Raw genomic sequence first — 54,693 nt, 5'->3', positions numbered from 1 at the left:
CGTCGTCCTGGTGCCGCTGCACCGCGACCTCGACCTGCTGCAGTGGGACGAGACGACGCCGCGGGTCCTGGGCGTGCGCGTGCCCCGGGTGCGCCGCGTCGTCGTGGCGCTGGCGGTGCTGCTGACCGCCGCGGCGACCGCGTGCGTGGGCGTGATCGCGTTCGTCGGCCTCGTCGCACCCCATGCGGCGCGCCTGCTCGTGGGCAAGCGGCACGCGCTGCTGCTGCCCTTGACGGTGCTGCTGGGCGGGCTGCTGGTGGTGTGCGCGGACGTGGTCGGCCGGGTGGTGATCGCGCCCGCGCAGATCCCGGCGGGGCTGGTGTCCGCGGTGATCGGGACGCCGTACTTCGTGTGGCTGCTGTGGCGGATGCGCGCCCGGGCCTGACGCGCGTGTCGGTGCCGGCGGGCACGATGGGCGGGTGTACGTCGTCCTCGCCGCCCAGCCCGCGGACGCCGCCGTCCCGGGGTCCGACGCGGTCGGGTCTGGCGGCCTCGTCCGGCTGACCCCGGTCGCCGACGACGGCGGGGCGGGGCCGGGTCCTGTGACCTCCGCCCCGCACGTGGTCGCCCGGGACGGGCTCGCTGCTGCCGTGCACGACCGCGAGGGCAGTGCCGGGAACCTCCCGCGGTGGACCTGGGACGACACCAACCGTTGGTACCCGGCGTTGCTGTCCGCGGGGGAGCGCGTCGAACGGGGTCGTGACCTGCGTCTCGCCCACCGGATCCTGCGCACGTCCAGCCTCGTGGCCGGGTCCGCGTTCGCCACGGCCGCGCCGAACGGGTGGGACACCCTGGGACACGCTCCCGTCGCCGGCGCACCGGCGCCGGGTGCGCTGCGTGCCCCGCAGGAGGAGTCGCTCTTCGATCTGGCGCCCACCGGGCCGAGGCGCGGGGCCGCGGCCGGGGTCCCGGCGTCGGACCGCTCGTCGACCGGGGAGCAGGCCCGCGGCCTCGATCCCGTGGCCGAGCTGGCGGCTCAAGAGGTGGCCGTCGCGGGGTCCTCCGCCCCCGGGCGGCTGCGCCTGCTGCTCGCCGCCGAGTCCGCCGGGGCGCTCGCCGCGGCGGAGATGCACCACGCCGGTCTGCCCTGGCGGGCGGAGGTCCACGACGAGATCCTCACCGAGGTGCTCGGGCCGCGGCCCCCGGAGGGGCGGCGGCCCGAGAAGCTGGAGGCGCTCGCCGGACAGATCCGCGCCGCCCTGGACGCGCCGGCCACGCTCAACCCGGACTCCCACCCCGATCTCCTGCGAGCCATGGAGTACGCCGGCGTCGGCGCACGGAGCCTGCGCAAGTGGGAGCTCGAGAAGATCGACCACCCCGTCGTCGCACCGCTGCTGGAGTACAAGAACCTGTACCGGCTGTACACCGCCAACGGCTGGTCGTGGCTCGACCACTGGGTACGCGACGGCCGGTTCCGCACCGACTACGTCGTCGGCGGCGTGGTGACCGGACGCTGGTCGTCCACGGGCGGGGGAGCGCTGCAGCTGCCGCGGTCCGTGCGCCGGTCCGTGCAGGCCGACCCGGGGTGGGTGCTGGTCGTCGCCGACGCGGCGCAGCTCGAGCCCCGGGTGCTCGCCGGCCTCGCCGCCGACGAGACCATGGCCGCCGCCGGCGCCGGCGGGGACATGTACGCCGGCATCGTCGCCACCGGCGCCGTGCCGACCCGCGAGCTCGCCAAGGTCGGCATGCTCGGCGCGATGTACGGAGGGACCACGGGCGCCAGCGGTCAGGTGCTGCCCCGGCTGTCTCGTGCGTTCCCGCGCGCGATGGGACTCGTCGAGGACGCCGCGCGCACCGGGGAGCGCGGCGGCGTCGTGAGCACCTGGCTCGGGCGCACCTCACCGCCGCCGGGACAGGCGTGGGACGCGGCGCAGTCCGGCGCGCTCGGCGACGGAGCCCCGGCCGACGCCGCCGGGCTGGCGCGCTCCTCCGCCCGGTCGTGGGGGAGGTTCACGCGCAACTTCGTGGTGCAGGGCACCGCCGCCGAGTGGGCCCTGTGCTGGATCGCGTCCATCCGGCGGCGCCTCTGGGAGCTGCCCGTCGTCGCCGAGCCGAACGCCGGACCGGCGCCCTTCGCCGACCGGGCGCACCTCGTGTTCTTCCTCCACGACGAGGTCGTGGTGCACGCCCCGGCGGCGCTCGCGGACGAGGTCGCCCGGCAGGTGCGGGAGGCCGCCGTCGAGGCGGGGCGGCTGCTGTTCGGCGACTTCCCGGTCGCGTTCCCGCTGACGGTCGCGACCGTCGCCTCGTACGCCGACGCCAAGTGACGTCGGTATCGTCGGGCGCATGAGCGCACCCACGCTGGCCGACGTCGTCACCGCCCTGGAGGACCTGTACCCGCCGTCGACGGCGGAGGGCTGGGACGCGGTCGGGCTGGTGGCCGGCGACCCGCAGCGACAGGTGCGCAAGGTGATGTTCGCCATCGACCCCGTGTCCGCCGTCGTCGACGAGGCGATCGAGTGGGGCGCCGACCTGCTCGTCACCCACCACCCGCTGTTCCTCAAGCCGGTGACGTCCGTGGCCGCCACGACCTTCAAGGGGGCCGTGGTGCACCGGCTGCTGGCGGCAGGCTGTGCGCTGCACGTGGCGCACACCAACGCCGACTCGGCGCCGCGCGGCGTGGCCGACGCCCTCGCGGACCTGGTCGGGATCACCGACCGGCGACCGCTCGTGGCCCGCGACGACGACGGCGAGCGCGGCATCGGCCGTGTCGGCTCGCTGGAGGCGCCGACGACGCTGGGCGAGCTCGCGCGACGCGTCGCCGACGTGCTGCCCGCCACGGCGCAGGGCGTGCGGGTCGCGGGGGACCTCGACGCCGAGGTGACCACCGCCGCCGTCGTCGGGGGATCCGGCGACTCGCTGTTCGACGCGGTCCGCGCCGCCGCCGTCGACGTCTACGTCACCGCCGACCTGCGGCACCACCCGGCGTCCGAGCTGCGCGAGCGTGCCGCCTTCGAGGCAGGGCAGGACGTACCGCCGGAGGGTGGGCGCCCGTTCCTCGTGGACGTCGCCCACTTCGCCTCCGAGTGGCCGTGGCTGGCCTACGCCGCCGCCGATCTCGCCGACCGCCTGGGAGGCGGTACGGTGACCACCAGAGTGAGCACCCTGGTGACGGACCCGTGGACGACCCGGGTCGCGAGCACGGGTCGCTGACCGTCATCTGAAGAGCTGCACGAGAGGACCCACCCATGGCTACCGCACCCGTCGAGGACCAGCGTCGCCTGCTCGAGGTCCAGGCCCTCGACACCAGGCTCCAGCAGCTCGCGCACCAGCGCGGCAACCACCCGGCGCTCGCCACGATCGCCGAGCTGGACGGGCGCATGCGTGACCTGCACGGCTCGCTGGTCGACTCGCGGACCGCCGTCGCGGACCTCGAGCGCGAGGTCACCAAGGCCGAGCGGGACGTCGAGCAGGTCCGTACCCGTGCGACCCGCGACCAGCAGAAGCTCGACTCCGGCGCCCTCGGCGCGAAGGACGCGACCGCCGTCATGAGCGAGCTCGAGTCGCTGGCCCGCCGGCAGAACGTCCTCGAGGAGGCCGAGCTCGAGCTCATGGAGCGTCTCGAGGCGCACCAGGAGGCCCTCGCCAAGGTCGAGGCCGCCCACGGTGAGCTCGTCGCCGCCCAGGACAAGGCCATCGCGGAGCGCGACGCCGCCTTCGCCGAGATCGACGGCACCGTCGCGGAGGTGGCCGCCCAGCGCGCCGCCGCCGCCGAGGGCCTGGACGCCCAGCTCGTGACCCTCTACGACCGGCTGCGCCGCCAGCTCGGCGGGTCGGGTGCCGCCGCGCTGAACGGCAACCGCTGCGAGGGGTGCCGTCTCGAGCTGAACCCCGGCGACCTGGCCGCGGCCAAGAACGCCCCGCCCGAGCAGGTCGTCCGGTGCGAGGAGTGCGGCCGGATCCTCGTCCGGGTTCCGCAGGCCTGATGCGGCGTCCGGCACCCGGCGCGCTCGCCCGGTACGACGGCGCGGTCCCGGCGTCCGTGGTGCTCGTGCGCCACGGGGTCACCCCGCTGACCGAGGTCGGGGCTCTGTCGGGCGGTGACGTGCCCGGGCCCTCGCTGACGACGGCCGGGCAACGGCAGGCGGCCCAGGCGGCGGACGCCGTGTTCCGGATCGGCAAGGACCTGTGGCCGGACGTGCCCCGACCCGACGCGGTCTACGCCTCGCCCACGGTGCGGACCCAGGAGACGGCCACCGCGGTGGGCCGGCGGCTCGGCGCCACGGTCCGGACCGACGATCGCTTCGCCGAGATCCGCTTCGGCGCCTGGGAGGCGATGATTCCGGAGCAGGTGCACGACGGCTGGCCCGGCGACCTGGTCCGGTGGGTCACCGAGGGCACCTTCGCCCCACCTGGCGGGGAGTCCTACGCCGACCTCGCCACGCGTGTGCAGCCGGCCCTGGACGACGTCGTCGCCGGTGCCGAGGGCAGCACCTCGGTCGTCGTGGCGCACGCCGCGGTGATCCGGACGCTGGTGGGCCTCGCGCTCGACGCCCCGCCGAGCGCCTGGGGCCGCGTGCGCATCCCGCCGTGCTCGCTGTCGCTGCTGCGGATCTGGCCCGACGGCGCCCGCGAGGTCACCGCCGTCGGCTTCCCCGCCGCGGACTGACGGGCCGCGCCGACCGATCAGGCGATGACGAGCTCGAGGGTCCGCGGTCCCCGGCGCGACGTCGGGTCGCCGAGCGTCGCCTCGATCATGCGGTAGCTCAGGCCGGTGCCGACCTCGGTCCCGATGACCTGGCCGTCGAGCTCGCGGGCGGCGGCGAGCAGCTCGTCCGCCGACGACGGCGCGTCGCCCGCGCGGCGCAGCAGGTGGCCGGTGAGCACGCCACGGGTGTGCTTGGCGTTGTGCGACACGACGGTGCGCTTGCCGGCAGCCTCGCGCACCACGCGGACCGCCACCCAGTCGGCGGCGTGCTCGCCGGTGGTCGCCGGCTTCCACGCGGCCAGGTAGGCGGCCGAGCGGCAGTCGACGACGACGTCCCCCGCCGCGCGCTTCTCGAGCGCCCGCGCCAGGTGCGGTCGCCACGCCGTGGCGAGCTTCCCGACCCCCGGCAGGTCGACACCCATCGAGAGCCGGTAGGCCGGGATCCGGTCGGCCGGCGCGACGACGCCCCACAGCCCCGAGAAGATCCGTACCGACTCGTCGGCGAGCTGCGCCGTCGGGCCGGTCAGGTCGCCCAGGCCCGCCGCGGCGTAGAGGACGCCCGTGTACACGTCGGTGGCCGGCGCCGCCGGCGCGGTGCGCAGCGCGGTGTTCCGGGCGACCTCCTCGGTCAGCGTGGCGCCCACGTGCAGCACCTGCGTGGCGTCGTCACGGGCGCTGACGGACGCCAGGGCGTCCAGCACGGTCTCGCGCTGCGGGGCGAGCTCCGGCGCGGTGAGGCCTGCCGGGTCGACCGGGGTGCCGTCGTCGGGCGCGGGCGTCTTGCCCTCGGAGGGCGGCAGGCAGATCAGCACCCGGACACCCTATGGGAGCATCGGGGCCATGACGTCCGACGAGCGATGGCTCACGCGCGCGGTGGAGCTGGCGGTGGCCGCCGTACCGGCCGGGGACGGTCCGTTCGGGGCGGTCGTGGTGCGCGGCGGCGAGGTGGTGGCCGAGGGCACCAACCGGGTCACCGCGGAGCACGACCCGAGCGCGCACGCCGAGGTCGTGGCGCTCCGTGCCGCAGGCCGCGCCCTGCGCACCTTCGACCTGACCGGAGCCGTGCTGTACAGCTCGTGCGAGCCGTGCCCCATGTGCCTGGCGACCGCGCTGTGGGCCCGGGTGGATCGCGTCGTCTTCGCCGCCGACCGGCACGACGCCGCGGCGGCCGGGTTCGACGACCGGTTGTTCCACGACGTGCTGGCCGGACGCGCGCCCGCGCCCGTCCCCGTCGAGCAGCGGACCGTCGCCGCGGCGGCCTCCCCGTTCGAGGCGTGGGTGGCGCACGACGGGCGCACTCCCTACTGACGCCGTCGGCTCCGTAGGATCGCGGCATGGCGGTTCGGACGCCGCCTCTGCGACGGCCCGGACGACGCTAGAGTCCGCGCATGGAGTCTGTCTTCGTCGGCCCGCGTCCGTCGTTCCTCACGCGGGTCGAGCCCTGGCTCTCCTCGCACGTGCCGGACGCGCCGCCGCAGAATGTCGTCCTCCTCGATGCCGGCGCCTCCGGCGCAGTACGTGATGCGGTGCGCGAACGGGTCCTCGCCGCGGCCGCCTCCGCCGCCAGGGCACAGCGGCTGCACGCCGCCGCCCAGCTCCTGATGGTGCTCCTGATGCTGCTGTTCGCCGCCGTGGTGTCGGGCTTCCTCCCGGGCGCCGACGAGCACATCCCCCTGGTCCTCCTCGTGCTGGTCCCACTGTTCGTCGTGGTGGTCGTGACGGACCTGAGGCGGGTACGTCACATCAGGTGGTTGCTGAACGTGCCAGCAGCTCTCGCCGAGGAATCCGTCGCCGTGCGTCAGATCCCCTTGACAGGTATGGGCAGCCCGCCCGGGGACGTGGACGTGCTCGGGCTGATCGACATCGTCCGCGCTCGACCGACCCACGACCAGGCGCACGCCACGGCGCTGCTCTGGGACTACGCCGCGGCCCTCGAGCACGAGGCGGCGACATGGTTGGCTCCGGAGGCTTCCGAGACCGCGCTCGAGGCCGCCCGCGCCACGGCAGAACGCATCGAGCACCAGCTTGCGGCGTACACCACGGCGTCGGACCGGCACCGCTGAGGGGTATCCTTGCCGGGCGGACGAGTCGGTCGGACGGTCGCGTCGTCGCTGCTCCTCGGAGCGGTGGCGCCGAGGAACGTCCGGGCTCCGAAGGGCAAGGTGGTGGCTAACAGCCACCCGGGGTGACCCGCGGGACAGTGCCACAGAAAACAGACCGCCTGCACGCCTCGGCGAGCAGGTCAGGGTGAAACGGTGGTGTAAGAGACCACCAGCACGGCCGGTGACGGTCGTGGCTCGGTAAACCCCACCTGGAGCAAGGTCAGACAGACTGTGATCGAGGGCGGCCCGCCCGATTCTCTGCGGAGAAGCGCAGTCGGGTAGACCGCTGGAGGCCTGTGGCAACGCAGGTCCTAGATGGATGACCGTCGCCCGAGCCGGGGCAACCCGGCGCGGGAACAGAACCCGGCGTACAGACCGGCTCGTCCGCATCACACGGTCCGACCTGCGGCTCGATGCCACCGAGGGTGTCCCGGTCCGCAGAGAGTCCGTGAGAGTTCCTGCGTGCGCTCCCGGAGAGCCGTCGATCGGAGCCAGTCGAGGTACTGCTGGCGGGCCTTCATCGCGTGGATCACGAGCTCGTCGCCGGAGTCGAAGGCGAGGATGACGAGCTCCAGCACGCGTCCCGCCGGATCGACGCCCAGCACGAGCCAGCGGCGAGGGTCGTCCTCGTCGTCGAGCGGCTCGCGCAGCAGTGCGTGCACGCCCGCGTACAGGACGACGTCGTCGGTGAGGCGGTCTCGCTTGTAGTGCTTACCGGCGGACTCGTGGACCTTCACGCCACGTGGGCCCAGGCGCGGACCGCGGCGCGGATCGCCTCCGACTCGTTCGCCAGGCCTTCTTGCTCCGCGCGCTTCCGAAGGGCGTCCAGGGTTTGCTCGTCGAGGCGGACCGTGACGGGCTTGCCGGGGCCGTGGCCGACGGCGGGGCGGCCACGGCGACTCTGACGGAGAGCGGGCAGGTCGTATCCGGCCTCGGCCTCGTCAGCCCACGCCTGGATCTGCTCATCGGTGACCGGCTTGCCGTGGATGGTGCGCTGCTTCTCATCCATAGGAATAACGTACACGAAAACATGGCCCATGTGACCTGACGCCGGCCAGAGGTGGGAGTAGGCGTCGAGCGTCTCGCCGGCGGACTGGTGGCCGAGCCGTGCTTGCGCCACCTTCACGGAGGCGCCGTGGCGGATGAGCTGGCTCGCGGAGTAGTGCCGCAGGTCGTGAAAGACGACCGTGTGGCGCGGGCGCTTGGGGAGCGCCGCTCGGGCTGCCGCGAGCTGCTCGGCAGTAGCGCCGCTCCCCGGGATGAGCCCGACGCCCCGGGCCTGCGCGACGAGCAGCCCGGCGCGTTGCGCCGTGACCCCGAGCGTGTGCGTCACCGTTCGTGTCCGGGACGGGGGCGCGGCGTCGAGCCAGATCATGCGGTCATGGCCACGTGGCGCGCCGTGGTCCATGCGTCGTCGAACGCCGAGCGGCGCAGGGGGAGCCGCAGTCGGTGTGGGTGAAGATCAGTCCGTCCGGACCGGGTGGGTAGGCCTCGAGGTGCTGGGTGAGCGCGTCGATGACGGTTCCCGGTAGCGGGACCTCGCGTGGGGATGCCTCGGTCGCTCTGCCGCGGACCGGTCCCGGCGGCCGTCATGATGATCGCCTGGTACCGGTCGGCGATGATGCTGAGAATGAGGTGGAGCGTCTCCGGCGAGAGTGGAGCAGGTGGGGTCTGCGGAACACTCGCCCGGCGCCGATAGCGCGAGGTGACCGCTCATGGCAGTTCCGCAGGTGCGCCATCGGACGCGTTTCCGGTCCGGCCGACTCTGCTACGAGCCGTGACGGCGCGTCTCCCCAGGAAGGCGAACCCGGCGTACAGACCGGCTCGTCCGCCCTGAGCCTGTCTAATGATCAGGTTGCCGGAGCGCGCGCACATATCGCCGCCGGTAGATGCGCTGGGCGAGCAAGGTCAGCGGGTACAGCGCCCGCCAGCGGCCTTGCCCCGGCCGCGTGAGGGAACGCACCGTCAGGGTCACGGCGCCGTCGGCGTCGAGCCCGACGATGAACGCCTCCTCGCCAATAGCGGGAGGGCCCTCGAGCGTGGCGTAGGCGAGTGCGACCCGCCGGTGGGTGACGATCGTCTCGACAACCTCCACGGGCTCGCGCACCCGCAGCGGACCGACGCGTGCGACGAGCCAGTAGCGCTCCCCGGGGAGCGCGGAGCGTCCGGGTTCGAGCGGCGGGTCGACGCTGAATCCGCTGCGCGTCTTGATTTCCCACGAGAGCACAGCCGCCGAGGCCGACTGCCAGACGTCGGTTCCTGAGCCCAGATGGACCGTGCGCTCGTCCACGCGCCAGCCTGAGGGCGGCCGCCATGTGTCCCTGCCGGGAGTCGTGCCACCGCCGACGCCGTCACTGAGCTCCCGCTGGCGCAGTTCGTGCGCTTCGAGCGTCACGAGCTTCCCGGCATCTCCGCCAGCTCGCGCGATGGCGGACCGAACCGTGCGCTCCTCGATCGAGGTGAGCGCGAACGCGGTGCTGGAGCCGGTGTCGTCAGCGTTCCAGATGGGTGTCCCGCGGGCGCTCAGCCCGGTGCACCCGATGCTGAACGGGGAGAGCGCCAACGCGATGTCGAAGTCCTCTGCGACGCGCGGGTCCAGGCTGAGTGAGATTCCGGAGCGACGTCTCGCGGCCAGACGGCTCTCGGCCAGGCGGACGACAACGCGAACGTTCGGCGGCCAGTCCTCGTCCGAGAGGACGTCGATCTCGACGCTGGCAAGGCGGCTGCGCTGTGCCATCAAGGCACCCCGGATCGCTGCGTCGACAGTTACCCGCTCGGCGCCGTCGTCCACGCAGAGCCAGCGCGCACCGGTGTCGTCTGCCGCCGTCGCTCTCACGCCGCACATCCTGCCGCACCGCCGGACCGGTCATACCCTCCTGTCATGGGAGAGCTCGTCATCCGACCCGCCGACGAGGTGCCGTTCGACGACCTCCAGGCGGTGCTCGGCAGCTCCGCTGCGGGGCGGTGCCAGTGCCAGCGACAGGTGCTCGGCGACGCCGTCTGGTGGCACATGCCGGTCGAGGAGCGCAGGATGCGTCTCGCCGAGCAGACCTCCGACCCGGAGTCGTCCACGACGAGCGGCCTGGTCGCCTTCGAGGACGGTGAGCCGATCGGGTGGGTCGCCGTGGCGCCCCGCCCCACGTACCGCCGCTACTACGGCCGCAGCCCGGTGGTCTGGTCAGGTCGCCAGGAGGACCGGGACGACCCCACGGTCTGGGCGGTCGCCTGCTTCGTGGTGCGCGCCGGGCACCGCGGCCAGGGCCTGACGTACGAGCTGGCGCGGGCCGCCGTGGACTTCGCACGGTCCCGGGATGCCACGGCGCTGGAGGGATACCCGATCTTGGCTCCGGGCGGCGGCGAGATCGTCTGGGACGAAGCCAGCGTCGGGACGCCGCAGGTCTTCGCGGCGGCGGGTATGGAGCAGGTCACCGCTCCCACGGTGCGCCGTCGGGTGATGCGGATCGATTGGTGAGCAGATGACGTCCACGTGGCGGACATGCTTGTCGAAGCGTGAAAGTTTGGTCAAGAAGTGATCTGTATCAGGGTTCACGTCAAGGCCCCGCTGGTGTAGGTTGGCGCCATCGCGACAACGAGGTCGCGTGTCCTGAAACGCCGGTTGCCACGCCGTGGCACGCAGGGGGCGTGGACTCCAGGGACGAAGGTGTGACAGTGACCCTCACCAGTGAGGTTCAGACCGGCGGGATCGCTCTGACCGAGCGCCCGTCGGCGAGTGTGGTGACGATGTGGGGCGAGGTCGACATCGCCCTGCGCAACCAAGCCTCGGCTGCGCTGGCCGGGGCGTTCCAGCGAGACCTGCCCGTCGTCGTGGACGCCTCCCGGGTGACGTTCATCGACTCCGCGGGCATCGCCTTCCTCGTCCAGCTCTGCCGTATCGGGCAGGACGAAGGGCTTCAGGTCACGTTGCACGATCCGCCGACCACCATCCGGGACGCGCTGCGCACGCTCGAGCTCGACTCGCTCGTCGCACGCTGATCCGCACTGATCCGGACGCACGGCTGCCGGCCACCCACGGGTGGCCGGCAGCCGTGCGTCCGGGGTCAGTGCGGGCGGGCCGCCAGCGACGCCGCCCCGACGATGCCCGCCCGGTTGCGCAGGGTCGCCGGGATGATCTCGGCCCGCAGGTCCAGCAGGGGCAGGAACTTCTCGTGCTGCTTGCTGATGCCGCCACCCACGACGATGAGGTCGGGGGAGAGCAGCATCTCGACCGTCTCGAAGTAGCGCTGCAGCCGCTTGGCCCACTTCTCCCAGGACAGGTCCTCGCGGTCGCGGGCCGATTCCGCCGCCCGGGACTCGGCGTCGTGCCCGTCGATCTCCAGGTGCCCGAGCTCCGTGTTCGGCACCAGGACGCCGTCCACCAGCAGGGCCGATCCGATGCCCGTGCCGAGCGTCGCCAGGAGCACCACGCCGTCGCGCCCCTGTGCGGCGCCGTACCGCTGCTCGCCGACGCCGGCCGCGTCGGCGTCGTTGACCGCCACCGCCTCGTGCCCGGTCGCCTCGCGCACGAGCGCGGGCAGGTCGACGCCCTTCCACGACTTGTGGAGGTTGGCGATGAAGCGGACGACGCCGTGGTCCAGCGGCGCGGGGAAGGCAACCCCCACGGGGGCGTCGTCGGGCAGGTCGAAGCCGCCGATGAGCTCCGCCAGGATCTCGCCCACGGCCTCGGGCGTCGAGTGGTGGGGTGTGCGGATCCGTTGCCGGTCCGCGGTGAACTCCCCGGTGGTCAGGTCCACGGGCGCGCCCTTGATCCCGGACCCGCCGATGTCGATGCCGAAGGCCACCTGGTGCTCTCGTTGCTCAGCCATGGGCACCATCTTGGTGCAGGATCGTGCCATGAGCGAGAACAGCCCGCGTCAGACGCAGTACTGGTACAACACCGAGACCGGCGAGGTCGAGGAGGCGGCGCAGAAGTCGTCGTGGACGCACCTCATGGGCCCGTACCCCACCCGGGAGGCGGCCCAGCAGGCTCTCGACACGGCCGCTCGGCGGAACGAGAGCTGGGAGGAGGAGGACACCGACTGGCGAGGCCCGTCCTGACGACGGCAGGCCGCTCGACCGGCTACTGCTGGAACGCGTGCTCGGGTGCCGGGAACGCACCGGTGCGCACCTCGGCGGCGAAGTCCGTGACCGCCTGGCCCAGCACGCGACCCAGCTCGGCGTAGCGGCGGGCGAACCGCGGCGACCAGTCCGTCATCCCCGCCATGTCGGTCCACACCAGCACCTGACCGTCCACGTCCGGTCCGGCCCCGATGCCGATGGTCGGGATGGCGAGGAACTCGGTGATGCGTGCGGCGACCTCCACCGGCACCATCTCCAGGACCACGGCGACCGCGCCGGCCTCCTGCACGGCGAGGGCGTCCTGGCTCAGCTCCTCGGCGGCGTCGTCGCCCCGGCCCTGCACGCGTGGTCCGCCGAGCGCGTTCTCCGACTGCGGCGTGTACCCCAGGTGCCCGACGACGGGGATGCCGGCAGACGTGATCGCCTGGATCTGGGCGGCGGACCGCCGTCCGCCCTCGAGCTTGACCGCGGAGGCTCCGGTCTCCTTCATGATCCGCACCGCCGAGGCGAGGGCCTGCTCCGGCCCGGCCTCGTAGGTGCCGAACGGCAGGTCGACGACGACGAACGCGTGCTGCGTCACCGAGGCCACCGCGCGGCCGGCCCGGACCATGTCGTCCAGGGTGACGGGCAGGGTGGTGGCGTGGCCCAGCATGGTGTTGCCGATGGAGTCGCCGACCAGGAGGGTGTCGATGCCCGCCGCGTCCATGATCGCCGCGGTGGCGGCGTCGTAGGCGGTCAGCATGGTGATCTTCTCGCCACGCTCCTTGGCCTGCTGCAGGTGGTGGACCCGCACGCGCCGGGCGCCGGCGGCGATCCCCGTCGGGGCGTCGTCGCCTGAGGTGACGGACCTCACACCGGGTGCGGGGTCGCTCGGGGCAGGAGAGTTGTGGCTCGTGGTTGCCATGGTCGATAGCGTAGGCGACAGCCGGTCGGGACCCTGTCTCGCTCCGGTCGGCGGTGCCGGAGCGGTACGTCACCCACGGTTAACAGGTATCGGGCAGGATGGGGTCATGGACAGGCAGCAGGAGTTTGTGCTCCGCACGGTCGAGGAGCGCGACATCCGCTTCATCCGTCTCTGGTTCACCGACGTGCTGGGGGTGCTCAAGTCCGTCGCGGTCGCCCCGGCGGAGCTCGAGCAGGCCTTCATCGAGGGCATCGGGTTCGACGGCAGCTCGATCGAGGGGCTGACACGGGTCTACGAGGCGGACATGATCGCCAAGCCCGATCCGACGACGTTCCAGGTGCTGCCCTGGCGCGGCGAGCGGCACGGCACCGGCCGGATGTTCTGCGACATCCTCACGCCCGAGGGCGAGCCGTCCCTGGCGGACTCGCGCAACGTCCTCAAGCGTCAGCTCGCCAAGGCGAGCGACAAGGGCTTCACGTTCTACACCCACCCCGAGGTCGAGTTCTACCTGTTCAACCAGATGTCGGCGGCCGACCAGCCGCTCGTCCCGGTCGACAACGGCGGCTACTTCGACCACCTCGCCCGCGGCAGCACGCACGACTTCCGCCGTGCCGCGATCACGATGCTCGAGTCGATGGGCATCTCGGTGGAGTTCTCCCACCACGAGGCCGGTCCCGGCCAGAACGAGATCGACCTGCGCTACGCCGACGCGCTCACCACGGCCGACAACCTCATGACGTTCCGCACGGTGGTCAAGGAGGTGGCGCTCGAGCAGGGCGTCTTCGCCTCCTTCATGCCCAAGCCGTTGGCCGACAAGCCGGGCTCGGGCATGCACACCCACATGTCGCTGTTCGAGGAGGACCACAACGCCTTCCACGAGCCCGGTGCGCAGTTCGAGCTGTCCAAGACGGGCCGGCAGTTCATCGCGGGGCTGCTCGTGCACGCGGGTGAGATCACGGCCGTGACGAACCAGCACGTGAACTCGTACAAGCGCCTCTGGGGCGGTGCCGAGGCCCCCAGCTACATCTGCTGGGGCCACAACAACCGCTCGGCCCTGGTGCGCGTGCCGATGTACAAGCCGGGCAAGGGCAACTCGTCGCGGGTGGAGTACCGCGCGCTGGACTCCGCCGCGAACCCGTACCTCGCCTTCGCCGTGCTGCTCGCCGCCGGTCTCAAGGGCATCGAGGAGGGCTACGACCTGCCCGAGGCCACCGAGGACGACGTGTGGGAGCTCACGGGGTCCGAGCGCCGGGCGCTCGGCATCGCACCGCTGCCCGACTCGCTCGACGAGGCGGTCGAGCTCATGGAGTCGTCCGAGCTCGTGGCCGAGACCCTCGGCGAGCACGTCTTCGACTACGTCCTGCGGAACAAGCGCAACGAGTGGGACGCCTACCGCGCGCAGGTCACGCCGTACGAACTGCAGACGTCGCTGCAGTTCCTCTGAGCCGCGGTGGGGAACGGTGCGGCTAGGGTCGACCCGTGAGCTCGACGACGTCCGGCACCGGTAGACGCGAGACCCTGACCCGGAGGCTGCTCCGGGCAGGTTTCGCCGACCTGACACGCTCGTCCTCCCTGTGGGCCGACGACGCGCTCCAGCAGCGGTTGCGGCCGGACGACGGCGAGTCCTTGCTGCAGGCGCTCGGGGCCACGGCCGACCCGGACCTCGCGCTGCTGCAGCTGGTCCGGCTCGCCGCCGCGCCGGGCGCAGGGGACCGCATGGACAGTCTGCTGGCGGCCGACGCCTCGACACCGGCGGGACTCACCCGCGCGCGTCTCCTGGCGGTGCTCGGTGCGTCCTCGGCGCTGGGTGACGAGATCGTGCGGCGGCCGGAGCTCCTTGACGTCCTGGCCGACGAGGAGCCGAGCACCGGTGCCGACCCGGCCCAGGTTCGCGCGGAGATGCTGCGTGCCGTCGGGGCGGACCCCGCCGCCGAGGTGCCCGTCGCCGCAGCCGACCCGACCCCCGGCACCGACGAGACGCCGTCGTGGGCGGACACCGACGCCCGCACCGCCACCGATGCGCTGCGACGGGCCTACCGGGCGCGCCTGCTGCGCATCGCCGCGACCGACCTGACGGCGGCCGACCCGCTGGTCGTGCTCCCGGGCGTCGCCGCGGCGCTGTCGGACCTGGCCTCGGCCGCCCTGGAAGGGGCGCTCGCCGTCGCCCGGGCACAGCTGCCGGACCATGGAGCCGGCGTGCGCCTCGCCGTGATCGGCATGGGCAAGACCGGCGGCCGCGAGCTCAACTACGTCTCCGACGTCGACGTCGTGTACGTGTGCGAGCCCGCGCTGGCCTCGGACGGCACGCCCGCCATGGAGGAGTCGGCGGCCATGCGGGTGGGCACGCAGCTCGCCTCCCGCCTGCAGAAGGTGTGCGCCGGGACGTCGGTCGAGCCGTCGCTGTGGGAGGTGGACGCCGCACTGCGGCCCGAGGGCAAGAACGGGCCGCTGGTGCGCTCGCTCGAGAGTCACCTGGCCTACTACGAGCGCTGGGCCGAGACGTGGGAGTTCCAGGCCCTGCTCAAGGCGCGGCACGTCGCGGGCGACGTCGAGCTCGGTGCCGCCTACCGCGACGCCGTCGACCCGTTCGTGTGGGCGGCCGTGAACCGCGACCACTTCGTGGAGGACGCGCAGGCGATGCGCCGTCGCGTCGAGCAGAACGTCCCGGTCGCCGAGTCCGACCGGCAGATCAAGCTCGGCAAGGGCGGTCTGCGCGACGTCGAGTTCACCGTCCAGCTCCTCCAGCTCGTGCACGGTCGCGCGGCCGAGGGCATCCGCGCGGCCAACACCTTCGCGGCCCTGGACGCGCTCGCGCACGCAGGGTTCGTCGGCCGCGAGCACGCGGCACGCATGGGGGAGTGCTACCGGTTCCTGCGTTCCCTCGAGCACCGGGTCCAGCTCTTCCGCCTGCGGCGGACGCACCTGCTGCCCACCTCCGAGGAAGACCTGCGCCGGCTCGCCCGCTCGCTGGGCATGCGCGGCCAGGGCGCCGACGACCTGATGCGTCGCTGGCGCGACACCCGTCGCGAGGTCCGTGCCCTGCACGAGGCCGTCTTCTACCGACCGCTGCTGCCGGCCTGGGCCCAGCTGTCGGACGACGAATTGTCGCTCGCGCCCGACGCCGCCCGCGCCCGGTTCGCCGCCGTCGGCTACCGCGACCCCGACGGCGCGATGCGCCATGTCGTGGCGCTCACCGAGGGCACCTCCCGGCGCGCAGCCCTGCAGCGCCAGCTGCTACCGGTCATGCTCGGCTGGTTCGCCGAGGGCGCGGACCCCGACGCCGGCCTCCTGGCCTTCCGCAAGCTCTCCGAGAGCCTCGGGGCGACCCCCTGGTACCTGCGGCTGCTGCGGGACTCGGGCAACGCCGCCTACCACCTGGCGCACCTGCTTGCCTCCTCGCGGTACCTGGCCGACGCCCTGGCCAGGTCGCCGGAGTCGGTGCAGTGGCTCGCCGACACGTCACGGTTGGAGCCGCGCGGGCCGGAGCGGCTCGCCGCCGAGGCCGACGCCGTCCTCACCCGCTCCGAGGATCCCGGCCCCGCGGCGACCAAGCTGCGTGCCCTGCGCCGCCGCGAGCTGGCCCGTACCGGTGCCGGCGAGGTGCTGGGCGTCCTCGACCCCGTGCGCGCGCAGGCCGCCATCTCCGACGCGGCGGACATGGTGCTGCTGGGCGGGATGCGCGTGGCCCAGTACTCGGCCCGCTCGGAGATGGGGCTCGGACCCGACCCTGCCGCCAACCCCACCCGCATGCTCGTCGTGGCGATGGGTCGCCTCGGTGGCCGCGAGATGGGGTACGGGTCGGACGCCGACGTGATGTTCGTGCACGACCCGGTGCCCGGCGCCGACACCAAGCAGGCCCAGGACTTCGCCCTGCGCACGGCGCGGACCCTGCAGAAGATGCTCTCCGCCGTCGGCCCCGAGCCGAACCTGCCCGTCGACGCGGACCTGCGCCCCGAGGGGCGTCAGGGGCCGCTGGTACGCACCTTCGACTCGTACGCCGAGTACTACGAGCGGTGGATCGACGTCTGGGAGCAGCAGGCGCTGCTCCGGGCGCGGCCGGTCGCCGGAGCGCTCGGCGGTGACGCCGACCTCGCGCGACGGTTCACCGAGATGGTCGCCCGGTACCGCTACCCGGCCGGCGGACTGGCCGAACCGGCGTCGCGGGAGGTCCGCCGCATCAAGGCGCGGGTCGAGGCCGAGCGGCTGCCGCGGGGCGCCGACCCCACACGACACCTCAAGCTCGGCCGCGGCGGGGTCTCCGACGTCGAGTGGGCGGTACAGCTCCTGCAGCTCCAGCACGCCCACGAGGTGCCGGCGCTCCGCGTCACGGAGACCGTCGCCGCGCTCGACGCCGCGGAGGCGGCCGGGTTGCTCGACGAGCTCGACGCGGAGTGGTTGCGCGAGGGCTGGGTGCTGGCCTCACGCCTGCGGTCCGCGCTGGTGCTGTGGTCCGGGAAGGTCGGCGGGCCGCGTGGCGACGTGCTGCCCGCCGACGCGTGGGCGTTGTCCGGGCTGGCGAACCTCCTGGGCGACGTCGGGACCGGCGGCGAGCTCGAGGAGCTCTACCTGCGCACGTCCCGCAGGGCCCGGACCGTCATGGAGCGGGTGGTCTACGGCGAGGAGTGAGCCGGCGCGCTGTCATTCCTCCGAGGTCAGGGTGAGGGCGTTGAGGCGGCTGCCCGCGTACCAGGTCGCGGCGACGAACCCGCCGACGATCAGGCCGTAGGCGAGTCCGAGACCGACGTCGGCCGTGACCAGGCCGGACGGCGCGATGGACTCGGTGACCGACAGCGCCCACTGCTGCACGCTGAGGTTCCGCGCGCCCGGCACGAAGCTGCCGACCAGGCTCTCCCAGATCAGCGCGTACACCAGGCCGATGATGACCGCGTGCCGGGTGACGATGGTGAGCAGCAGGAAGAGCACGCTGTACACCGCTCCGGCCGCCAGGGCACCGGCGCCGAATGCGAGCACGGTGCGGGGGCCGGCGCCGAGCACGGCTGCGGCCAGCATCGTCGGGACGACGGCGAGCGCGACGACCGCCCCGACCGCGACCAGCAGCTTGCTCTGCACGATGGTGTGCCGGGAGACGGGCTTGGCGAGCAGGTGGACGATCGAGCCGTCGTCGATCTCCGGGGCGATCGCGCCGGTGCCCACGATGAGGCCGAACAGCGGCAGGAACGTGGAGAAGGCGACGGCGCGCAGCAGCGCGGCGGCGTCGGCCTCCGAGACGGGGGCGAGCAGGCGGGTGGCCACCGCGATCACGACGAGCAGCAGCGCCAAGGCGCCGAGCAGCCACAGGCGTCGGCCGCCCAGCATGCCCTGGGCGGTCAGGCGGACGATGGTGCGGTTCACGATGGCTCCTAGTTCTCGACGAGGTAGGAGAACACGCTCTCCAACGACTCGTCCGCGGGCGAGACCTCGAACAGGCGGACGTCCGCGTCGCGGGCGACCCGGGGGAGCAGCTCGGCGAAGCGGAGGAACTCCCGGGCCTGGACCCGCAGCACCCCGTCCTCGAGGCTGACGCCGGCGGTCGACGCGTCCGCCACGAGCGCGGAGGCGAGGGCCCGGTCGTCGCTCGAGGCGATGGTGTACTGGTGCGGGCGGTCGGTCATCAGCCGGCGGATCTCGCGGTAGTCTCCCGACGCGGCGTACCGGCCCGCGACGACCACCTCGATCTGGTGCGCGAGCTGCTCCACCTCCTCGAGGATGTGCGAGCTGAACAGCACCGTGCGGCCCTCGGCACCCATGCGCCGCAGCAGCTCGATCAGGTGCAGCCGCTGGCGCGGGTCCATCCCGTTGAACGGTTCGTCCAGCAGCAGCACCTGCGGGTCGTGCACCAGCGCGGAGGCCATCTTGACCCGCTGCTTCATCCCCTTGGAGTACTCGCCGATCTTGCGGTCCTGCGCCTGCTGCATGGCGACCGTCTCCAGCGCGCGCTGCGCGGCGGCGCCGGCGTCGGGCAGACCGTGCAGCTCGGCGCTCGCCACGACGAGCTGGCGTCCCGTGAGGAAGTCGTAGGTGGCCTCCCGCTCGGTGACGATGCCGAGGGCACGGTAGACCTCCGGGTTCTTCCACGTGGCCGCGCCGTCGAGCGTGACCGCGCCGGCCGACGGCGGCAGGAACCCGGCGAGCATGTTGATGAGGGTGGACTTGCCGGCGCCGTTCGGTCCCAGCAGCCCGGTGATCCCCGGACCGATTGACATCGTGACGTCGTTGACCGCGACGACGTTGCCGAACCAGCGCGAGCACGTGTCGATCGTGAGGGTGGCCATCAGACCTTCACCTTCCGGTAGCGGCGGGTCAGCGCCCAGTAGGTCAGGGCGACCACTCCCAGCGTCACGACGAGGAACACGAGCCCGGCGAGGTCGCTCGGCGGCCCGGCCGGCGTCGACGCCGTCACGCCGAACGCCCAGACCTGCACGCCGTCGACCAGCGTCATGGGGGAGAAGAGGCCGATCCACCCGGCCGCGGCCGAGTTGTCGGCGTCGAACGCGACCACGCCCTGGAGGCTGGAGACGATCGAGTAGCTGAGCGCCAGCACGGTGACGATCGCGGCGATGCCGAACCCGCGGCGTGAGGTGAAGGAGGCGATGAGCACCGAGAGGCTCGCCAGCACGGCGGAGAACAGCACCGCACCCAGCAGCGCCTGGGCGACGTCGACAGACTCGCGCCCGGCGTCGAATCCCGCGGCCAGCGAGCCGAGGTAGAGCACGACCAGCGGGACGGCGAGCAGGATGAGCACCGCCGTCGTCATCGCGGCGAGCTTCGCCCGGACGTAGTCGACGCGTTCGAGCGGCCGTGCCAGGTAGAGCGGCAGCGAGTGGAACCGCAGGTCCAGCGACACCGCCTGCGGTGCCGCCACCGCGACGAAGATCGCCAGCGCCGCCTGCATGATCATCGCATACCGGGTGTACGGCACCACCGGGGCGTCGAGCTGACCCATGTTCGCCCCGACGACGGCCACGACGGCGAGCACGACCGCCGGCAGCAGCAGGACGACGAACATGCCGATCGGCACGACCTTGGACCGCGCCGCGCGGCCGAGGCCGAAGGCGCCGCGCAGGCTGTGGGTGTACAGCCCGAGCGTGATCGCTCGGCGGGTCAGGCGCTCGCCGTCGTAGCCCCGGTAGCCGATGTTGTGGATGACGCCTGTCGGCGAGCCGTCAGCGTGCGACACGGGTGGCCTCCTCGTCGAACACCTCGGCGATGTGGTGGCGCCGGGGCTCCAGGCGGACCAGCCCGAGCCCGTGGTCCGCGACGACGTCGCGCACCAGGTCGTACGTCTCGTCGCCGGCGAGCTCCACCAGCAGCAGCAGCCCGTCCCGGGTGACCTCCAGGCCCGCGGCGCGCAGCGCGGCGAGCGCCGTGGCGGGCTCCGCGACGACCTCGAGCGCGAGCTGCGCGCTGGACCGGGTGAAGTCGGCGACCGACGACGACCGCAGGAGCGTGCCACCGTCGATGATGACGACGTTGTCGCAGATCCGCTCCAGCTCGCCGAGCAGGTGCGACGTGACGAGCACCGAGATCCCGAAGTCGGTGTAGATGCGCCGCACCAGCGCGAGCATCTCGTCGCGGCCGGCGGGGTCCAGGCCGTTGGTGGGCTCGTCGAGGAACACCACGTCCGGGTCGTGCACCAGGGCCTGCGCCAGCTTGACCCGCTGCTTCATGCCGGTGGAGTACCCGCCGATCGGCCGGTAGCGCTCCTCGTAGAGCCCGACGTGCCGCAGCGTGTCGGCGGCACGTTCGCGGGCCGCCGACGTCGGCAGCCCGGACATGCGCGCCAGGTGGACCACGAGCTCGGTGGCGGAGACGTCGCCGGGCAGGCAGTCGTGCTCGGGCATGTAGCCCACGCGGCTGCGCAGGGCGAGGCCTTCGGTGTCGATGTCGTGCCCGAGGACGCGCGCGCCGCCCGACGTCGCGCCCGTCAGCCCCAGGAGGATCTTGATGAGCGTCGACTTGCCGGCGCCGTTGGCGCCGACCAGCCCGGTGACGCCGTCACCGACGTCGATGGACAGCGACTCCAGGGCGGTGACACCCGGATATCGCTTGGTGAGTCGTTCCGTGGAGATGACTGGCACGGGCCTCACGCTAGCGATGCGGGCCGGCGGCGGATAGCCCTTCGGGCGCGGACCAGGGACTTCTCAGGGTGAACCCTGACGAGGTCGAGCCGGCGGGACGAGCGGCGGGTCGTCCGACAGGCCGGCCGGTGGCAGCGCGATCCACCCCTCGGTGCGAGCGTCCTGGACGGCGTCGGGCGGGGCCGGCTCGCAGCGGCCGTGCAGCACGAGGCCTGCCACGAGGGCGCAGACGACGGCGTCGAGCGCGTCGTCGTGGTCGAGGCAGAAGGGTTCGTGGCCACCCAGGTCCAGCCACGGGACGGACGCGGCGAGCTCCTCGAGGAGCCTGGCCCGGACCGTCCGAGCCTCCGCCGAGCTGCCCTTGTACGTCCGGTACGGCAGCCCCCAGATCTTCAACGCCGCCGCCGGGTAGGTCTCGACCACGGCGCCCGATCCTCCGGTCCGGTCGACGACCGTCCCGGCCCGCACCAGACGGGACAGCACGGCCGCGCACCGCATGGCCGTGGCACCGATCCGCTCGGCGGAGACGCTGAGCGGCCGGACCCCGACGCGTTCGACGACGTACCGGTCCGTCGCCCGCAGCAGGAGCGGTGCCCGGCTGAGCGGCACATCGAGGTCGAGGCCGCCGTCGCGGTGCGCGACGACGTAGTCGACGAACGCCGTCGGCCAGCCCAGCGGGCAGTCGACGCCGGTCCTGTCCGCACGGTCGACCAGCGCGACGAGGTCGTCGTCGTCCGCGCCGAGTGCGACGTGCGTCAGGCGCGCTCCGTCGGCGTGCCAGTCGATCGTCGCGACGCCCGTCTTTCGCGGGTCGGTCGAGAGGTCGATGCCGCCGGACCGCATACGTGAGCGCTCAGGACGCCAGGCGCTCGCGGGCGCTGCGACCGGTGCCGGCGGGCTCGGCGTCGCGCTCGGCGCGGGTGACCTCGGCCCAGACCTCGTCGAGGGAGAGGCCGAGGACGTCGGCGATCGCCGCGATGGTCGAGAACGCCGGGGTGGCGACGCGACCGGTCTCGATCTTCCGGAGGGTCTCCGGCGAGACTCCTGCGTCCAGCGCGGTCTGGAGCATCGAGCGGTCTGCGCGGGCATGACGGAGCAGGGCGCCGAGGCGGCGCCCTCGCTCGACGTCCTCGGGGGTGAGCGGCAACCGGACCATGCTGCCGATTGTAGTACCGGGATAGTATGGCCGGGATAGTTATTGGGAGCACATGGAAGAGGCGTCGCATGATCGAGATCCTGAACCCTGCCGAGCTGGCCCGTGCGAAGCAGGCCGGCGCTCTGGTGGCGGACATCCTGCAGACGCTGAAGCGCCGGGCATCGGTCTGGACGAACCTCCTGGACATCGACCGGTGGGCGCGATCGATGATCGACGACGCCGGAGCGGTGTCGTGCTACGTCGACTACGAGCCGTCGTTCGGGCGGGGGCCGTTCGGCCACTACGTCTGCACGGCGGTCAACGACGCCGTGCTGCACGGGCGACCGCACGACGCCACGCTCCGCGACGGAGATCTGCTGACGCTCGACCTCGCCGTCCTCCTCGACGGGATCGCCGCCGACTCCGCGATCAGCTTCGTCGTCGGTGACTCGAGGCCAGCGGCGAGCATCGCGATGATCGAGACCACCGAGCGTGCGCTGGCGGCGGGCATCGCCGCGGCCCGGCCCGGGGCGCGCATCGGCGACATCTCGCACGCCATCGGCACCGTGCTGTCGGAGGCCGGGTACCCGATCAACACGGAGTTCGGCGGTCACGGGATCGGGTCGACGATGCACCAGGACCCGCACATGGCCAACACCGGCCGGCCGGGCCGCGGGTACAGGCTCCGGCCGGGCCTGCTGCTGGCGCTCGAGCCGTGGGTCATGGAGGACACCGCCGAGCTCGTCACCGACCCGGACGGCTGGACGCTGCGCAGTGCAACCGGCTCTCGGACCGCGCACAGCGAGCACACCATCGCCATCACCGACGACGGGGCGGAGATCCTCACGCTGCCGACGCCGCCCGCGTGAGGTCGACGGCATTTCACTCGATCAGCATGATTCGACGCGGGCCGGGCAGCGGTGAGATGGACGCACGACCCAAGTGCCGCCCGGGACATCGCATCGAGCGCCTCGCGTTCAGCGACGGACCCCTCGCCATGCAGACTGCCTGGTCGAGGTCGACAGCGGTGCGGGAGGGAACGGAAATGACTCAGCAAGCCATGCCGATGCCGCTGGCGGGCGACGTCGACGAGGAGCGAAGCGGTCTGGCGACCGGCTTCATCGTGTTCGCCGCCGTCATGATGATGCTGGCCGGGAGCTTCCAGGCCGTCGCCGGCCTGGTCGGGATCTTCCAGGACGACTTCTACGTCACGACCTCGAACTACCTGCTGCGGCTCGACACCACCACGTGGGGCTGGATCCACCTGCTGCTCGGCGTGCTCGTCCTGCTCGTCGGGTTCGCCGTGCTGTCCGGCAGGACGTGGGGGCGAGTCGTCGGGATCGGTCTGGCGTCCCTCAGTGCGCTGGCGAACTTCATCTTCATCCCGTACTACCCGGTGTGGTCCCTGGTGGTCATCGCCGTCGACGTCTTCGTCATCTGGGCGCTGGCCGCGCACGGGCGTCAGATGGCTCACTGACGCTCGTGGGGCTGCGGGCTGCGGGCTGCGCCCGTTCCCACCGACGTGCTGCACCGCACCGAGCAACGCAGAACGGCGGCTGACACCGCACGACGTCGGTGGACGTCCGTGCAGGTCAGCCGCCGTTCCGGCGACGGGATCAGGGGGCCCAGGAGCCCCGCCGATCAGATGTCGTAGTAGAGCTCGAACTCGTGCGGGTGCGGGCGCAGACGGATCGGGTCGATCTCGTGCGTGCGCTTGTAGTCGATCCACGTGGCGATGAGGTCCTCGGAGAAGACGTCGCCCTCGGTGAGGAAGTCGTGGTCGGCCTCGAGGTTGTCGAGGGCCTCGCCGAGGGAGGCGGGGACCTGGGCGATCTCCGCGTGCTCCTCGGGCGGCAGCTCGTAGAGGTCCTTGTCGACCGGCGCCGGCGGCTCGATGCGGTTCTTGATGCCGTCGATGCCCGCGAGGAGCTGGGCGGCGAACGCCAGGTACGGGTTGGCCGAGGGGTCCGGCACGCGGAACTCGACGCGCTTGGCCTTCGGCGAGTTGCCGGTGACCGGGATGCGGATGCACGCGGAGCGGTTGCGGGCCGAGTAGACCAGGTTGACCGGGGCCTCGTAGCCGGGCACGAGGCGGTGGTACGAGTTGGCCGACGGGTTCGTGAACGCCAGCAGCGACGGGGCGTGCTTGAGCAGGCCGCCGATGTACCAGCGGGCCATGTCGGACAGGCCGCCGTAGCCCTTCTCGTCGTAGAACAGCGGCTCGCCGTTCAGCCACAGCGACTGGTGCGAGTGCATGCCCGAGCCGTTGTCGCCGAAGATCGGCTTCGGCATGAAGGTCACGGACTTGCCGGCCTGCCAGGCGACGTTCTTGACGACGTACTTGAACTTCATCAGGTCGTCGGCGGAGTGCAGCAGGGTGTTGAACTTGTAGTTGATCTCCTGCTGGCCGGCGGTGCCCACCTCGTGGTGCGCGCGCTCGACGTCGAGACCGACCTGCGCCAGCGCGGCGCAGATGTCGTCGCGGAGGTCCGCGAACTGGTCGTTGGGCGAGACGGGGAAGTAGCCACCCTTGTAGCGGGTCTTGTACCCGAGGTTGCCACCTTCTTCCTCGCGGCCGGTGTTCCACGCGGCCTCGACGGAGTCGATCTGGTAGAAGCTCGAGTTCGCCGACGTGGCGAAGCGGACGTCGTCGAAGATGTAGAACTCGGCCTCGGGGGCGAAGAACGCGGTGTCCGCGATGCCGGTCGAGCGCAGGTACGCCTCGGCCTTGGCGGCGATCGTGCGCGGGTCGCGACCGTAGGGCTCGTCCGTGAACGGGTCCACGATCGAGAAGTTCATGATGAGCGTCTTGCGCTTGCGGAAGGGGTCGAGGTACGCCGTGGTGACGTCCGGGACCAGCTTCATGTCCGACTCGTGGATCGCCTGGAAGCCTCGGATCGAGGAGCCGTCGAACATCAGGCCCTCGGTGAAGGAGTCCTCGTCGAACTGCCCGACGGGGATGTTGAAGTGCTGCATCACGCCCGGCAGGTCGATGAACCGGACGTCGATGAACTCCACCCCCTCGTTGCGGGTGAAGGCGATTGCCTCCTCGGCATTGGTGAACATGCAGGCTCTCCTTGGTGAGACGGTGCCAGGTCGCTCGGCGCCCATGACGCTAGGGCCGCAGGGTTACCCTTGCATAGCGCGAATGTTTCGGCGGTGTTACGTGACCCTCTGGTTGCCGCGCGTAGGCTGATCACATGGCTTCACGAGGCGATCTTGGTTCCTGGTTGAACGGCGGAAACGTCCCGCCTGGTGAGACGCCGGGTCCCGACAGGCTCGGTCTGCCCTCGGCCGGGACCGGTTCGCGCGCGCCGCTGGGCCGCCGACTGGTCGCGCTGTGCCTCGACTGGGCGGTCGCCAGCGGTATCAGCTACGGCTTCTTCGCCTACGACGCGGGCGCCACGCTGGCCGTCTTCGCCGTCATGAACCTGCTCCTGGTCGCGTCCGTCGGCTCGACGATCGGGCACCGGCTGCTCGGCCTGCGGGTGCGGCGACTCGGGGTCGCCGGGGAGCACATCGTCGGTTTCGGCCGCGCCGCGGTGCGCACCGTCCTGCTCTGCCTGGTGATCCCCGCCGTCGTGTGGGACGCCGACGGCCGGGGCCTGCACGACAGAGCGGCCGGCACCGTCATCGTTCGTCGATGACCGTGCCGACCGCCGGGAGCTCGTCGGGCTCGGCGAGCCGGGGGCTCAGCGCCCGCGCATCCCCTTGCGGTCCGGACGGGCCTTCATGGGGTCGACGCCCTTGGGCACCGGGAGTCGCACCCCACCGAGCGCCTTGAGCCGCTTGCCGACCTCGGCCGCCTCGGCGCGCGTCAGCGTCTTCTTCATCCGCTGCACCTTGCGGGCGACCTTCGGCAGGGGGATCTGGTCCGGCTCGGTGCCGACCTGCAGCGTGGTGATCGGGACGTTCTGCAGCACCCGCGCCGTGCGCCGGCGCTCGTCGTCGAGCATCCGCTGCACCCGGTGCGACGGGCCCTCGGAGACCAGGACGACGCCCGGCCGACCGATGCCCCGGAACACGAGGTCCTGCTGGCGGTTGACGGCGACCGGCTCGTCCTCGAAGCTCCACCCGCCGCGCACCGTGCCGAGGGCGGCACGGACGGCGCCCGGCTGCCCCTCGATCTGGGTGTACGCGGCGCGCTCGGCCTTGCGGGTGAGGACGAACATGGCCCCCAGCAAGGAGAACGGCAGCCCGATGACGGCCGCGTAGACCGGGTGGCCGGTGAGGAACCCGATGAGCAGCGCGATCGCGAGGATGCCGCAGAAGACCGCGAGCATGATCCAGGTGACGAGGGGGTCCTGCCGCCTCGTCATCTGGTAGGCGGCCCATACCTGGTGGTACCACCGCTGCTTCTTGGGCTTCTTCTGCTTCTTCGTGGGCGCGTCGGCGGAGTCGCCGGCGCCGGACTTGGTGCGGGCCATGGTGGTTGAGTCTACTGGGCCCGAGAGGCCATCAGGCTCGCGGCCTCCTGGCGCGCGGTCGTCGGCTCGGTGAGGTGCGCCAGAGCCGCGGGCACAGCCTGCCCGCGCTGGGTCATGGCCTGGCCCCACAGCCGCCCGGCGCGGTACGAGGAACGCACGAGCGGACCGGCCATGACACCGAGGAACCCGACCGCCTCGGCGTGGTCGCTCAGCTCGACGAACTCCTCCGGGCGGACCCAGCGGTCGACCGGGTGGTGACGCAGGGAGGGCCGCAGGTACTGCGTGATGGTGATGAGGTCGCAGCCGGCGGCGTGCAGGTCCTCGAGCGCCTGCTTGACCTCGTCGATGGTCTCGCCCATGCCGAGGATCAGGTTGGACTTGGTCACCAGGCCTGCCTCGCGGGCACGGGTGAGCACCGACAGGGACCGCTCGTAGCGGAACGCGGGGCGAATCTGCTTGAAGATCCGCGGCACCGTCTCCACGTTGTGCGCGAGCACCTCGGGGCGGGAGTCGTTGACCTCGTCGAGGAGCTCGGGGATCGCGTTGAAGTCGGGGATGAGGAGCTCGACACCCGTGCCCGGGTTGAGGGCGTGGATCTGCCGGACGGTCTCGGCGTAGAGCCAGGCTCCGCCGTCGGCCAGGTCGTCCCGGGCCACACCCGTGATCGTCGAGTACTTCAGGCCCATCTCCTGGACCGACTCGGCCACGCGGCGCGGCTCGTCGGCGTCGAAGTCGGCCGGCTTGCCGGTGTCGATCTGGCAGAAGTCGCACCGGCGGGTGCACTGGTCGCCCCCGATGAGGAACGTCGCCTCCCGGTCCTCCCAGCACTCGAAGATGTTCGGACAGCCGGCCTCCTCGCACACCGTGTGCAGGCCACCGCCCTTCACGAGCCCCTTGAGCTCCTTGTACTCGGGGCCCATCACCGCCCGGGTCTTGATCCAGTCGGGCTTCTTCTCGATGGGGGTGGTGGCGTTGCGGGCCTCGACCCGCAGCATGCGGCGGCCCTCAGGTGCGATGGTCACGACGTCGGTCCCTTCGTAGACGCGACTCAGCCTACGGCGGCTGTCGTGGACGGGGGGCGGGTGTCTTGATCGGTGACCGTGAGTTCCGTCACCAGGGGTGCCAGGTGCTCGACCAGGGCCGACGCCAGGAGCGGCCGGGCCTCCTCGACGGTCACCGGCCGGCCGGCCTCGACGGACAGCGAGGTCACGTCTGCGTCGGCGATCCCGCAGGGGACGATGGTGTCGAAGGCCGTCAGGTCAGGGTCGCAGTTGAGCGCCAGGCCGTGCATGGTGACGCCCTTGGCGACGCGCGCCCCGATGGCGCACACCTTCCGCTCGCGGCGCGCGGACGCGCCGTCCGCGGCGAACCAGACGCCGGAGCGTCCGTCGACGCGGACCGTCGCCAGCCCGAGCGTGGCGCAGACGTCCATGACGGCTTCCTCGAGCGTGCGGACGTACCGGACGACGTCGACGGGGGAGCGCAGCGCGACGATGGGGTACGCGACGATCTGGCCCGGCCCGTGCCAGGTGATCTTCCCTCCACGGTCGACGTCCACGACCTCGGTGCCGTCGGTGGGGTACTCGTCGCGTCGCGTGCGCCGCCCGGCGGTGTAGACGCCGTCGTGCTCGAGCAGGTAGGTGACGCCGGGCGCGCCGCCCCGGACGGACTCGTGCGTGCGGCGCTGCAGGTCCCAGCCCTCGCGGTAGTCCGTGAGGCCGGGCAGCGTGACGACGTCCATGCGGGCAGGCTACTCCTCGGCGTCCGGCTCGCTCGCGCGCTGTGCGCGGACCATCGTGACGAGCAGCTCCCGGAGCTCCTTCGCCTGCTGCTCGTCGAGGCCGCGCAGCGCGAGGTCCTCCGCGGGCTGCCTGCGCGCGGCCTCCTGCGCGGCGGCCATCCCGGCACCGGTGACCGTCACGGTCCGCCGACGGCGGTCGCGCGGGTCCGTGCTCCGCGTGACGTAGCCGGACCGCTCGAGCCGGGCGACGACCTTGCTCATGGTCTGCTCGGTGACGCCGGAGACGGCGGCCAGCTCGCGCTGGGTGTGCGGGCCGCCCATGAGGTGCAGCAGCACGGGGAAACCGGCATGGTTGAGCTCCCAGCCGGCCAGGTGCTCGTTCCACTCGTGCTCGATGCGGCGCACGACGGTGAAGAGCAGCCGACCGGTGGGCCAGTCGGCCGGTTCGTCGCTCGTCGGGTCGGTCACTTGCCCAGGATCCCCTTCCCGTGGAGAATACTCAACATGCTGAGTAATAGATGGACGGGCGTCGTCCGTGGTCTGGTCATTCTGGCAGCCATCGGCGTGTGGCTCGCGGTCGGGGCTTTCGGGGGGCAGGCCCAGGGCCAGCTCAGCAGCGTCCAGACCAACGACTCCGCGGCGTTCCTCCCGGCCAGCGCCGAGTCCACCGAGGCCGCCGAGCTGGCCGCGCAGTTCACCGACGACGAGGCGCTGCCCGCCCTCGTCGTGGCCGAGACCGCCGACGGCTCGCAGCTCACCGAGGACCAGCTCGCCGCGGTCCAGGCGTTCGCCGACGCCGCCCCCGACGCCCCGCTCGAGGGCACCAGCGGCGACGAGCCCGCCACGGTCGGCGACGCCAGCGTCGCCGACCCGGTCGTCGTCCCGTCCGAGGACGGCCAGGCCGCCCTGGTGGTCGTCTCCCTGGACGCCGATCTCGCGCAGGAGGACGTGGGCGCCGAGGAGTCCAGCGTCTCCGAGCTGGCGATCGGCGCGCTGCGCGCCCTGTCGGCCGCCGACACCGCCGACGGCGGGCTCGCCGGTTCCGGTCTCGAGTCCTGGGTCACCGGGCCCGCCGGGTTCGTCGCGGACCTCGTGGCAGCGTTCGGTGCCATCGACACCGTGCTGCTGCTCGTCGCCCTGGGCGCCGTCCTGGTGATCCTCGCGCTCGTGTACCGCTCGCCGGTGCTGCCGTTCGTCGTGATCTTCAACGCCGTCCTCGCCCTGAGCCTCGCCGGCCTGGTCGTCTACCAGCTCGCGGCCAACGACATCCTGACCCTGAACGGCCAGTCGCAGGGCATCCTGTCGATCCTCGTCGTCGGCGCGTCGGTCGACTACGCGCTCCTCGTCGTCGCCCGCTACCGCGAGGAGCTGCTCGTCACACCCTCGCCGTACACCGCCCTGCGCCGGGCGGTGCGAGCCTCGATCGAACCGATCGCCGCCAGCGCGGGGACCGTCATCGCGGGTCTGCTGTGCCTGCTGCTGTCCGACCTGTCCTCGAACCGCAGCCTCGGCCCGGTCGCGGCGATCGGCATCGTCGCGGCGTTCCTGTCCGCGCTCACCCTCCTGCCGGCGCTGCTGCTGGTCGGCGGACGCCGTGCCCGCTGGGTCTTCTGGCCCCGCATCCCGCACGCCGCCCCCGGCGCGGCCGACGGTCTCGGCACGCCGCAGGGCGAGCAGCCGGCCACCGTCGCCGCCGCCGAGGCGTCCGACGACGACGTCCAGGTCGCCGTCGCCGGTCACGGGGTGTGGTCGCGCGTCGCCAGGTTCGTCGGCCGGCACGACCGGCCCGTCTGGATCATCACCGCCCTGGTCCTCGCGGCGGGTGCGGCGTTCGTCCCGACCCTCGACGCCGACGGCACCGGCGACTCCGAGGTCTTCCTGACGCAGGTGGACTCGGTCGACGGGGAGGAGGCCCTGACCCGGCACTTCGAGGGCGTGTCGGCCCAGCCGGTGACCGTCATCGCGCCGGCCGAGGACCTCGACGCCGTCGTGGAGGCCGCGGAGTCGACCGACGGCGTCTCCGCCGCCACGCCCGTCACCGACCAGCCTGCTCCGGCACCCGGGGCGCCCGCCCAGGGTGATCCCCTCGTCATCGACGGCATGGTGCGCGTCGACGTCACCACGTCCGCACCCTCCGACAGCCAGGAGGCCGTGGAGACGGTCTCCGCGGTGCGGGACGCCGTCCACGACATCTCGCCCGACGTGCTGGTGGGCGGTGCGGCGGCGGAACGCCTCGACACGCAGGTGGCGGGTCAGCGGGACCTGCGGGTCATCGTGCCGGTCGTGCTCGCGGTCGTGCTGCTGATCCTCATGCTGCTGCTCCGCTCGGTCCTGGCGGCGGTGCTGCTGATGGCCGCCAACGTGCTGTCCTTCGGCGCGGCGCTCGGCGTCGCGGCGCTGCTGTTCAACAACGTCTTCGACTTCCCGGGGGCGGACCCCTCGGTGCCGCTCTACGCCTTCTGCTTCCTCGTCGCGCTCGGCGTCGACTACTCGATCTTCCTCATGACGCGGGTCAGGGAGGAGAGCCTGCGCGTGGGCACCCGGCAGGGGGTCCTGCGCGGGCTGGCGGTGACCGGGTCGGTGATCACCTCGGCCGGCGTGGTCCTCGCCGCGACCTTCGCCGCGCTCGGCGTGATCCCGCTGCTCTTCCTGGCCCAGCTCGCCTTCATCGTGGCGTTCGGCGTGCTCGTCGACACGCTCGTGGTGCGCAGCCTGCTCGTGCCTGCGCTCGTGCACGACATCGGCGACCGGACGTGGTGGCCGGCACGGCTGGCACGGCACACGGCGCGCTGACCGGCCGGACCGCCCGGCGTCGGGCACCATGGTCCCCATGGTGGATCACGGGGACACGACGGTGACGGCCGACGCGGACGGCGTCGCGCCCGCCGACTACGCGCCGCTGCGGCTGGCGATCATCGGGTACGGGGGAGCCGGGCGCGAGATCCACGGCCGGCTCGCGGCCGAGGCCGGGCACACCGTCACGGCCGTGCTGACGCGGGACTCGGGCCGGCGCAACCAGGCCGCCGGCGACTGGCCGGGTGCGCGCCTGCTCGGTGACCTCGCCGAGCTGATCGAGCTGCGGTCTCGCTACGACCTCGTCGTCGTGGCGAGCCCGACGGCGCTGCACGCCGAGCACGCGGCGGCGCTCGCCCGCGCCGGCGTCCCGTTCGTCCTCGACAAGCCGATCGGCGTCGACGTCCACGAGGCCCGCGCGGTCGTCGCGGAGGCCGGTGCGACCGGCACGCCGTTCACCGTGTTCCACAACCGTCGCTGGGACCCGGAGCAGCGCACGCTGGCCGCGTTGCTCGGCCGCGGGCAGCTCGGCGACGTGCACACGTTCGAGCGTCGCTGGGAGCGGTGGCGTCCCGTGCCGCGCAAGCGGTGGAAGGAGAACGACACGGCCGGCGGTGGCCTGCTGCTGGACCTCGGGCCGCACCTCGTGGACTCCGCCACCCAGCTCTTCGGCCGCGTCACCAGCGTGTGGGCGCAGACCCGGGCGCTTACCACGCCCACCGAGGACGACGTCTTCCTCGTGCTGGCGCACGAGCCGGGCGGTGGGTCGGCCGCCAGCCCGCACGCCGTCGTCTCCCGCTTGTGGGCAGGTTCCGTCGTCGGCGCGCCCGGGCCCCGGACCCGGGTCCTGGGGACCGGCGGCGCCTATCTGGTCACGACGTTCGAGCAGGACGCCTCACCGCTCGAGCGGTTCGACGACGACGCCCCGGCCGGGACGCACGGCTGGCTCACCCGCGGTCGGGACCGCGAGCCGGTGCCGGTCGCGCCCGGGGGGCACGCCGACTTCTACCGGTCGCTCGCGCCCTGGCTCGCGGGGGACGCTCCCGCCCCCGTGGACCCTGCGGACGCCGTCCGCACCACCGAGGTGCTCGACGCGGCACGGACGTCCGCCCGGGAGGGCCGCCAGATCAGCCTCTGAGCCGGGGCTGTGGACGGCCGGAGCAGGGCGATGCCCGTTCGGTGTTCCATGGGGGCGTGCAGACCGACGACGTCCTGACCGTCCCCGCCGATGCCGCCGCCCGCGCGGAGCTCCTGGAACGGCTGCGGCTCCTCGCCACCGTGGACCATCCCTGCGTGGAACCGGTCGGCACCGCGGCGACGGGCCCCGACGGCACCCTCCGTGTCCCGCGGGGCGCCGGGACCGCGACCGATCTGCCGACGGTGCTCGCCGTGCGCAGCCGGTGCGACGTGCCCGAGGCAGCGGGGATCGCCGTCGCCGTCGCCCAGGGCTTGGCGGCGCTGCACAGCGCCGGGATCGTGCACGGGCCGCCCGCCGCCGCCGACGTCGTCGTGGCGCTCGACGGCCGGCCACGCCTCCGCCCTCGGCTCGCCTGCCCGGAGGGAGCCGTCGCGGAGGCCGACGACGTCCACGGCCTCGCGCTGCTCGTCGACTCGCTGGTCGACCCGGCCGACTCGGACGCGGCCGTGGCGCTCCGGGCCGCCCTGGCTCCGGCGCTCGCGGGTGATCCACGCGTCCGGCCGGAGGCGGGCACGCTCGCCGCCAGGGTCGACGACGCCGTGCCGCCGGTGCCCGTACGGCTCCCGGAACCGGCCGTGCTCGCCGCCGCCGTGCTGGGACGTGGCCGGGGAGCCGAGCGGACGGCCGACCCGGGGCGCCGTTCCCGGCACCGCCGGGCGCGCCGGCCGCGGACCGGTCCGGTGCCGACCGCCCGGCGCCGTGCGGACCTGCGGCCCCGGCCACGCCGTGCGGGCGCCGTCCGGCGTGCCGGTGCGTGGCGGACCGGGCTCGGGGTCGCCGGCGTGGCCGTCGTCGTGGCGGCGCTCGTCGGCGTCGGCCTGCACGTCGCCGGACCGGCAGGTCCGCCGTCGGTGGTGACGGCGGCCGAGGAGCCTGCGCCCCGGGGACCGGTCGGCGCGGAGCCACCCGGCGCGGAGCCGCAGGGCACGGACGCCGGTGACGCGGAGGCGGAGGACGACGACCTGACGCTCGACCGCACCGACCCGGCGGGAGCAGCGGCGGAGCTGACGCGGCGGCGTGCCGAGCTCCTGACGGGAGAGCGGGCTGTGGAGGAGGTCTCGCTGGCCGGCTCGGCCGCCCACGAGGCCGATGCTGCGCTCGTGGCCCGCGCGGAGGGGGACGGCACCTCGGTGTCCGGTGCCGAGCTCAGCGTCACCTCGGCACGGACGACCAGTGGGCCGGCGGACGGTGCGGCGGAGGTGGTCGTGGAGTACGTCGTCGGGCCGCACGAACAGGTCGGCCAGGACGGGAGCACGGTGCAGGTACCGGGCGGGGAACGGCAGACGGCGGTCCTGACCCTCTCCTGGACCGCCGACGGGTGGCGCGTCACCGACGTCGCCTGAGGGGCAGGGTGCCCCGCCCGGTGCTGCCCGGTGTAGTCCGGTGCTGCCGAACGCCGACGGGCGAGGACCCCTGAGGGTCCTCGCCCGTCGGCGTGATCGGTCAGCGGGTCAGAGCCCGACCTCCGACTCGAACGCGGCCTCCTCGATGCGGTTCTTGATCGCGGTGAGGAAGCGGGCGGCGTCCGCGCCGTCCACCAGGCGGTGGTCGTACGAGAGGAAGATGTGCGCGAACTGGCGGATCGCGATGCTCTCCTCGCCGTCGGGCCCGGTCACCACGGCGGGCCGCTTGGTGATGGTGCCGGTCCCCAGGATGGCGACCTGGCCGACCGGGACGATCGGTGTGTCGATGAGCGCCCCGCCGGAGCCGGTGTTCGTGATGGTGAACGTGGCACCGCTGAGGTCGTCCGGGCCCACCTTGTTGTCCCGCGTGCGGGTTGCGAGGTCGCCGATCTGGCGGGCGATGCCGGCCAGGTTGAGGTCGCCGGCGTTCTTGATCACCGGGACGATGAGACCGCGCTCGGTGTCGACCGCCAGGCCGATGTTCTCCGAGCTGTGGTAGGTGATCTCGCCCTTGTCCGTGTCGATCGAGGCGTTGATCTTGGGGAACGCCTTGAGGGCCTCGACCGCGGCGAGCGTGTAGAACGGCAGGAACGTGAGGTTCGCGCCCTCACGCGCCTTGAAGCCGGCCTTCGCCTGCGCACGGAGCCTGGCGACCTTGGTGACGTCGACCTCGACCACCGTGGTGAGCTGGGCCTGCGTCTGCATCGCCTCGAGCATGCGCTCCGCGACGACCTTGCGCAGCCGCGACATCTTCTCGGTCGTGCCGCGCAGCGGCGAGACCTCGGGGACCGTCGGCTTCTTCGGTGCGGACGCCGGAGCCTCCGACGCGGCGGGTGCCGCGGCCGGGGCGGCGGCCTTCTCCGCAGCGGCGAGGACGTCCTCCTTGCGGACGCGACCGCCCACGCCGGTGCCCTGGATGGACGAGACGTCCACGCCCTTCTCCGCGGCGAGCTTGCGCACGAGCGGGGTCAGGTAGGAGCTCTTGCCACCGGCGGGTGCCGCCGGTGCCTCCGAGGCGGGGGCGGGCTTCTCGGCCGCCGGAGCGGGCTGCTCGGCGGCGGGGGCCGGAGCGGGCGACGACGGAGCCGGGGACTGTGCCGGTGCCGCCTTCTCAGCGGCAGGCTCCGCGGGGGCCGGCTCGGGGGCGCCGACGGGCTCGGGAGCCTTGGCGGGCTCCGGCTCGGCCTGCTCCGCCGGGGCGGAGCCCGAGCCGACGAGCGCCAGCACCGCGCCGACCTCGACCGTCTCGTCCTCGTCCACGACGATCTTCTGGAGCGTGCCGGCCACGGGGGAGGGGATCTCGGTGTCGACCTTGTCGGTGGAGACCTCGAGCAGGGCCTCGTCGACCTCGACGGTGTCGCCGACCGCCTTGAGCCACCGGGTGACGGTGCCCTCGGTGACGGACTCGCCGAGTGCCGGCAGGGTCACCTCGGTGCCCTCGCCGTCTCCACCCTGCGAAGCCTGCTCGGCAGGCTCCTCGGCGGACTGCTCGGAGGACTCCGCGGGGGCGGGCTCCGGCTCGGCCTGCTTCTCCGGCTCCGGCTCGGCGGGCTTCTCGGGCTCGGCCTCGGGCTCCGGAGCGGCCTCGGCCGGTGCCGCAGCATCGCCGCCGCCCGATCCGTCGCCGATGACGGCGAGCGTGGCGCCGACCTCGACGGTCTCGTCCTCCTCCGCGAGGATCTGCTCCAGCACGCCCGCGACGGGGGAGGGGATCTCGGTGTCGACCTTGTCGGTGGAGACCTCGAGCAGGGGCTCGTCGACCTCCACGGTGTCGCCGACCGCCTTGAGCCAGCGGGTGACGGTGCCCTCGGTGACGGACTCGCCGAGTGCCGGCAGCTGCACGTTCTCAGACATGACCTGTGGAGTCTCCTTCGATCAGTGGGTCAGGCGACGTGCCGAGGCCGGTCGACCGGTGTTCCGGTCGGAACCTCTCCGGTTGCCGCGTTCCTGGGTCACTGCGCCTCATCTTGTCACTTCCTGGTGTTCGGCCCCAATCGTGGCCACCCTCCGAGAACTGTGACGCTCGGTACATCTCGCGCGGATCGGCGGCTTTCGTGTCATCGGGCACCTTCGCCGTCGTCTCCGGGGTGACCGTGCTCACCCTCAGCAGGCAGAGGTAGTCTCGCGACATGTCGTTGAGGTCCGCGATGGACCGCCTGCTCGGGCGGTCCCCGTCGTCGTCGTCCAGTGCCGCGCCGTCCGGGGGCGGACGTGCCGCTGCCGTCGGGCACCTGCAGGAGTTCGTGCGTTCCCGGGTGGGCGTCGAGGCCTACGTCGAGCCGCCGAACGCGCAGACGCCCGCCACGGTGCTGCTCGTGGCCACCACGGGGGAGTGGACCCGTCGCCGGGTCCCCGACGAGCGCACCGGGTTCGACGTCGCCCGGTCGCTCGGCGTGCCGGTCTACAACGTGCGCTTCACGGGCTATCCGCAGCGGATGCGGGACTGGAACTCCGCGCAGCGCGCCGAGAGACGGCGGGGTTCCGCCTCGTCCTGAGGCCGGACGACGGCGCGGCCGTCCGGCACGGTGGGTCCCGCGCCGGACGGCCGCGACGATCAGGCCGTGCCGGCGCGGCCCTCGAGGAAGCCGAGCAGCGTCCGCACACCGACGCCCGTGCCGCCGACCGGCGTGTAGCCGAACGGGGCCTTCTCGTTGTACGAGGGGCCGGCGATGTCGAGGTGCGCCCACGGGGTGTCCCCGACGAACTCGGCGAGGAAGTGTCCGGCGAACAGCATCCCGCCCGCGCGGTCGGACGCCGCGTTGACCAGGTCGGCGGTGTTCGACTTCAGCCCTGCCTTCAGCTCGGCGGGCAGCGGCATCGGCCAGAAGGACTCCCCGGTGGCGTCCGCGGCGACCTTCACCTCGTCGCGCACGTCGTCCGAGCCCATCACGGCGGACGTCCGGTTGCCGAGCGCCACCATCTGCGCGCCCGTCAGGGTCGCGATGTCCAGGACGGCGTCGTGGCCGTCCTCCACCGCGGCGACGAGACCGTCGGCCATGACCAGCCGGCCCTCGGCGTCGGTGTTGGTGATCTCGACGGTCTTGCCACCGCGCATCGTCACGACGTCGGAGGGACGCTGGGCGGTGGCGCTGGGCATGTTCTCGGCGAGGCACAGGTAGCCGGTCACGGCGACGGGCAGCCCGAGGCGGGCGGCGGCCACCACCGTGTGCAGGACGGCAGCGGCTCCGGCCATGTCCGACTTCATGGTGAGCATGCCGGCCGGCGGCTTGAGGGAGATGCCGCCGGTGTCGAAGGTGATGCCCTTGCCGACGATCGCGACCTTCCCGGTCGCCTTCGGCGGGGCGTAGGTCAGCTTGACCAGCCGCGGCCCCCGCGACGAGCCCTGCCCGACGCCGGCGATGCCGCCGTAGCCACCGGCGACGAGCTGCTTGTCGTCGAGCACGGTGATCTTCACGCCCTTGGCGCCGAGCTCCTTGACGGCCGTCTTGGCCGCGTCGGCGAACGCCGCCGGGTAGAGCACGTTCGGCGGGGCGTTGACGAGGTCGCGCGTGCCGTGCACGGCCGCGGCGAGCACCGTGGCCCGCTCGACGACGGCCTTGGCCCGGGCCGAGCGCGTGAACGTCGTCGACACCTGCAGCGTGGCGACGGGGGTCAGCCGGGTGGCGGCCTTCTCGTCGCGGTAGGCGGTGTACGCGTAGGCGCCCAGCAGCGCACCCTCGACCACGGCGCCGAGCTCGGCCTCGTCGACGGCGGGGAGCGCGACGACGGCGTCGGTGGAGCCGGCGAGCGCGCGCACGGCGGCGCCGGCCGCGACCCGCAGGGTCTCGTGGTCGAAGGTGCCGTCGGCCCGGCGCTCACCGAGGCCTGTGAGGACCAGCACGTCGGCCGCGACGCCGTCGCCGGCGGGCACCGTGCGCACCTCCTCGAGCGCACCGGTCACCCCCAGGCGCGGGGCCAAGGACTCGATCTGCTCGACGAGCCGGGTGGGGAGCTGGTCCGCCACGACGGCGACGCCGTCGGAGGTGGAGCAGGTCCCGACGACGAGCGCGTCGGCAGCGATGGTGGACGGTTTCTTGCCTGTCAGGGTGAGGTCAGCCACGCGGTCCAGGTTAGCGCGGCCGCCGGCGTGGGTGCGTCGGGCGCGTGCCGGTAGTCTGCGGGCGTGGTCCTTCCCCTGTTCGTCCTCGCCGTCGCCCTGTGCGTGGCTCTCGCGGGGTGGGCCGCGTGGTTCGCGGCCCGCGACCGCGCCGTGATCCTGCGCCAGCTCTTCGGCGCGGGCGCGGTCGAGGCGGTCCTCGTCCTGCAGGCCGTGGTGGCGGGCGTGCTGCAGGTGCGCGGTCACGACGTCGACGGTGCGCTCTTCTGGGGCTACCTGCTCACGGCGGCCCTGCTCCTGCCGATCGCGGCCGTGTGGGCGTTCGCCGAGCGCAGCCGCTGGTCCTCCGTGGTGCTCTGCGTGGCCTCGCTGACGGTCGCCTTCCTGCAGTGGCGGCTCTGGATCATCTGGGGGGCGTCCTGATGGGCGCGGCCCCCGGGCCGGGCGCGACGGGGGGCGGGTTCGGCCGGCTGCTCGTGACGGTCTACGGCATCCTGGCCTTCGCGGCGACGGGCCGTTCGGCGTACCAGGTCGCGACCAAGCTCGACGAGGCCCCGGCTGCCTACCTGCTGTCGTTGCTCGCCGCGGCCGTCTACGTCGTGGCGACGATCGCCCTCGCCCGGGGTGGACGCGGCCGGTGGCGCGCGGTGGCATGGTGTGCTGTCCTCGTCGAGGCGGTGGGCGTCGTCGTGGTCGGCGTGCTGTCCGTCGTCGTCCCGGAGCTCTTCGTCGAGGCCACCGTCTGGTCGGCCTTCGGGCAGGGCTACGGCTACGTCCCCCTCGTACTGCCCTTCATCGGTCTCTGGTGGCTCTGGCACACTCGCCCAGGACAGCACGCACCCGTGACCGCGCCGGACGAACCGACGGAGGCTCGATGACCCCGTACTCCCTCCTCTTCCGCGGCGTGCTGCGCCGCATCGAGCCGGAGCGTGCGCACGAGCTCGCGTTCCGGGCGATCGAGACGGCCGGGCGCGTGCCCGTGCTGCGCGACGTGGTGCAGGGCGCGCTCGCGCCGTACCTCGGCCGCGGTGCCGGCGGTCCGGGCAGCGTCGAGGTGCTGGGCCGGACGATCCCGGCGCCCTTCGGGCTGGCGGGCGGGTTCGACAAGAACGCGCGTGCGGTGCGCGGGCTGACGATGCTCGGTTTCGGGTTCGTCGAGGTCGGCACGGTCACGCCGCGTCCGCAGCCCGGCAACGAGGCACCGCGCATGTGGCGCGAGCTCGACGTGCGCGGCGTGCGCAACCGGATGGGCTTCAACAACGACGGCGCCCTGGAGATGGCCGAGCGACTGCGTCGGCTCCGGGCGACGCCCGCCGGGCGTGCCGCCGTCGTGGGCGTCAACATCGGCAAGAACAAGACCACGCCGGCCGACGACGCGGCGCAGGACTACGCGACGTGCGCGCGGTTGCTGGCCCCGCACGCCGACTACCTGGTGGTCAACGTCTCCTCGCCGAACACGCCGGGCCTGCGTGACCTGCAGACGACGGCGGAGCTGCGACCCATCCTCGCGGCGGCCCGGGAGGCCGCGGACGAGGCGACGTCGGTGGCGGGGGTCCGCAGGACGCCGCTGCTGGTGAAGATCGCCCCGGACCTGGCGGACGTCGACGTGGACGCCGTCGCGGACCTCGTCGCCGAGCTCGGGCTGGACGGTGTCGTGGCGGTGAACACGACCGTCGGCCACGACCGCGGCCCCGGCGGGCTCTCGGGGCCGGTGCTGCTGCCCCGCGGCCTGGAGGTCGTGGCACGGCTTCGCTCGCGGCTCGGTCCGGAGCCCGTGGTCATCGGGGTCGGCGGCGTCACCTGCGCCGACGACGTCCGTGCCTATCTGCGGGCCGGCGCCGACCTGGTGCAGGGCTACACGTCGTTCGTCTACGAGGGGCCGGGGTGGCCGTCCCGGCTCAACCGGGCGTTGACGCGGTCGGCGGGCTCGGCCAGCGCGGGGCGAGTCGCGTGATCCGACCACGGTGGGAGTGGTCGCTGGTGGACCTCGACGGCCGGCGGCTCGATCCGTCGCTCAGCCCGGTGTTCACCGCCCAGTACGACGCCGAGCAGTGGCTCGGGGAGCACTGGCGCGAGCTCGCCGGCTCGGGGGCTGCGGCGGCGACGCTGCTGCACGACGGCACGCAGGCGACCCCGACGATCGAGCTGCGCGTCCCCTGACGGCCCGCCCTGCGGGCCGGGTTCACCCGGTGACGCGTCGCCAGGCCCGCGCGAGGCGCTCCACGGCCTCGGCGAGCGTCTCGGGGGTGGCGGTGTAGATGAGCCGGATCCGGTCCTGGGCGGTGCCGTCCGGCGTGAACTGGGGGCCGGCACCGATCCGCAGGCCCTCGGCGACCGCCGCGGCCGTGAGCGCCTGGGCGGCCGGCCGGCCGATACCTGTCCAGAGGCAGAGCCCGCCCTTCGGCACCGGTACGTCCCAGTCGGGGAACCGGTCACGGACGAGCCCGACGAGCAGGTCGCGCCGCTCGCGCAGCCCCGCCACGCGGGCGGGCAGGATCTCGTCGCGGCGCGCGAGGAGCTCGACGACGGCGAGCTGCTCGAGCACCGGGGTGGCGATGTCGAGGGCCTGACGGGTCCGCGCCAGGCGCTGCACCAGCTGCGGCGTCGCGCGCACCCAGCCGATCCGGATCCCGCCCCAGAACGACTTGGAGGCCGACCCGACGGAGACCAGCCGGGTGTTGGTGCCGTCGCCGCAGAACGGGCCGGGGACGGTGCCGCCCTCGAGGTCGAGGTCGGTGAGCGTCTCGTCGCCCACCACGGTCACGCCGTAGCGGTCGGTCAGGTGCACGACGGCGTCGCGCTCGTCGGCGGTGAGGGTCCGGCCCGTGGGGTTGTGGAAGTCGGGGACCAGGTATGCCAGGCGGGCGCGGGTGCGGTGCACCGCCGACGCGAGCGACTCGACGTCGCCCGTGGGCACGCCGATGACGCGGGCGCCGGCCCGCTGCAGGGCCTCGATGGCGTGGTAATAGGTGGGGGACTCGACGACCACCGGCTCGGTGCGGCTGACGAGGGTGGTCGCCAGCAGTGCGATGGCCTGCTGGCCGCCGGTGGTGACGAGGATCTGGTCCGGGGTGGTCGGCACGCCGCGGGCCCGGTACCGGGCCGCGACGGCCTCGCGCAGCACGTCGAGGCCGAGGTGGGCGTACCCGCCCGTGCCCAGGTAGGCGGGCAGCATCTCGAGGGCGCGCTCGTACGCGCCGTGCAGCGCGTCCGGGGCCGACGGCGTCGCCTGGGACATCTCGATCGGCCCGGCGCCGTCGGCGAGCGGTGGCAGCGGGCCGTCTCCCGCCGGCGTCTGGGGTCGCAGGGGCAGGCCGGCGGTGCGGGGCAGGATGGCCACGGTGCCGGAACCGACCTGGCTGGTGGCGAAGCCGAGCTCGCGCAGGCGGGCGTACGCGGCCGACGTCGTCGTGCGTGACACCCCGAGCGCGCGTGCCAGCTCGCGCTCGCTGGGCAACCGGGTCAGGGGAGCGAGCGATCCTGCGAGGACGGCGGAGCGCAGGGCGTCGGCGAGAGCGAGGTAGACCGGGCCGGAGGTGTGCCACGCGCCCAGGAGGCGTGACGCGGCCGGCGCGGACAGGCTCCGCACGGCCGTGGTGGTCGGGGCGGCCAGGCTCATACGGCCACTCTTCTCTTATTGGCTATGGAATGCAAGGCCAATGCCGGGGATCGTGGGTGCCATGACCGACACCTCGACCACCCCGTCCGTGACCGCCGTGCTTGCGCCCGTGGCTGGCGCACCTGTGGTCGCCGCACCCGTGGCCGCCGCACCCGTGGCCGGCCTGGGGCCGGTGCGACGTGGTGCGCAGCTGGTGCTCGGCCTGCTCGCCTTCACGGTCTCGATGGCGATGCTCGTGCACGCCGGCCAGGGCAGCATGCCCTGGGACGTGCTGCACCAGGGCCTCGTCCGCACCACGGGCTGGTCGTTCGGGCTCGTCGTGGCCCTCACCTCCGTGCTCGTGCTCACCGCCTGGGTGCCGCTGCGACAGCGCCCCGGCATCGGGACCGTCGCCAACATCGTCATCATCTCCCTCGCGATCGAGCCGAGCCTGTCCGCGCTCGAGACCCTCTGGCCGCAGCCGGGGACGATCGGCGGGGTGCTGCTCGCGCTCGGCGGGATCGTCCTCAACGGCGTCGCGACCGCCGCCTACGTCGGCGTCCGCCTGGGCCCGGGGCCGCGCGACGGGCTGATGACGGGCCTGGTGGCGCGCACCGGCTGGTCCGTCCGGGCCATCAAGACGGGCATCGAGGTGGGGGTCGTCGCGCTCGGCTGGGTGCTGGGCGGCACGGTCGGCTGGGCCACGGTCGCCTTCGCGCTCGGAGTGGGGGTCGTGGTGCAGGCGGCCGCCCGGTGGCACTGGCTCGTGCCGGACGGACTCACCGCGCGGCCGGCGTCCACGGTGCGGCCGAGCGTGCGACCGGTGGCCGCCGCGCCGTCGTCGGCCACTGTGCCGTCGTCGGGCGGCGAGGCGAGGCTGCGTCGCCGGGCCCGGGAGATCGCCCGCGCCCTGGACTCGTTCGGTGAGCACGGGCGGACGCTCTGACAGTCCCCGGACGCGGACGAGTGTCTCTGTCCGTCCCGGAACAGGCCCTGTTTCGGGACGGACAGAGACGCTCGTCGGCTCGTCGCGGGTGGGCGTCAGGCGACGCGCGTCTTCGGCATCCCCTCGAGGGTCTTGCCCGGGTCGCGCTCGACGACGTCGCCCAGGACCTCGTCGATCCGTGCCATCAGCTCGGCCGGGATCTCGACACCGGAGGCCTTGACGTTCTCCGCGACCTGCTCCGGCCGGGAGGCGCCGACGAGCGCGGCGGCCACGTTGTCGTTCTGCAGCACCCACGCGACGGCGAGCTGCGCCATCGACAGGCCGAGCTCGTCGGCCACGGGCTTGAGGTTCTGCACGCGCTCGAGGACGTCGTCGCGCATGAACCGCTGGATCATCTTCGCGCCGCCCTTCTCGTCGGTGGCGCGCGACCCGGCCGGCAGCTCCTTGCCGGGCACGTACTTGCCCGAGAGGACGCCCTGCGCAATCGGCGACCAGACGATCTGGGACAGACCCTTCTCCTGGGAGGCAGGGACGACCTCGTCCTCGATGACCCGCCACAGCATGGAGTACTGCGGCTGCGAGGAGATGAGCCGGAACCCGAGGTCCGCCGCCAGCTCGGCGCCGGCGCGGATCTGGTCCGCCGTCCACTCGGAGACGCCGATGTAGAGCGCCTTGCCCTGACGGACGATGTCGGCGAACGCCTGCATCGTCTCCTCGAGCGGGGTCTCGACGTCGTACCGGTGCGCCTGGTACAGGTCGACGTACTCGGTGCCGAGCCGCTGCAGCGAGCCGTTGATCGACTCCATGACGTGCTTGCGCGACAGCCCGGTGTCGTTGGGGCCGCCGGGGCCCGTGGGCCAGTAGACCTTGGTGAAGATCTCGAGCGACTCGCGGCGCTGGCCCTTCAGCGCCTCGCCGAGGACGGACTCCGCCGTGGTGTTCGCGTAGACGTCCGCGGTGTCGAACGAGGTGATCCCCGCGTCGAGGGCGGCGTGCACGCACTGCGTGGCGACGTCGTTCTCGACCTGGGAGCCGTGGGTGAGCCAGTTGCCGTAGGTGATCTCGGTGATCTTGAGACCGCTGTTGCCGAGGTACCGGTAGTTGACCATGCCGTCACCCTACGCCGACGGTCGGATCGATTCGACCCCCGCGGTGCGGCCGATGCGGCCGACCCGGCCGGACTCAGCTCGGCCAGACGCCGTGCTTCTTGTGCATCGGCTTGGGCAGCCGCGAGCGCCGGAGCTGGAACGCACGCATCACGGCGTACATCATGGTCCCGCGCGGGACGTCGTAGGTCTTCGTGCCGTCGGCGCCCACGGTGCCGAACTTGTCGCGCAGCTTCCGCTTGAGCCGCTGCCACATGATGACCGCGTCGAGCAGGGTGATGAACACGACCGCGTACAGGCCGAGGAGCACCAGCGCGCCGAGGGTCGGGCTCTGCATCACCAGCAGGTTGAGGAAGATGAAGACGAACGCGACGGGGAGGAAGAACTCGCCGAGGTTCCAGCGGGCGTCGACGTGGTCACGGACGTAGCGGCGCACCGGGCCCTTGTCGCGCACCGGCATGTACCGCTCGTCGCCGGTCTGCATCGCCTTGTACTCGCGGTTGCGCTCCTCGCGCATCTTCTCCTTGTTCGCCTTGCGTGCCGCCCGGCGGTCGTTCGGCACCAGGGGCCGCTGGTTCTTGGCCGCGGCCTCACGACGCTTGGGCGTCGGCCGGCCCTTGCCCGCCCGCACGATCGCGGGGTCCTCGACGGAGGGGCTGTCGGCAGAGCCGGTGGCAGCGGAGTCGGCGGTGTCAGGCTTGCGGAAGATCACGCCACCAGGGTAGTCGAGCGCAGGGCCGTCGCGGGACGCCCCGGTAGCGTGGAGGGGTGAACCACACCGAGAAGGACGTGGCCGCGCTGCGCGCTCACGTCGACGAGCTGTTCCCTGCCGTCCAGGCGGACCTGGAGACCCTGGTCCGGATCCCGAGCGTCTCTGCGGCGGCCTTCGACCAGGCGCACGTCGCCACCAGCGCCGAGACGGTCGCCGGCCTGCTGCGCGGCGTCGGTCTGCCCGACGTGCGGATACTGCGGTCGGCTCGCCCGGACGGCTCGGCCGGAGCGCCCGCCGTCGTCGCTCGCCGTCCGGCGCGCGCGGGGGAGCCGACCGTCCTGCTGTACGCGCACCACGACGTCCAGCCGCCGGGGGACGCGCTGGCCTGGGACACCGACCCGTTCGAGCCCACGCAGGTGGGCGAGCGGCTGTTCGGTCGCGGCGCGGCCGACGACAAGGCCGGGCTGATGGCCCACGTCGGAGCGCTGCGCGCCCTGGCCGCGGCCGGCGACGAGCTCGGCGTGGGCGTGACCGTCTTCGTCGAGGGCGAGGAGGAGTCGGGCTCGCCGAGCTTCGCCCGGTTCCTGGCCGACCACCACGAGCTGCTCGCCGCCGACGTGATCGTCGTGGCGGACTCGACGAACTGGAAGGTCGGTGTCCCGGCCCTGACGACGTCGCTGCGTGGCCTGGTGGACGGCGTCGTCACCGTCGAGGTGCTGGACCACGCGGTCCACTCCGGCATGTTCGGCGGCCCGGTCCTGGACGCCAACGTGCTGCTCGCGCGCCTCGTCGCGACGCTGCACGACGACGCGGGCAGCGTGGCGGTCGCCGGGCTCACCGGCGCCGGTGAACCGGAGGTCGACTACGCGGAGGCGGACTTCCGCGGCGACGCCTCGGTGCTCGACGGCGTCGCGCTCGCCGGGACCGGCACCATCGCCGGGCGGCTGTGGACCAAGCCGGCCATCGCGGTCATCGGCATCGACGCCACCTCGGTCGCGCACGCCTCGAACACCCTCGCGCCGCGCGCCGCGGCGAAGATCTCCGTCCGCATCCCGCCCGGCCTCGAGCCGGAGGCGGCCGAGGAGGCGCTGCGGGCGCACCTCGAGGGGCACGCGCCGTTCGGCGCCCGGGTCACGTGGACTCCGGGGGAGCAGGGCAAGGCGTTCGGGGCGCCGGCCGACTCGCCCGCCATGCGGGCGGCGCGCACCGCCTTCGCGGCGGCGTGGGGAACCGCACCGGTCGACATCGGCGTCGGCGGCTCGATCCCGTTCATCGCGGACCTGCTCGAGGCGTTCCCCCAGGCGGCCGTGCTCGTCACCGGTGTCGAGGACCCCGACTCGCGTGCGCACGGGGCCAACGAGTCGGTGCACCTGGGCGAGCTGCGCAACGTCGTCCTCGCGGAGGCGTTGCTGCTGCGCCAGCTCGCGGGCGCGGTCTGACCTGGTGCCTCGTTCGGCAGTTCCTGTCCTGTTCGGCAGTTCAAGCTGCCGAACAGGACAGGAACTGCCGAACGAGGCGGGCCATCGGTGGCTGTCAGGCCCGGTCGGTCTCGCGGTGCGCCACGTCGACCGACCGGGCCCAGGCGGCGAGGTCCTCCGGGAGGGCGGGGCTCTCCACCCCGACGTCGTCGCCGAGCAGCGCGACGACGTCGGCGGGGGCGACGCGCGACCCGTCCTTGCCCAGGAACCGCCCGGCCACCCAGCCGCGGGCGGAGAACCTGCCGCGGCAGGTGAACACCTGCTCGATGTACACCACGCGGGCGTCCCAGCCGAGGACGCGGGTGCTGATCTCCACGCGCTCGAAGAGCTGCAGCGATCGCTTGTACGTCACCGTGGAAGCGGCCACGACGGGGTACCAGCCCTCGTCCTTCAGCAGCGGGAACCCGCCGAGGTCGGCGATGAGGTTCGAGCGGGCCACGTCCATCATCTGCAGGTACGAGCCGTTGTTGACGTGGAGGTACAGGTCCAGGTCGCCCGGGTGCACGCGGAGCACCGTCGTGGACGGGTCGAGCAGACCCCGCCCGGGGACGCGGCGGCGGGGGAGCAGGGAGGCCCTGGCGAGCTGGATCATCCTCGTCATGGCGTCACGATATGTCAGCGACGCGCGGTATCAGGTATCGGTGCTGCGGTCCGTGCCCGACGGCGTCACACCGGTGGCGCGGTGTCGTACTGCAGCGCTCGGCGCACCTGGGCCGCGACGTCCTCCGACTCCAGGCGCGCCACGAGGTGCAGCGCCATGTCGATGCCGGCGGACACCCCGGCCGAGGTGATGACGTCGCCGTCGTCGACGAACCGCGCCTCGGTGTCGACCAGGACGCTCGGGTCGATCCGTGACAGCTCGTCGTAGTGGTCGCGATGGGTGGTCGCGGGCCGGCCGGCGAGCAGTCCCGCGGCGGCGAAGACCTGGGCCCCCGTGCAGACGCTGGCCATCACGGGCGTCTGCACGCGCACGGCACGCAACCACTCCAGGTGTGCGCTGTCCTCGAGCAGCCGGTGGGTCCCCCACCCGCCCGGGTGCACCAGCACGTGCAGGGGACCGACGTCGTCCGCCGAGCGGCTGGGCAGCATCCGCAGGCCGGCGGCGAGCCGCACGCCGTCGCCGTTGCACGAGAAGGTGCTCACGTGCGGCTTCAGTTCCGAGTGCTCGGACCACGAGGTGAAGACCTCGAACGGTCCGACCACGTCGAGCTCGTCGGCCTCGTCGAACACGAGGACTCCGACGCTCAGCCCGCCGTCGGTGCTCATCGCACGGTCATCGCCTTCCGTCCGTGTCAGATACCGGGCAGCGCCAGCATCTGGTCGAGGGCCACCTGGGCCCAGTGCGCGTCGTCGGCGTCGACGACGATGCGGTTGACCACGCGCCCCTCGACGAGGGACTCCATCGCCCAGACGAGGTGGGGCAGGTCGATGCGGTTCATGGTCGAGCAGAAGCAGACCGTCGAGTCGAGGTAGTGCACCTGCTTGTCCGGGTGCGCGGCGGCGACGCGGCGCACCAGGTTGAGCTCGGTGCCGATCGCCCACGACGAGCCCGGCTCGGCGTTCTCGAGCGCCTTGATGATGTACTCGGTGGAGCCGACCATGTCCGCGGCGTTGACGACCTCGTGCTTGCACTCCGGGTGCACCAGCACGTTGACGCCGGGCACCGCGGCGCGGATGTCCGTGACGTTGCGCTCCGAGAACCGGCCGTGCACCGAGCAGTGGCCGCGCCACAGGATCATGCGGGCGTCACGGAGCTCGGCGGCGGTCAGCCCGCCGTCGGGCTTGCGCGGGTCGAAGACGACGCAGTCGTCCAGGCTCATGCCGAGCTGCAGCACCGCCGTGTTGCGGCCCAGGTGCTGGTCGGGCATGAACAGGACCTTGCCCGTCCCCTCGACGCCGCCGACCTTGTCGAACGCCCACCGCAGCGCCACCTGGGCGTTCGACGACGTGCACACCGTGCCGCCGTGCCGACCCGTGAACGCCTTGATGGCGGCGGTGGAGTTCATGTACGTGACCGGGATCGTGTCGGCCGCGACGCCGGCGTCCTCCAGCACCGCCCAGGCCTCCTCGACCTGCGAGATCTCCGCCATGTCCGCCATGGAGCAGCCGGCCGCCATGTCGGGCAGCACGACCTGCTGGGAGTCGGCCGTCAGGATGTCCGCCGACTCCGCCATGAAGTGCACGCCGCAGAAGATGACGAACTCCGCCTCCGGCCGCGCGGCGGCCGACTGGGCCAGCTTGAACGAGTCCCCCGTGACGTCCGCGAAGTCGATGACCTCGTCGCGCTGGTAGTGGTGGCCGAGCACGAAGGCGCGGTCACCGAGGGCCGCCCGTGCGGCGCGGGCACGCTCGACCAGGTCGGGGTCCGACGGGGAAGGGAGCGCGCCGGTGCACTCGACACCGCGCTCGGACGCGAGGTCACGGCCCTGCCCGAGCAGGAGCAGCGGGGACGATGCCGGTTCGACGAAGGTCGACGTCTCGTTCAGCAGAGTGCTCACGCGCCCCATCTTCCCACGACGCGCAGATGTGTCACGATCGGCACCGTGCACGCGCTCATCGTCGCCGCGTCGGGCGGCCCTGACCCCGAGGACCCGGCCGTCGGGGCCGCGGCGCTCGCCGCCGCCTGGTCCGCCGCCGCGCCTCGCTGCGCCGTCGAGCCCCTCGTGCTGCCGGCCGCGGAGCCTCCGCCGCCGGCGCGCCCGGGCGACGGCCCGGCGCCTGTCGGGGTCTTCGTGCCGACGACGGCGCTCGGGCTGTCCAGCGTCGGGCCACCACCGGTCGCCCCCGAGGTCGCCCTCCTGGGCGAACGCGTGGGCGACGCGGACCTCGTCGTCGTCCACGTCCGGGTGCTCGACGGGGCGGCCCTGCACAGCGGGCCCGCGGCCGCGGCGGCACGTGCCGCCGCACCGCACGCCGTCCCCGTCGTCGTGCTCGCGGGGCGCTCCGAGGTGTCACGCCGCGAGCTGGCCGCGGCCGGCGTGGTGGGCGTCCACGAGGTGGGCGAGCCGTGGGACGCCGGCTCGGTGGGGCGTGCGGCTCGCACCTGGGCGCCCTCGTGGGGCACGCTGTGACCTGACTCATCGACTCGCCGAGAATCCGGCGTAGGATCGGGAACAGCCGAACCGGCCCACCTGTTGGAGGAAGCATGACCGACACCACCGAGATCGCCACGCACGGCGTCGAGCTCTCCGAGGTCGCCGCGAACAAGGTTCGCACCCTCCTCGAGCAGGAGGGCCGCGACGACCTTCGGCTGCGCGTCGCCGTCCAGCCCGGCGGATGCTCCGGCCTCATCTACCAGCTCTACTTCGACGAGCGTCTGCTCGACGGGGACGCGCTGCGCGACTACGACGGCGTCGAGGTCGTCGTGGACCGCATGAGCGTCCCGTACCTCGACGGCGCGAAGATCGACTTCGCCGACACCATCGAGAAGCAGGGCTTCACGATCGACAACCCGAACGCGGGCGAGTCCTGCGCCTGCGGCGGCTCCTTCGGCTGAGACCCGACTCAGCGACGTGACGCGGCCGAGCTCCCCGGAGCCCGGCCACCGAGGCGGACGGTCAGGGCCCACCAGGGCCGGCCGTCCGCCTCGTGCGTCTGCGCAGCGATGACGGTGTGCCCGCGCAGGCGGGCCCAGGCGGGGACGTCGTGCTGAGCGGCCGGGTCCGTGGCCAGCACGGTCAGCTCGGTCCCCGAGGGCAGCTCCTGGGCACGCTCCGCGAGCCGGATCACCGGTAACGGGCAGCGGAGCCCGCGGGCGTCCACCACGTGCTCCTCGCTCGGTCCGACCGTGCTCACAGGCCCCGGACCCCCAGCATGTCGCGCACCGTGGCCACCGCACCCGGCAGGACCTCGAGAAAGCGCTCGACGTCCGCGGCGGTCGCCGAGCGGTCCAGCGCGACACGCACGTTGCCGTGCGTCAGCACGCCCATCGCGGCGAGGACGTGCGACGGCTCGAGCGTCCCGGCGGTGCAGGCCGACCCCGAACCGACGGCGAACCCGGCGCGGTCCAGCTCGGTCACGAGGGCCTCGCCGTCGACGTAGAGGAACGAGAACGTCACGACGTGGGGCAGCCGGCCGGAGGGGTCGCCCACCACCTCGACGTCCGGTATCGCTGCCACCCGGGCGCGGATCTCGTCGACCAGGGCACGACGCCGGGCATCGACCTGCGCCCGGTCCTCGTGGACCGCCTGGAGCGCGACGGCGGCCGCGAAGGCGGCGGGGACGCTCACGCCCCCCGGAGCCCACGGCTCGGGGTCCTCGGGGCCCGTGGCGACGGTGCGCGTGCGCTGCCGGACGGCGACCACGCCCACGCCGGCAGGTGCTCCCCAGTCGGCGGGGTCGGCGGCGAGGACGTCCCAGGCGGGACCCACCGTCGCGTGCCCCAGGCTGGCACCGGCGTCGACGAGGAGGGGGACCTCCGCGGCGCGGGCGGCCTCGTGCACGGTCTCGACCGGCTGGGTCGTCCCCACCTCGCCGTTGGCGTGCTGCAGCGCCGCGAGGACGACGCCGCCGTTCCCGAGCGCCGTCGCGTAGGCGTCGGCGTCGACGCGGCCGTGCTCGTCGACCGGGACCGTCACCCGCCGGCCGCCCGGGGGAAGGGCGTGGTCGGCGGCATGCAGGACGGCGGCCCGTTCCACGGCTCCGACGACGACGTCGCTCCCGTGCCGCCGTCGTGCCCGGACGACCTGTGCGACGGCGGCGTGCAGAGCCGCGGTGTGCGACGGCGTGAACCGGACCTCCTCGGTCCGGGCGCCGAGGACGTCGGCCACGGCCTCGCGTGCGCCGTCCAGCAGGGCTGCCGCGCGGCGGCCCTCGGTGTGCAGCCGTCGCGGGTCCGCCCACCCGTCGTCGAGCGCCTGGAGGAATGCGGTCCGCGCGAGCGGGTGCCAGGGGGCCCGGCCACCGTTGTCCAGGTGGACCCGGTGCGGGTGGGGACGGTCCGTGCTGCCGGTGGGGTGTGTCACACGGAGCCCTTCGACGTGGTGGTGAACGGGTGCGCAGCGCGCCCCACCATGATGCCGTGAGCCGCGCGAGGGCGGCGAATGCGTGCGCGATCTGACAGGCCCACGGGGCGTGTCGCGAACCGTCCGGATGGCGACGGAGAGCGGTGTTCCCGTCACGTAGGAACCGGGCCCTTCTGGCGTCGAAAGCGTGAAGGGCGCGCTAGGCTGCTCCCATCGAGGACGAAGGTCCTATCCGTGCGCTCTGAGCCAGAGCGCGGCGGTCGGACGAGACGTGAAAGGCCTCCCTTGCACTCGAAGAGCCCCACCCGCACCCGGCGGGCACTGGCGTTGCGTGCGACGGCTCTCGCCGTCGCGGTCGCGACGCTCGCCTCCGGCTGCGCCAGCGACGCCGCCCAGCGTGGATACCTGCCCGGATACAGCGACGGGGAGGTGACCAACCAGACCGGTCGGATGACAGACCTCTGGGTCGGATCCTGGGTCGCAGCACTCGCCGTCGGTGTCATCACCTGGGGGCTGATGCTGTGGTGCGTCGCCGCCTACCGCAAGCGCCGCGACGACCACCGCCTGCCGGTGCAGACCCGCTACCACATGCCGCTCGAGATCATGTACACGATCGTGCCGACGCTCATGGTCCTCGTGCTGTTCTTCTACACGAACCGCGACATGACGGCCGTCCTCGACACCACGTCCGAGGAGCCCGACGTCAGCATCCAGGTCATCGGCAAGCAGTGGAGCTGGGACTTCAACTACCTCGACGACGACGTGTACGAGTCCGGGCAGCAGCTGCTGGACCCGGGCTCGCAGACCGTCGAGGACGAGGTCGACGGCGCGCCGGGCACGTCCCAGGCGCTCCCGACGCTGTACCTGCCCGTCGGTGAGCGCGTCGAGTTCACGGTGGAGTCGCGCGACGTCATCCACTCGTTCTGGATCCCCGCGTTCCTGTTCAAGATGGACATGATCCCCGGGCGGTCGAACACCTTCCAGGTCGTGCCCGAGCGCGAGGGCACCTACGCGGGCAAGTGCGCCGAGCTCTGCGGAGAGTTCCACTCGGGGATGCTCTTCAACGTCAAGGTCGTCGACCGCGCCGAGTACGACGCCCAGATGGCCGAGCTCGCGGCCAAGGGGCAGACCGGCGAGCTCGGTCTCGACCTCAACCGCCAGCAGCACGGTGAGTTCACCGACGAAGAAACCACTCCGGAGGTCGAGGGCTGATGGCCACCACCGAGACCGCGTACGGAGCGGAGGCCGTCCCCGGCCTTCGGCCCGAGCGGCAGACCCTGGGCCGTACGGTCGTGAAGTGGATCACCTCCACCGACCACAAGACCATCGGCTACATGTACCTGATCACGTCGTTCTTCTGGTTCGCCGTGGGAGGGATCCTGGCGCTGCTCATCCGCGCCGAGCTCTTCATGCCCGGCATCCAGATCGTGCAGAGCAAGGAGCAGTACAACCAGCTCTTCACCATGCACGGCACGATCATGCTGCTGCTCTTCGCGACACCGCTCTTCGCCGGCTTCGCGAACGTCATCATGCCGCTGCAGATCGGCGCGCCGGACGTGGCGTTCCCGCGCCTGAACATGTTCGCCTACTGGCTGTTCCTCTTCGGCGGGCTCATCGCCGCGGCCGGCTTCTTCACCCCGCAGGGTGCGGCGTCGTTCGGGTGGTTCGCCTACGCGCCGTTGTCCAACACCACGTTCAGTCCGGGGTTGGGAGGAGATCTCTGGGTCTTCGGCCTGGCGCTGGCCGGGTTCGGGACCATCCTCGGTGGCGTCAACTTCATCACGACGATCATCTGCATGCGCGCGCCCGGCATGACGATGTTCCGGATGCCGATCTTCACGTGGAACACGCTGGTCACGAGCCTGCTCGTGCTCATGGCGTTCCCGCCGCTCGCCTCGGCGCTCTTCGCCCTCGGTGCCGACCGTCGCTTCAACGCCCAGGTCTTCAACCCGGACAACGGGGGAGCGGTGCTGTGGCAGCACCTGTTCTGGTTCTTCGGGCACCCCGAGGTGTACATCATCGCGCTGCCGTTCTTCGGCATCGTCTCCGAGATCTTCCCGGTGTTCAGCCGCAAGCCGATCTTCGGCTACAAGGGCCTCATCTACGCGACGATCGCGATCGCCGCGCTGTCCGTGACGGTCTGGGCGCACCACATGTACGTCACGGGTGCGGTCCTCCTGCCGTTCTTCGCGTTCATGACGATGCTGATCGCCGTGCCGACGGGCGTGAAGTTCTTCAACTGGATCGGCACGATGTGGCGGGGCAAGCTCACCTTCGAGACCCCCATGCTGTGGTCGATCGGGTTCCTCGTCACGTTCCTGTTCGGCGGCCTGACCGGCATCATCCTGTCGAGCCCCGCGCTGGACTTCCACCTGTCGGACTCGTACTTCGTCGTGGCGCACTTCCACTACGTCGTGTTCGGCACCGTGGTGTTCGCGATGTTCGCCGGCTTCTACTTCTGGTGGCCCAAGTTCACCGGCACCATGCTCAACGAGCGGCTCGGCAAGATCCACTTCTGGATCCTGTTCATCGGCTTCCACATGACATTCCTCGTGCAGCACTGGCTGGGCGTCGAGGGCATGGCCCGTCGGTACGCGGACTACATGCCCGACGAAGGCTTCACCTGGGAGAACCAGCTCTCGACGGTCGGTGCGTTCATCCTGGCGGCCTCGACGCTCCCGTTCCTGTGGAACGTCTACTCGACCTGGCGCAACGCACCCCGGGTCACCGTCGACGACCCGTGGGGCTACGGCCGGTCGCTCGAGTGGGCGACGTCCTGCCCGCCGCCGCGGCACAACTTCACGTCGCTGCCGCGGATCCGGTCGGAGTCGCCGGCCTTCGACCTGCACCACCCCGAGGTCGCTGCCATGGAGGACCCGCACGTCAACCAGGACGGCCTGGAGCAGGTCTACGGCGGTGCCGACCGCCGTGGTCAGGCCCAGCACGTCGAGGAGCTCTCGATGCAGGAGTACCCGGAGAAGCACGCGTCGGCCACGGTCGTCGACGAGCCTGAGGACGAGGAGAAGAACAAGTGAAGATCGAGATCCGCCTCTTCATCTGGCTGGCTCCCTTCTTCGTCGTCGTCGGCGTGCTCTACGGCTTCTTCAGCGGCTGGAGCGAGCCGGTCGGCTTCCTCGGGATCCCGCTCGTCGGCGGGCTGATGGCCATGATCGGCGCCTACCTGGCGCTGCAGGCCCGCCACATCGATCCGCGCCCCGAGGACGACGAGCAGGGTGAGATCGACCAGGGCGCCGGCGACCAGGGCGTCTACGCGCCGTGGTCGTGGTGGCCGCTGGTGCTCGGTGCCGGTGCCGCTGTCGCGTTCCTCGGTCTCGCTGTCGGCTGGTGGGTCTTCTACATCAGCCTGATCCTGGGCCTGGTGGGCCTGGTCGGCTGGGTCTTCGAGTTCAGCCGCGGCCAGCACGCTCACTGAGCCGTCACACGGCACCTGACGAAAGGGCCCCATCCTCCGGCGAGGATGGGGCCCTTTCGTCGTGGTGGCAGACGCCACGCTCGGGGAACGGGTGCGCCCCCTTGTGCTTCACAGCCTCGGCGAATCACCCCGTGCTCGAGGCCAGGCCGTCCTCGGCTCGAGCCCTGGCCCTCGCGCGGCCTCGCTCACGGAGAGGCGCGCACGACGAAGCCCGGCTCCTGCGCTGTGTGCGCGGGAGCCGGGCTTCTGTCGTGCGGAGACGCCCTGTGCAGGGGTGTCTCAGGCGGGGACGATGAGTCCGGTGGTCTGGGTGCGGGCGCGGTCGAGGCGGGCGGCGACGTCGCGCCAGTTGGCGATGTTCCAGAACGCCTTGACGTAGTCGGCCTTGACGTTGAGGTAGTCGAGGTAGAAGGCGTGCTCCCACATGTCGAGCATGAGCAGCGGGGTGATGCCGACCGGGACGTTGGCCTGCTGGTCGAACAGCTGGAAGATGGCCAGGCGCTGGCCGATCGAGTCCCAGCCGAGCACGGCCCAGCCGGAGCCCTGGATGCCGGTGGCGGTCGCGGCGAAGTGGGCCTGGAACGCGGCGAAGGAGCCGAACTGGTCCTTGATCGCCTCGGCCAGCTCGCCGTCGGGCTCGCCGCCGCCCTCGGGGGACAGGTTGTGCCAGAACACGGTGTGGTTGGTGTGCCCGCCGAGGTGGAAGGCGAGGTTCTTCTCGTGCAGGTTGACCGCGCCCAGGTCGCCGGACTCGCGGGCCTCGGCCAGCTTCTCCAGCGCGGTGTTCGCGCCCGCGACGTAGGTGGCGTGGTGCTTGTCGTGGTGCAGCTCCATGATCTTGCCGCTGATGTGCGGCTCGAGCGCGCTGTAGTCGTAGGGCAGATCCGGCAGCGT

Annotated in this window: 58 protein-coding genes and 1 other RNA gene (1 of these 59 only partly in view); 31 read left to right on the top strand and 28 right to left on the bottom strand. The window is 72.6% G+C overall.

The annotated features are described in order from the left end of the window. The 5 genes in view from BCL65_RS16340 to BCL65_RS16320 are tightly spaced (at most 35 nt apart) and all read left to right on the top strand, a layout consistent with a single transcriptional unit that may run on beyond the window. Positions 1 to 385: the end of an iron ABC transporter permease gene (locus BCL65_RS16340; RefSeq protein WP_106269582.1), read on the top strand. It extends 1,736 nt beyond the left edge of the window; the window shows 385 of its 2,121 coding nt (coding positions 1,737–2,121); its start codon lies beyond the left edge, outside the window; the stop codon is at positions 383 to 385. Between the two features lie 34 nt (positions 386 to 419). Continuing rightward, positions 420 to 2,267, top strand: coding sequence for a bifunctional 3'-5' exonuclease/DNA polymerase (locus tag BCL65_RS16335; RefSeq protein WP_106269581.1), 1,848 nt, complete (start codon positions 420 to 422; stop codon positions 2,265 to 2,267). 19 nt (positions 2,268 to 2,286) lie between these two features. Then, complete coding sequence (locus BCL65_RS16330; RefSeq protein ID WP_106269580.1) at positions 2,287 to 3,153, top strand: Nif3-like dinuclear metal center hexameric protein; 867 nt, start codon at positions 2,287 to 2,289, stop codon at positions 3,151 to 3,153. A gap of 35 nt (positions 3,154 to 3,188) precedes the next feature. Beyond that, a complete protein-coding gene (locus BCL65_RS16325; protein WP_106269579.1) occupies positions 3,189 to 3,926 on the top strand; it encodes a zinc ribbon domain-containing protein in 738 nt (245 codons plus the stop codon). Further along, positions 3,926 to 4,609: a histidine phosphatase family protein gene (locus BCL65_RS16320; protein ID WP_106269578.1), complete on the top strand. Its 684-nt coding sequence runs from the start codon at positions 3,926 to 3,928 to the stop codon at positions 4,607 to 4,609. The genes BCL65_RS16325 and BCL65_RS16320 overlap by 1 nt, the downstream gene beginning before the upstream one ends. A 17-nt stretch (positions 4,610 to 4,626) precedes the next feature. Here the strand turns inward: BCL65_RS16320 and BCL65_RS16315 are convergent, their stop codons facing one another. Further along, entirely contained in the window at positions 4,627 to 5,460 is an 834-nt protein-coding gene (locus BCL65_RS16315; RefSeq protein WP_106269577.1) for a YaaA family protein, read from the bottom strand. A gap of 28 nt (positions 5,461 to 5,488) precedes the next feature. Here BCL65_RS16315 and BCL65_RS16310 point away from each other — a divergent pair, with 28 nt between their 5' ends. The 3 genes from BCL65_RS16310 to rnpB all read left to right on the top strand — a co-directional run bounded on the left by BCL65_RS16310 (position 5,489) and on the right by rnpB (position 7,137). Further along, on the top strand, positions 5,489 to 5,956 hold the full coding sequence (locus BCL65_RS16310; RefSeq protein WP_106269576.1) for a nucleoside deaminase: 468 nt from the start codon (positions 5,489 to 5,491) through the stop codon (positions 5,954 to 5,956). A gap of 80 nt (positions 5,957 to 6,036) precedes the next feature. After that, positions 6,037 to 6,711 carry a hypothetical protein gene (locus tag BCL65_RS16305; RefSeq protein WP_106269575.1) on the top strand — a complete coding sequence of 225 codons (675 nt, stop codon included), beginning with the start codon at positions 6,037 to 6,039 and terminating at the stop codon, positions 6,709 to 6,711. 21 nt (positions 6,712 to 6,732) lie between these two features. Next, an RNA gene (gene rnpB, locus BCL65_RS16300) (RNase P RNA component class A) lies at positions 6,733 to 7,137 on the top strand. 2 nt (positions 7,138 to 7,139) lie between these two features. Here the strand turns inward: rnpB and BCL65_RS16295 are convergent. The 3 genes from BCL65_RS16295 to BCL65_RS16280 all read right to left on the bottom strand — a co-directional run bounded on the left by BCL65_RS16295 (position 7,140) and on the right by BCL65_RS16280 (position 9,586). After that, the gene (locus BCL65_RS16295) at positions 7,140 to 7,487 is read right to left on the bottom strand and encodes a toxin (protein WP_207767755.1); all 348 of its coding nucleotides are present in this window, start codon (positions 7,485 to 7,487) and stop codon (positions 7,140 to 7,142) included. Continuing rightward, entirely contained in the window at positions 7,484 to 8,125 is a 642-nt protein-coding gene (locus BCL65_RS18475; protein WP_308701019.1) for a tyrosine-type recombinase/integrase, read from the bottom strand. Before BCL65_RS18475 ends, BCL65_RS16295 begins: the two co-directional genes overlap by 4 nt. Before the next feature lie 468 nt (positions 8,126 to 8,593). Then, positions 8,594 to 9,586, bottom strand: coding sequence for a DUF1990 family protein (locus tag BCL65_RS16280; protein ID WP_243401125.1), 993 nt, complete (start codon positions 9,584 to 9,586; stop codon positions 8,594 to 8,596). A gap of 45 nt (positions 9,587 to 9,631) precedes the next feature. Between BCL65_RS16280 and BCL65_RS16275 the strand changes: the two genes are divergently transcribed. Together BCL65_RS16275 and BCL65_RS16270 are read left to right on the top strand one after the other, a co-directional pair. Continuing rightward, a complete protein-coding gene (locus tag BCL65_RS16275) occupies positions 9,632 to 10,222 on the top strand; it encodes a GNAT family N-acetyltransferase (RefSeq protein ID WP_106269574.1) in 591 nt (196 codons plus the stop codon). Between the two features lie 197 nt (positions 10,223 to 10,419). Continuing rightward, complete coding sequence (locus tag BCL65_RS16270; protein WP_106269573.1) at positions 10,420 to 10,743, top strand: STAS domain-containing protein; 324 nt, start codon at positions 10,420 to 10,422, stop codon at positions 10,741 to 10,743. Positions 10,744 to 10,808: 65 nt separating this feature from the next. Here the strand turns inward: BCL65_RS16270 and ppgK are convergent, their stop codons facing one another. Next, a complete protein-coding gene (gene ppgK, locus BCL65_RS16265) occupies positions 10,809 to 11,573 on the bottom strand; it encodes a polyphosphate--glucose phosphotransferase (protein ID WP_106269620.1) in 765 nt (254 codons plus the stop codon). A gap of 28 nt (positions 11,574 to 11,601) precedes the next feature. On the opposite strand from ppgK, the gene BCL65_RS16260 reads away from it, so the two are divergent. Next, complete coding sequence (locus BCL65_RS16260; RefSeq protein WP_106269572.1) at positions 11,602 to 11,805, top strand: hypothetical protein; 204 nt, start codon at positions 11,602 to 11,604, stop codon at positions 11,803 to 11,805. 22 nt (positions 11,806 to 11,827) lie between these two features. Here the strand turns inward: BCL65_RS16260 and panB are convergent, their stop codons facing one another. Beyond that, the gene (gene panB, locus BCL65_RS16255; protein WP_106269571.1) at positions 11,828 to 12,730 is read right to left on the bottom strand and encodes a 3-methyl-2-oxobutanoate hydroxymethyltransferase; all 903 of its coding nucleotides are present in this window, start codon (positions 12,728 to 12,730) and stop codon (positions 11,828 to 11,830) included. A gap of 106 nt (positions 12,731 to 12,836) precedes the next feature. Here panB and glnA (BCL65_RS16250) point away from each other — a divergent pair, with 106 nt between their 5' ends. Together glnA (BCL65_RS16250) and BCL65_RS16245 are read left to right on the top strand one after the other, a co-directional pair. Next, on the top strand, positions 12,837 to 14,174 hold the full coding sequence (gene glnA / locus BCL65_RS16250) for a type I glutamate--ammonia ligase (protein WP_106269570.1): 1,338 nt from the start codon (positions 12,837 to 12,839) through the stop codon (positions 14,172 to 14,174). A 35-nt stretch (positions 14,175 to 14,209) separates the two neighbouring features. Further along, on the top strand, positions 14,210 to 17,356 hold the full coding sequence (locus BCL65_RS16245; RefSeq protein WP_106269569.1) for a bifunctional [glutamine synthetase] adenylyltransferase/[glutamine synthetase]-adenylyl-L-tyrosine phosphorylase: 3,147 nt from the start codon (positions 14,210 to 14,212) through the stop codon (positions 17,354 to 17,356). A gap of 12 nt (positions 17,357 to 17,368) precedes the next feature. Here BCL65_RS16245 and BCL65_RS16240 read toward each other — a convergent pair whose 3' ends face one another. From BCL65_RS16240 to BCL65_RS16215, 6 genes are all read right to left on the bottom strand, one after another. After that, on the bottom strand, positions 17,369 to 18,082 hold the full coding sequence (locus BCL65_RS16240) for an ABC transporter permease subunit (protein ID WP_106269568.1): 714 nt from the start codon (positions 18,080 to 18,082) through the stop codon (positions 17,369 to 17,371). An 8-nt stretch (positions 18,083 to 18,090) separates the two neighbouring features. Further along, entirely contained in the window at positions 18,091 to 19,002 is a 912-nt protein-coding gene (locus BCL65_RS16235) for an ABC transporter ATP-binding protein (RefSeq protein ID WP_106269567.1), read from the bottom strand. Beyond that, a complete protein-coding gene (locus BCL65_RS16230) occupies positions 19,002 to 19,907 on the bottom strand; it encodes a hypothetical protein (protein ID WP_106269566.1) in 906 nt (301 codons plus the stop codon). The genes BCL65_RS16235 and BCL65_RS16230 overlap by 1 nt, the downstream gene beginning before the upstream one ends. After that, entirely contained in the window at positions 19,894 to 20,808 is a 915-nt protein-coding gene (locus BCL65_RS16225) for an ABC transporter ATP-binding protein (protein WP_106269565.1), read from the bottom strand. The genes BCL65_RS16230 and BCL65_RS16225 overlap by 14 nt, the downstream gene beginning before the upstream one ends. A 63-nt stretch (positions 20,809 to 20,871) precedes the next feature. Beyond that, the gene (locus BCL65_RS16220; RefSeq protein ID WP_106269564.1) at positions 20,872 to 21,651 is read right to left on the bottom strand and encodes a DUF429 domain-containing protein; all 780 of its coding nucleotides are present in this window, start codon (positions 21,649 to 21,651) and stop codon (positions 20,872 to 20,874) included. 10 nt (positions 21,652 to 21,661) lie between these two features. After that, on the bottom strand, positions 21,662 to 21,964 hold the full coding sequence (locus tag BCL65_RS16215) for a helix-turn-helix transcriptional regulator (RefSeq protein ID WP_106269563.1): 303 nt from the start codon (positions 21,962 to 21,964) through the stop codon (positions 21,662 to 21,664). Positions 21,965 to 22,032: 68 nt separating this feature from the next. Here BCL65_RS16215 and map point away from each other — a divergent pair, with 68 nt between their 5' ends. Next, positions 22,033 to 22,812, top strand: a complete 780-nt coding sequence (gene map, locus BCL65_RS16210; RefSeq protein WP_106269562.1) for a type I methionyl aminopeptidase — start codon at positions 22,033 to 22,035, stop codon at positions 22,810 to 22,812. Between the two features lie 176 nt (positions 22,813 to 22,988). Beyond that, positions 22,989 to 23,420, top strand: a complete 432-nt coding sequence (locus BCL65_RS16205; protein WP_219885672.1) for a DUF7144 family membrane protein — start codon at positions 22,989 to 22,991, stop codon at positions 23,418 to 23,420. Positions 23,421 to 23,584: 164 nt separating this feature from the next. On the opposite strand, the gene glnA (BCL65_RS16200) is transcribed toward BCL65_RS16205, so the two are convergent. After that, complete coding sequence (glnA, locus tag BCL65_RS16200) at positions 23,585 to 25,009, bottom strand: type I glutamate--ammonia ligase (protein ID WP_106269560.1); 1,425 nt, start codon at positions 25,007 to 25,009, stop codon at positions 23,585 to 23,587. A 134-nt stretch (positions 25,010 to 25,143) separates the two neighbouring features. Here glnA (BCL65_RS16200) and BCL65_RS16195 point away from each other — a divergent pair, with 134 nt between their 5' ends. Further along, the gene (locus tag BCL65_RS16195) at positions 25,144 to 25,590 is read left to right on the top strand and encodes an RDD family protein (RefSeq protein ID WP_106269559.1); all 447 of its coding nucleotides are present in this window, start codon (positions 25,144 to 25,146) and stop codon (positions 25,588 to 25,590) included. Between the two features lie 45 nt (positions 25,591 to 25,635). On the opposite strand, the gene BCL65_RS16190 is transcribed toward BCL65_RS16195, so the two are convergent. Genes BCL65_RS16190 through BCL65_RS16175 form a run of 4 tightly spaced genes read right to left on the bottom strand, consistent with a single transcriptional unit; the run spans position 25,636 to position 28,579 of the window. Further along, the gene (locus BCL65_RS16190) at positions 25,636 to 26,370 is read right to left on the bottom strand and encodes a DUF4191 domain-containing protein (RefSeq protein WP_106269558.1); all 735 of its coding nucleotides are present in this window, start codon (positions 26,368 to 26,370) and stop codon (positions 25,636 to 25,638) included. 11 nt (positions 26,371 to 26,381) lie between these two features. Continuing rightward, positions 26,382 to 27,392 (bottom strand): lipoyl synthase, encoded by a 1,011-nt coding sequence (lipA, locus tag BCL65_RS16185; protein WP_106269557.1) that lies wholly within the window; start codon positions 27,390 to 27,392, stop codon positions 26,382 to 26,384. A 26-nt stretch (positions 27,393 to 27,418) separates the two neighbouring features. Next, entirely contained in the window at positions 27,419 to 28,111 is a 693-nt protein-coding gene (gene lipB / locus BCL65_RS16180) for a lipoyl(octanoyl) transferase LipB (protein WP_106269556.1), read from the bottom strand. 9 nt (positions 28,112 to 28,120) lie between these two features. Further along, the gene (locus BCL65_RS16175; RefSeq protein ID WP_243401126.1) at positions 28,121 to 28,579 is read right to left on the bottom strand and encodes a MarR family winged helix-turn-helix transcriptional regulator; all 459 of its coding nucleotides are present in this window, start codon (positions 28,577 to 28,579) and stop codon (positions 28,121 to 28,123) included. Between the two features lie 36 nt (positions 28,580 to 28,615). Here BCL65_RS16175 and BCL65_RS16170 point away from each other — a divergent pair, with 36 nt between their 5' ends. From BCL65_RS16170 to BCL65_RS16160, 3 genes are read left to right on the top strand one after another with little or no spacing between them, the layout of a single operon-like run. Continuing rightward, on the top strand, positions 28,616 to 30,904 hold the full coding sequence (locus BCL65_RS16170; protein ID WP_106269555.1) for an MMPL family transporter: 2,289 nt from the start codon (positions 28,616 to 28,618) through the stop codon (positions 30,902 to 30,904). A gap of 37 nt (positions 30,905 to 30,941) precedes the next feature. Further along, positions 30,942 to 32,042: a Gfo/Idh/MocA family protein gene (locus BCL65_RS16165; RefSeq protein ID WP_106269554.1), complete on the top strand. Its 1,101-nt coding sequence runs from the start codon at positions 30,942 to 30,944 to the stop codon at positions 32,040 to 32,042. A gap of 56 nt (positions 32,043 to 32,098) precedes the next feature. Further along, on the top strand, positions 32,099 to 33,445 hold the full coding sequence (locus BCL65_RS16160) for a hypothetical protein (protein WP_106269553.1): 1,347 nt from the start codon (positions 32,099 to 32,101) through the stop codon (positions 33,443 to 33,445). A 108-nt stretch (positions 33,446 to 33,553) separates the two neighbouring features. Here the strand turns inward: BCL65_RS16160 and sucB are convergent, their stop codons facing one another. Beyond that, positions 33,554 to 35,359 (bottom strand): 2-oxoglutarate dehydrogenase, E2 component, dihydrolipoamide succinyltransferase, encoded by a 1,806-nt coding sequence (sucB, locus tag BCL65_RS16155; RefSeq protein ID WP_106269552.1) that lies wholly within the window; start codon positions 35,357 to 35,359, stop codon positions 33,554 to 33,556. A 275-nt stretch (positions 35,360 to 35,634) separates the two neighbouring features. On the opposite strand from sucB, the gene BCL65_RS16150 reads away from it, so the two are divergent. Further along, positions 35,635 to 36,000, top strand: a complete 366-nt coding sequence (locus tag BCL65_RS16150) for an oxidoreductase (protein ID WP_106269551.1) — start codon at positions 35,635 to 35,637, stop codon at positions 35,998 to 36,000. Positions 36,001 to 36,059: 59 nt separating this feature from the next. On the opposite strand, the gene BCL65_RS16145 is transcribed toward BCL65_RS16150, so the two are convergent. Next, positions 36,060 to 37,565 (bottom strand): leucyl aminopeptidase, encoded by a 1,506-nt coding sequence (locus BCL65_RS16145; RefSeq protein ID WP_106269550.1) that lies wholly within the window; start codon positions 37,563 to 37,565, stop codon positions 36,060 to 36,062. A 63-nt stretch (positions 37,566 to 37,628) separates the two neighbouring features. Between BCL65_RS16145 and BCL65_RS16140 the strand changes: the two genes are divergently transcribed. The 4 genes from BCL65_RS16140 to BCL65_RS16125 are packed head-to-tail and all read left to right on the top strand — an operon-like array spanning position 37,629 to position 39,722. After that, positions 37,629 to 37,985 (top strand): hypothetical protein, encoded by a 357-nt coding sequence (locus tag BCL65_RS16140; protein WP_106269549.1) that lies wholly within the window; start codon positions 37,629 to 37,631, stop codon positions 37,983 to 37,985. Next, positions 37,985 to 38,440, top strand: coding sequence for a hypothetical protein (locus BCL65_RS16135; RefSeq protein ID WP_106269548.1), 456 nt, complete (start codon positions 37,985 to 37,987; stop codon positions 38,438 to 38,440). Before BCL65_RS16140 ends, BCL65_RS16135 begins: the two co-directional genes overlap by 1 nt. Further along, entirely contained in the window at positions 38,437 to 39,516 is a 1,080-nt protein-coding gene (locus BCL65_RS16130; RefSeq protein WP_106269547.1) for a quinone-dependent dihydroorotate dehydrogenase, read from the top strand. The genes BCL65_RS16135 and BCL65_RS16130 overlap by 4 nt, the downstream gene beginning before the upstream one ends. Then, positions 39,513 to 39,722: a hypothetical protein gene (locus BCL65_RS16125; protein WP_106269546.1), complete on the top strand. Its 210-nt coding sequence runs from the start codon at positions 39,513 to 39,515 to the stop codon at positions 39,720 to 39,722. Before BCL65_RS16130 ends, BCL65_RS16125 begins: the two co-directional genes overlap by 4 nt. Before the next feature lie 22 nt (positions 39,723 to 39,744). Here BCL65_RS16125 and yczR read toward each other — a convergent pair whose 3' ends face one another. Continuing rightward, entirely contained in the window at positions 39,745 to 41,181 is a 1,437-nt protein-coding gene (gene yczR / locus BCL65_RS16120) for a MocR-like transcription factor YczR (protein WP_106269545.1), read from the bottom strand. A gap of 61 nt (positions 41,182 to 41,242) precedes the next feature. Between yczR and yczE the strand changes: the two genes are divergently transcribed. Beyond that, entirely contained in the window at positions 41,243 to 42,106 is an 864-nt protein-coding gene (gene yczE / locus BCL65_RS16115; protein WP_243401127.1) for a membrane protein YczE, read from the top strand. A 95-nt stretch (positions 42,107 to 42,201) separates the two neighbouring features. Here yczE and BCL65_RS16110 read toward each other — a convergent pair whose 3' ends face one another. Together BCL65_RS16110 and BCL65_RS16105 are read right to left on the bottom strand one after the other, a co-directional pair. Beyond that, positions 42,202 to 43,215 (bottom strand): aldo/keto reductase family protein, encoded by a 1,014-nt coding sequence (locus BCL65_RS16110; RefSeq protein ID WP_106269544.1) that lies wholly within the window; start codon positions 43,213 to 43,215, stop codon positions 42,202 to 42,204. Positions 43,216 to 43,288: 73 nt separating this feature from the next. Next, positions 43,289 to 43,924, bottom strand: coding sequence for a DUF3043 domain-containing protein (locus BCL65_RS16105; RefSeq protein ID WP_243401128.1), 636 nt, complete (start codon positions 43,922 to 43,924; stop codon positions 43,289 to 43,291). A 56-nt stretch (positions 43,925 to 43,980) separates the two neighbouring features. On the opposite strand from BCL65_RS16105, the gene BCL65_RS16100 reads away from it, so the two are divergent. Further along, positions 43,981 to 45,363 carry a dipeptidase gene (locus BCL65_RS16100; protein ID WP_106269543.1) on the top strand — a complete coding sequence of 461 codons (1,383 nt, stop codon included), beginning with the start codon at positions 43,981 to 43,983 and terminating at the stop codon, positions 45,361 to 45,363. A 94-nt stretch (positions 45,364 to 45,457) separates the two neighbouring features. Here the strand turns inward: BCL65_RS16100 and BCL65_RS16095 are convergent, their stop codons facing one another. From BCL65_RS16095 to nadA, 3 genes are all read right to left on the bottom strand, one after another. After that, positions 45,458 to 46,003 (bottom strand): acyl-CoA thioesterase, encoded by a 546-nt coding sequence (locus BCL65_RS16095; protein WP_106269542.1) that lies wholly within the window; start codon positions 46,001 to 46,003, stop codon positions 45,458 to 45,460. Between the two features lie 65 nt (positions 46,004 to 46,068). Further along, positions 46,069 to 46,668: a DJ-1/PfpI family protein gene (locus BCL65_RS16090; protein WP_106269541.1), complete on the bottom strand. Its 600-nt coding sequence runs from the start codon at positions 46,666 to 46,668 to the stop codon at positions 46,069 to 46,071. Positions 46,669 to 46,694: 26 nt separating this feature from the next. Further along, the gene (gene nadA / locus BCL65_RS16085) at positions 46,695 to 47,909 is read right to left on the bottom strand and encodes a quinolinate synthase NadA (protein WP_106269540.1); all 1,215 of its coding nucleotides are present in this window, start codon (positions 47,907 to 47,909) and stop codon (positions 46,695 to 46,697) included. Positions 47,910 to 47,945: 36 nt separating this feature from the next. Here nadA and BCL65_RS16080 point away from each other — a divergent pair, with 36 nt between their 5' ends. Both BCL65_RS16080 and BCL65_RS16075 read left to right on the top strand, forming a co-directional pair. Continuing rightward, entirely contained in the window at positions 47,946 to 48,473 is a 528-nt protein-coding gene (locus tag BCL65_RS16080) for a hypothetical protein (RefSeq protein WP_106269539.1), read from the top strand. A gap of 74 nt (positions 48,474 to 48,547) precedes the next feature. Continuing rightward, entirely contained in the window at positions 48,548 to 48,898 is a 351-nt protein-coding gene (locus BCL65_RS16075) for a HesB/IscA family protein (protein WP_106269538.1), read from the top strand. A gap of 8 nt (positions 48,899 to 48,906) precedes the next feature. Here the strand turns inward: BCL65_RS16075 and BCL65_RS16070 are convergent, their stop codons facing one another. Together BCL65_RS16070 and BCL65_RS16065 are read right to left on the bottom strand one after the other, a co-directional pair. Next, entirely contained in the window at positions 48,907 to 49,197 is a 291-nt protein-coding gene (locus tag BCL65_RS16070) for a sulfurtransferase TusA family protein (protein WP_106269537.1), read from the bottom strand. Next, on the bottom strand, positions 49,194 to 50,366 hold the full coding sequence (locus tag BCL65_RS16065; protein WP_106269536.1) for a cysteine desulfurase family protein: 1,173 nt from the start codon (positions 50,364 to 50,366) through the stop codon (positions 49,194 to 49,196). Before BCL65_RS16065 ends, BCL65_RS16070 begins: the two co-directional genes overlap by 4 nt. Before the next feature lie 285 nt (positions 50,367 to 50,651). Here BCL65_RS16065 and ctaC point away from each other — a divergent pair, with 285 nt between their 5' ends. Genes ctaC through BCL65_RS16050 form a run of 3 tightly spaced genes read left to right on the top strand, consistent with a single transcriptional unit; the run spans position 50,652 to position 53,799 of the window. Beyond that, entirely contained in the window at positions 50,652 to 51,578 is a 927-nt protein-coding gene (gene ctaC, locus BCL65_RS16060) for an aa3-type cytochrome oxidase subunit II (protein ID WP_106269535.1), read from the top strand. Further along, positions 51,578 to 53,401: an aa3-type cytochrome oxidase subunit I gene (gene ctaD, locus BCL65_RS16055; protein ID WP_106269534.1), complete on the top strand. Its 1,824-nt coding sequence runs from the start codon at positions 51,578 to 51,580 to the stop codon at positions 53,399 to 53,401. Before ctaC ends, ctaD begins: the two co-directional genes overlap by 1 nt. Further along, complete coding sequence (locus BCL65_RS16050) at positions 53,398 to 53,799, top strand: cytochrome c oxidase subunit 4 (protein ID WP_106269533.1); 402 nt, start codon at positions 53,398 to 53,400, stop codon at positions 53,797 to 53,799. The genes ctaD and BCL65_RS16050 overlap by 4 nt, the downstream gene beginning before the upstream one ends. Positions 53,800 to 54,078: 279 nt before the next feature. Here BCL65_RS16050 and BCL65_RS16045 read toward each other — a convergent pair. Continuing rightward, the coding region (locus tag BCL65_RS16045; RefSeq protein ID WP_106269532.1) for a superoxide dismutase at positions 54,079 to 54,693 on the bottom strand (615 nt) is incomplete at its 5' end.

It is taken from the genome of Isoptericola halotolerans (assembly GCF_003003075.1).
GTDB classification, from domain to species: domain Bacteria; phylum Actinomycetota; class Actinomycetes; order Actinomycetales; family Cellulomonadaceae; genus Isoptericola; species Isoptericola halotolerans_A.
This window is presented reverse-complemented; position numbering and strand designations above follow the sequence as displayed.

Bases quoted from the DNA above. Each gene is read 5' to 3' on its own strand.
- BCL65_RS18475 (WP_308701019.1), bottom strand. From the start codon at position 8,125: ATGATCTGGCTCGACGCCGCGCCCCCGTCCCGGACACGAACGGTGACG.
- BCL65_RS16310 (WP_106269576.1), top strand. From the start codon at position 5,489: ATGACGTCCGACGAGCGATGGCTCACGCGCGCGGTGGAGCTGGCGGTG.
- BCL65_RS16095 (WP_106269542.1), bottom strand. From the start codon at position 46,003: ATGACGAGGATGATCCAGCTCGCCAGGGCCTCCCTGCTCCCCCGCCGC.
- BCL65_RS16170 (WP_106269555.1), top strand. From the start codon at position 28,616: ATGCTGAGTAATAGATGGACGGGCGTCGTCCGTGGTCTGGTCATTCTG.
- BCL65_RS16135 (WP_106269548.1), top strand. From the start codon at position 37,985: ATGGGCGCGGCCCCCGGGCCGGGCGCGACGGGGGGCGGGTTCGGCCGG.
- BCL65_RS16330 (WP_106269580.1), top strand. From the start codon at position 2,287: ATGAGCGCACCCACGCTGGCCGACGTCGTCACCGCCCTGGAGGACCTG.
- ctaD (WP_106269534.1), top strand. From the start codon at position 51,578: ATGGCCACCACCGAGACCGCGTACGGAGCGGAGGCCGTCCCCGGCCTT.
- map (WP_106269562.1), top strand. From the start codon at position 22,033: ATGATCGAGATCCTGAACCCTGCCGAGCTGGCCCGTGCGAAGCAGGCC.
- lipB (WP_106269556.1), bottom strand. From the start codon at position 28,111: ATGGACGTCGTCACGCTGCCCGGCCTCACGGACTACCGCGAGGGCTGG.
- BCL65_RS16305 (WP_106269575.1), top strand. From the start codon at position 6,037: ATGGAGTCTGTCTTCGTCGGCCCGCGTCCGTCGTTCCTCACGCGGGTC.
- BCL65_RS16130 (WP_106269547.1), top strand. From the start codon at position 38,437: ATGACCCCGTACTCCCTCCTCTTCCGCGGCGTGCTGCGCCGCATCGAG.
- panB (WP_106269571.1), bottom strand. From the start codon at position 12,730: ATGGCAACCACGAGCCACAACTCTCCTGCCCCGAGCGACCCCGCACCC.
- ppgK (WP_106269620.1), bottom strand. From the start codon at position 11,573: ATGGCTGAGCAACGAGAGCACCAGGTGGCCTTCGGCATCGACATCGGC.
- BCL65_RS16320 (WP_106269578.1), top strand. From the start codon at position 3,926: ATGCGGCGTCCGGCACCCGGCGCGCTCGCCCGGTACGACGGCGCGGTC.
- BCL65_RS16275 (WP_106269574.1), top strand. From the start codon at position 9,632: ATGGGAGAGCTCGTCATCCGACCCGCCGACGAGGTGCCGTTCGACGAC.
- yczE (WP_243401127.1), top strand. From the start codon at position 41,243: ATGACCGACACCTCGACCACCCCGTCCGTGACCGCCGTGCTTGCGCCC.
- BCL65_RS16205 (WP_219885672.1), top strand. From the start codon at position 22,989: ATGACTCAGCAAGCCATGCCGATGCCGCTGGCGGGCGACGTCGACGAG.
- glnA (WP_106269570.1), top strand. From the start codon at position 12,837: ATGGACAGGCAGCAGGAGTTTGTGCTCCGCACGGTCGAGGAGCGCGAC.
- BCL65_RS16195 (WP_106269559.1), top strand. From the start codon at position 25,144: ATGGCTTCACGAGGCGATCTTGGTTCCTGGTTGAACGGCGGAAACGTC.
- BCL65_RS16150 (WP_106269551.1), top strand. From the start codon at position 35,635: ATGTCGTTGAGGTCCGCGATGGACCGCCTGCTCGGGCGGTCCCCGTCG.
- nadA (WP_106269540.1), bottom strand. From the start codon at position 47,909: ATGGGGCGCGTGAGCACTCTGCTGAACGAGACGTCGACCTTCGTCGAA.
- BCL65_RS16075 (WP_106269538.1), top strand. From the start codon at position 48,548: ATGACCGACACCACCGAGATCGCCACGCACGGCGTCGAGCTCTCCGAG.
- BCL65_RS16165 (WP_106269554.1), top strand. From the start codon at position 30,942: ATGGTGGATCACGGGGACACGACGGTGACGGCCGACGCGGACGGCGTC.
- BCL65_RS16110 (WP_106269544.1), bottom strand. From the start codon at position 43,215: ATGGTCAACTACCGGTACCTCGGCAACAGCGGTCTCAAGATCACCGAG.
- BCL65_RS16235 (WP_106269567.1), bottom strand. From the start codon at position 19,002: ATGGCCACCCTCACGATCGACACGTGCTCGCGCTGGTTCGGCAACGTC.
- glnA (WP_106269560.1), bottom strand. From the start codon at position 25,009: ATGTTCACCAATGCCGAGGAGGCAATCGCCTTCACCCGCAACGAGGGG.
- yczR (WP_106269545.1), bottom strand. From the start codon at position 41,181: ATGAGCCTGGCCGCCCCGACCACCACGGCCGTGCGGAGCCTGTCCGCG.
- BCL65_RS16260 (WP_106269572.1), top strand. From the start codon at position 11,602: ATGAGCGAGAACAGCCCGCGTCAGACGCAGTACTGGTACAACACCGAG.
- sucB (WP_106269552.1), bottom strand. From the start codon at position 35,359: ATGTCTGAGAACGTGCAGCTGCCGGCACTCGGCGAGTCCGTCACCGAG.
- BCL65_RS16090 (WP_106269541.1), bottom strand. From the start codon at position 46,668: ATGAGCACCGACGGCGGGCTGAGCGTCGGAGTCCTCGTGTTCGACGAG.
- BCL65_RS16220 (WP_106269564.1), bottom strand. From the start codon at position 21,651: ATGCGGTCCGGCGGCATCGACCTCTCGACCGACCCGCGAAAGACGGGC.
- BCL65_RS16190 (WP_106269558.1), bottom strand. From the start codon at position 26,370: ATGGCCCGCACCAAGTCCGGCGCCGGCGACTCCGCCGACGCGCCCACG.
- BCL65_RS16325 (WP_106269579.1), top strand. From the start codon at position 3,189: ATGGCTACCGCACCCGTCGAGGACCAGCGTCGCCTGCTCGAGGTCCAG.
- BCL65_RS16215 (WP_106269563.1), bottom strand. From the start codon at position 21,964: ATGGTCCGGTTGCCGCTCACCCCCGAGGACGTCGAGCGAGGGCGCCGC.